Origin of the sequence: Bacteroides caecigallinarum (assembly GCF_016901995.1) — a bacterium.
In the GTDB taxonomy this organism is placed as follows: Bacteria; Bacteroidota; Bacteroidia; order Bacteroidales; family Bacteroidaceae; genus Phocaeicola; species Phocaeicola cellulolyticus.
In genome coordinates this window covers 1-47,903 of sequence record NZ_JACJLE010000030.1, presented here as the reverse complement: position 1 = coordinate 47,903, position 47,903 = coordinate 1, and the positions used below count along the sequence as shown (strand labels likewise).

Annotated in this window: 37 protein-coding genes, 2 pseudogenes and 1 riboswitch; of the genes and pseudogenes, 10 read left to right on the top strand and 29 right to left on the bottom strand. The window is 39.3% G+C overall.

Features of this window, described 5'->3' with window-relative positions; translation table 11 throughout:
* The 5 genes and pseudogenes from H6A61_RS15965 to H6A61_RS09075 form a co-directional block, all read right to left on the bottom strand.
* Nucleotides 1-119, bottom strand: a pseudogene (locus H6A61_RS15965) (lactaldehyde reductase); the annotation flags it as partial.
* An 11-nt stretch (nt 120-130) separates the two neighbouring features.
* A complete protein-coding gene (gene rhaD, locus H6A61_RS09090; protein WP_204393024.1) occupies nt 131-922 on the bottom strand; it encodes a rhamnulose-1-phosphate aldolase in 792 nt (263 codons plus the stop codon).
* 84 nt (nt 923-1,006) lie between these two features.
* Nucleotides 1,007-2,032, bottom strand: a complete 1,026-nt coding sequence (rhaT, locus tag H6A61_RS09085; RefSeq protein WP_204393022.1) for an L-rhamnose/proton symporter RhaT — start codon at nt 2,030-2,032, stop codon at nt 1,007-1,009.
* Nucleotides 2,033-2,037: 5 nt separating this feature from the next.
* Complete coding sequence (locus H6A61_RS09080) at nt 2,038-3,291, bottom strand: L-rhamnose isomerase (RefSeq protein WP_204393020.1); 1,254 nt, start codon at nt 3,289-3,291, stop codon at nt 2,038-2,040.
* Between the two features lie 36 nt (nt 3,292-3,327).
* Nucleotides 3,328-4,806: a rhamnulokinase gene (locus H6A61_RS09075; RefSeq protein ID WP_204393018.1), complete on the bottom strand. Its 1,479-nt coding sequence runs from the start codon at nt 4,804-4,806 to the stop codon at nt 3,328-3,330.
* 126 nt (nt 4,807-4,932) lie between these two features.
* On the opposite strand from H6A61_RS09075, the gene H6A61_RS09070 reads away from it, so the two are divergent.
* The 8 genes from H6A61_RS09070 to dnaG all read left to right on the top strand — a co-directional run bounded on the left by H6A61_RS09070 (nt 4,933) and on the right by dnaG (nt 20,578).
* Nucleotides 4,933-5,823, top strand: a complete 891-nt coding sequence (locus H6A61_RS09070; RefSeq protein WP_204393016.1) for an AraC family transcriptional regulator — start codon at nt 4,933-4,935, stop codon at nt 5,821-5,823.
* Nucleotides 5,823-8,768 carry a helix-turn-helix domain-containing protein gene (locus tag H6A61_RS09065; protein WP_204393014.1) on the top strand — a complete coding sequence of 982 codons (2,946 nt, stop codon included), beginning with the start codon at nt 5,823-5,825 and terminating at the stop codon, nt 8,766-8,768. Before H6A61_RS09070 ends, H6A61_RS09065 begins: the two co-directional genes overlap by 1 nt.
* 141 nt (nt 8,769-8,909) lie before the next feature.
* Complete coding sequence (locus tag H6A61_RS09060; protein WP_204393012.1) at nt 8,910-11,360, top strand: TIM-barrel domain-containing protein; 2,451 nt, start codon at nt 8,910-8,912, stop codon at nt 11,358-11,360.
* 145 nt (nt 11,361-11,505) lie between these two features.
* Nucleotides 11,506-12,924, top strand: coding sequence for a CCA tRNA nucleotidyltransferase (locus H6A61_RS09055; protein ID WP_204393010.1), 1,419 nt, complete (start codon nt 11,506-11,508; stop codon nt 12,922-12,924).
* Nucleotides 12,925-13,169: 245 nt separating this feature from the next.
* A riboswitch (cobalamin riboswitch) is annotated at nt 13,170-13,351 on the top strand.
* 28 nt (nt 13,352-13,379) lie between these two features.
* Nucleotides 13,380-15,767 (top strand): anaerobic ribonucleoside triphosphate reductase, encoded by a 2,388-nt coding sequence (locus tag H6A61_RS09050; RefSeq protein WP_204393008.1) that lies wholly within the window; start codon nt 13,380-13,382, stop codon nt 15,765-15,767.
* 8 nt (nt 15,768-15,775) lie between these two features.
* A complete protein-coding gene (gene nrdG, locus H6A61_RS09045; protein WP_204393006.1) occupies nt 15,776-16,252 on the top strand; it encodes an anaerobic ribonucleoside-triphosphate reductase activating protein in 477 nt (158 codons plus the stop codon).
* 1,056 nt (nt 16,253-17,308) lie between these two features.
* Nucleotides 17,309-18,310: a malate dehydrogenase gene (locus H6A61_RS09040; protein WP_204393004.1), complete on the top strand. Its 1,002-nt coding sequence runs from the start codon at nt 17,309-17,311 to the stop codon at nt 18,308-18,310.
* A gap of 102 nt (nt 18,311-18,412) precedes the next feature.
* Nucleotides 18,413-20,578 (top strand): DNA primase, encoded by a 2,166-nt coding sequence (gene dnaG / locus H6A61_RS09035; protein WP_204393002.1) that lies wholly within the window; start codon nt 18,413-18,415, stop codon nt 20,576-20,578.
* On the opposite strand, the gene folE is transcribed toward dnaG, so the two are convergent.
* The 19 genes from folE to lptB all read right to left on the bottom strand — a co-directional run bounded on the left by folE (nt 20,575) and on the right by lptB (nt 42,221).
* A complete protein-coding gene (folE, locus tag H6A61_RS09030) occupies nt 20,575-21,153 on the bottom strand; it encodes a GTP cyclohydrolase I FolE (RefSeq protein WP_154044199.1) in 579 nt (192 codons plus the stop codon). The genes dnaG and folE overlap by 4 nt on opposite strands.
* 27 nt (nt 21,154-21,180) lie before the next feature.
* Complete coding sequence (locus tag H6A61_RS09025; protein ID WP_154044177.1) at nt 21,181-21,642, bottom strand: SPOR domain-containing protein; 462 nt, start codon at nt 21,640-21,642, stop codon at nt 21,181-21,183.
* Nucleotides 21,643-21,735: 93 nt separating this feature from the next.
* Nucleotides 21,736-22,491, bottom strand: coding sequence for a triose-phosphate isomerase (tpiA, locus tag H6A61_RS09020; RefSeq protein WP_154044176.1), 756 nt, complete (start codon nt 22,489-22,491; stop codon nt 21,736-21,738).
* 41 nt (nt 22,492-22,532) lie between these two features.
* Nucleotides 22,533-23,855, bottom strand: a complete 1,323-nt coding sequence (locus H6A61_RS09015) for a BT_3928 family protein (RefSeq protein ID WP_154044175.1) — start codon at nt 23,853-23,855, stop codon at nt 22,533-22,535.
* The gene (locus H6A61_RS09010; protein WP_154044174.1) at nt 23,845-24,387 is read right to left on the bottom strand and encodes a DUF1599 domain-containing protein; all 543 of its coding nucleotides are present in this window, start codon (nt 24,385-24,387) and stop codon (nt 23,845-23,847) included. Before H6A61_RS09010 ends, H6A61_RS09015 begins: the two co-directional genes overlap by 11 nt.
* 137 nt (nt 24,388-24,524) lie before the next feature.
* Complete coding sequence (locus tag H6A61_RS09005; protein WP_204393000.1) at nt 24,525-25,433, bottom strand: peptidoglycan DD-metalloendopeptidase family protein; 909 nt, start codon at nt 25,431-25,433, stop codon at nt 24,525-24,527.
* A gap of 233 nt (nt 25,434-25,666) precedes the next feature.
* Nucleotides 25,667-26,293: a DUF3256 family protein gene (locus H6A61_RS09000; RefSeq protein WP_204392998.1), complete on the bottom strand. Its 627-nt coding sequence runs from the start codon at nt 26,291-26,293 to the stop codon at nt 25,667-25,669.
* Between the two features lie 152 nt (nt 26,294-26,445).
* Nucleotides 26,446-28,338, bottom strand: a complete 1,893-nt coding sequence (gene mutL / locus H6A61_RS08995; RefSeq protein WP_204392996.1) for a DNA mismatch repair endonuclease MutL — start codon at nt 28,336-28,338, stop codon at nt 26,446-26,448.
* A gap of 24 nt (nt 28,339-28,362) precedes the next feature.
* Complete coding sequence (locus H6A61_RS08990) at nt 28,363-28,659, bottom strand: hypothetical protein (RefSeq protein ID WP_204392994.1); 297 nt, start codon at nt 28,657-28,659, stop codon at nt 28,363-28,365.
* Between the two features lie 8 nt (nt 28,660-28,667).
* Nucleotides 28,668-30,335, bottom strand: a complete 1,668-nt coding sequence (locus tag H6A61_RS08985) for an OstA-like protein (RefSeq protein WP_154044169.1) — start codon at nt 30,333-30,335, stop codon at nt 28,668-28,670.
* 29 nt (nt 30,336-30,364) lie between these two features.
* Complete coding sequence (locus H6A61_RS08980; RefSeq protein ID WP_204392992.1) at nt 30,365-31,738, bottom strand: peptidylprolyl isomerase; 1,374 nt, start codon at nt 31,736-31,738, stop codon at nt 30,365-30,367.
* A complete protein-coding gene (locus H6A61_RS08975; protein ID WP_204392990.1) occupies nt 31,731-32,597 on the bottom strand; it encodes a peptidyl-prolyl cis-trans isomerase in 867 nt (288 codons plus the stop codon). Before H6A61_RS08975 ends, H6A61_RS08980 begins: the two co-directional genes overlap by 8 nt.
* A gap of 36 nt (nt 32,598-32,633) precedes the next feature.
* Entirely contained in the window at nt 32,634-33,815 is a 1,182-nt protein-coding gene (locus H6A61_RS08970) for a hypothetical protein (protein WP_204392985.1), read from the bottom strand.
* Nucleotides 33,816-33,895: 80 nt separating this feature from the next.
* The gene (guaB, locus tag H6A61_RS08965) at nt 33,896-35,371 is read right to left on the bottom strand and encodes an IMP dehydrogenase (RefSeq protein ID WP_154044165.1); all 1,476 of its coding nucleotides are present in this window, start codon (nt 35,369-35,371) and stop codon (nt 33,896-33,898) included.
* Nucleotides 35,372-35,529: 158 nt separating this feature from the next.
* A complete protein-coding gene (recQ, locus tag H6A61_RS08960; protein ID WP_154044164.1) occupies nt 35,530-37,713 on the bottom strand; it encodes a DNA helicase RecQ in 2,184 nt (727 codons plus the stop codon).
* A gap of 134 nt (nt 37,714-37,847) precedes the next feature.
* On the bottom strand, nt 37,848-39,098 hold the full coding sequence (gene clpX, locus H6A61_RS08955; RefSeq protein ID WP_204392983.1) for an ATP-dependent Clp protease ATP-binding subunit ClpX: 1,251 nt from the start codon (nt 39,096-39,098) through the stop codon (nt 37,848-37,850).
* Nucleotides 39,099-39,149: 51 nt separating this feature from the next.
* The gene (gene clpP / locus H6A61_RS08950) at nt 39,150-39,821 is read right to left on the bottom strand and encodes an ATP-dependent Clp endopeptidase proteolytic subunit ClpP (RefSeq protein ID WP_154044162.1); all 672 of its coding nucleotides are present in this window, start codon (nt 39,819-39,821) and stop codon (nt 39,150-39,152) included.
* Between the two features lie 157 nt (nt 39,822-39,978).
* Nucleotides 39,979-41,325: a trigger factor gene (gene tig / locus H6A61_RS08945; protein ID WP_154044161.1), complete on the bottom strand. Its 1,347-nt coding sequence runs from the start codon at nt 41,323-41,325 to the stop codon at nt 39,979-39,981.
* A gap of 140 nt (nt 41,326-41,465) precedes the next feature.
* On the bottom strand, nt 41,466-42,221 hold the full coding sequence (gene lptB / locus H6A61_RS08940) for an LPS export ABC transporter ATP-binding protein (RefSeq protein ID WP_154044198.1): 756 nt from the start codon (nt 42,219-42,221) through the stop codon (nt 41,466-41,468).
* A 204-nt stretch (nt 42,222-42,425) separates the two neighbouring features.
* On the opposite strand from lptB, the gene H6A61_RS08935 reads away from it, so the two are divergent.
* Nucleotides 42,426-43,169 carry an MlaE family ABC transporter permease gene (locus tag H6A61_RS08935; RefSeq protein WP_154044160.1) on the top strand — a complete coding sequence of 248 codons (744 nt, stop codon included), beginning with the start codon at nt 42,426-42,428 and terminating at the stop codon, nt 43,167-43,169.
* Complete coding sequence (locus tag H6A61_RS08930) at nt 43,166-43,936, top strand: ABC transporter ATP-binding protein (protein WP_154044159.1); 771 nt, start codon at nt 43,166-43,168, stop codon at nt 43,934-43,936. The genes H6A61_RS08935 and H6A61_RS08930 overlap by 4 nt, the downstream gene beginning before the upstream one ends.
* Before the next feature lie 67 nt (nt 43,937-44,003).
* On the opposite strand, the gene fucP is transcribed toward H6A61_RS08930, so the two are convergent.
* The 5 genes and pseudogenes from fucP to H6A61_RS08905 all read right to left on the bottom strand — a co-directional run.
* A complete protein-coding gene (fucP, locus tag H6A61_RS08925) occupies nt 44,004-45,302 on the bottom strand; it encodes an L-fucose:H+ symporter permease (protein WP_204392981.1) in 1,299 nt (432 codons plus the stop codon).
* A gap of 48 nt (nt 45,303-45,350) precedes the next feature.
* Complete coding sequence (locus H6A61_RS08920) at nt 45,351-45,737, bottom strand: L-rhamnose mutarotase (protein ID WP_375338127.1); 387 nt, start codon at nt 45,735-45,737, stop codon at nt 45,351-45,353.
* A 12-nt stretch (nt 45,738-45,749) separates the two neighbouring features.
* Nucleotides 45,750-47,099, bottom strand: coding sequence for a rhamnulokinase (locus tag H6A61_RS08915; RefSeq protein WP_204392979.1), 1,350 nt, complete (start codon nt 47,097-47,099; stop codon nt 45,750-45,752).
* Complete coding sequence (locus H6A61_RS08910) at nt 47,096-47,734, bottom strand: class II aldolase/adducin family protein (protein WP_204392977.1); 639 nt, start codon at nt 47,732-47,734, stop codon at nt 47,096-47,098. Before H6A61_RS08910 ends, H6A61_RS08915 begins: the two co-directional genes overlap by 4 nt.
* Nucleotides 47,731-47,903 (bottom strand): annotated as a pseudogene (locus H6A61_RS08905) (iron-containing alcohol dehydrogenase); the annotation flags it as partial. The pseudogene H6A61_RS08905 and the gene H6A61_RS08910, both read right to left, overlap by 4 nt.

The following is a 47,903-nucleotide window of genomic DNA, read 5'->3' as shown; positions in this document are numbered from 1 at the left end:
TCCTTGTCTGTAGCTACAAAAGCCTTTTTCAAGCCAAGACGTGATATTTCTTTTGGAAGCACTTCTCTGGCTCCGGGACCGAAGTAAGATACTTCGTTCAATACAAATCTATTTACCATAATAATGAATTTTACAGGTTAAATACTCTTTTAAGTTCGTCCATCTGTTCGTCTGTCATTCCTTTTGGTACAAATCCCATTGAACAAGCAGACTCATAGATCTTGGCTGATTTTGATAATGTATCTATCATATCGAATGCCTCAATCAAATCCTCGCCAATAGCTACGGCACCGTGTTTTTCCCACATTACGACATCATATTCGTCAAGCTGTCTGATAGTTTCCTCTGCAAGGACTACCGAGCCTGGTAACTGATATCTTGCTATTCCTAAACCTTTCGGACAGAAAGCACGTGTTTCCGGTATCATACTCCAAAGTATCTTGCTCAATACGTCTTTCTCAAGGAAAGCAGGATTATGAGTCATTGCTACGAGTTCTATAGGGTGTGTATGAACAACGACCTTATTATTTCTACCTTTTCCAAGAAGATAGTCATGTATCATCAGATGTGAAGGTAATTCTGAAGTAGGACGTATATATTCTTCTGCAATGATGTCATAATATGTACCGTCTGCAGATATACGTATTATTGACATATTCTTCATAGGATTAGAATGTACATAACGCATTCTTTTTCCAGTGCCTGTCACTATAAAATAATTGTTGCATAAGTTCTTTACTGGCTGTGGAAGTACAATTGCTTCACCAAGCGGTTTTAGGGAAGTTATTGTCTCGTCCACTACATCTGTAATATTATAAGATATATTACCGCCATTACGTTCAGCCCATCCGCGTTCCCAAAGGTAACCGGCTACTTCAGCTATCTGGGAGATAATTTCTGAAATTGAATTGTTGTAAACCATATTTGAGTTTTTAAGTTTTTGAGTTTGTAAGTATTTTGGTTTAAATACTGTTTAAACACTATTTAAACACCGTTTAAAAATCTTCTAAACCAATGAAGGGAAGAAGATTGAGAATATCAAAATCAATAGACCTATACCTAAAGTAACAAGAGTCTTGCGGTCTGCCCCTGCCCATTCGCGCAGGATAATTCCCCATAAATTCGAAAAGACAACATTAAGCGACATAAGTATGCTCCAGGCAAATGCCATAAGGACAGCATTGTCGGTAAAGAAGCTTTTACCCATTTCCAGACCGAAGAACTGTGAATACCATAATACTCCTGCAAGCATGCAGAACAATACATTGTTGATAAACAGTGATGGAGAGACCTTGAAATAGTCTTTCGTAGTTCCATTCTTTATATTCTGCCAGAAACAATAAGCTGCATTGGTAAGGAAACCACCAAAAGTAACCAACAGAATAACAGGCAATCCGGCATAAAGAGGATTGACACCGGCTGATAAGGCAGCCTCCTTAATAGGAGTTCCCGCATCAAGTCCAAGTGCGAAACATGCACTCATAACTCCGGCTAGAAGAGCTACAAGAAGTCCCTTGGTAAGGGCAAAGTCTTTAACTGCCGCTTTCTTTTCTTCTTCACTCATTGACTGCGAGCGAAGAGAACCGCTATAACCGATAACAGCTATACCGGCAAGAGTGATACATACACCTAAAAGTAGTACAAGTCCTTCGCCATGAAACAAATCTGTACCGGCCATAAGTGCAGGGAACAATGTACCGAAAGCCGCACATGTACCTAAAGAAATAGACTGGCCTAAAGCCACGCCAAGATAGCGCATGCTTAACCCGAATGTAAGTCCGCCAATTCCCCACAACACTCCATATACTATTGCCTTCAGTGCTCCTCCGGAGGATAGTAACGAAAAAAGGGAACCACCCTCGGGCACTGCCAAGAGTGCTCCGAGAAGTGGAAATACCAACCAGGCGAATATACCTTGTACCAACCAGAAGTTTTCCCATTCCCAAGACTTGATTTTCTTGATTGGAACGTAAGAACTGGACTGGCCAAAGCTGCCTATGGCTATTATTAATAAACCTAATAAAACATCCATCGTTATCAACGTTTTGAAGTAACCTCAGCTTCGTATTTTTCTACTTCTGCAATAAATTCATTGCCTACAGGTACACCATTCTTCAGGCAGAACATATCATAGACTGCATTCCAAGGTAACGCTTTAGCTTCTTCAAGAAGAGCCAGACGCTGGAATCCCATGTCGTTTGCCTCATATTCGCGAAGTTTTACAAGTGGTTCAAGCAATGCACGTGTCATACTCTTCTGTGCAGCACGGCTACCGATTACGTATGCACCGATACGGTTGATTGAAGCATCGAAATAGTCAAGACCGTAATGAACTCTGTCGAGAGCATCACAACGAACGATTTCACTGAACAGATCGAGTGTAGGATCGTCCATTATAGTTACATGGTCTGAGTCCCAACGAACAGGACGGCTTACGTGAAGCATCAGTTCCGGAACATAAAGCAGAAGTGAAGACACTTTATCTGCCACACTTTCAGTCGGATGGAAGTGACCTGTATCAAGAGTCACCATCTTATTGTTCTGTGCTCCGTATGCTACATAGAATTCATTTGAACCTACAGTGTAGCTTTCAAGTCCGATACCGAACACTTTTGATTCGATACAGTCTTTCATGTTCTTATATTCAGTAGCGAAAATCTCGTCAAGCGAGTTCTTGAGGTTTTCACGATACTTCATACGGTTTACAGTAATATCCTTGCTACCGTCGTGTACCCATACGTTCATGATACATGGATCGCCCTGAGCTTTACCCATATCTTCTGCAATGGCACGGCAACGTTTGCTATGTTCAATCCAGAAATCACGAATACCCTTATCCGGATTTGAAAGTGAAAGGTTTCCACTCTTCGGATGTCCGAAACATGTAGTGTTGAAGTCAAGCTTCATATCGTTTTCCTTACCCCATTCTATCCAGCTTTGAAAATGAGTTGTGTCAACTTCATCACGGTCAACTACCTTACCCTGAAAATCACCATATATTTCATGAAGATTCAGACGGTGTGTTCCCGGAATCATTGATTTAGCCTTTATGATGTCAGCACGAAGTTCGTCAATGTTTCTTGCCTTGCCAGGATAATTACCTGTAGCCTGAATTCCTCCGCTAAGCTGTCCTGCCTGTACTTCAAAACCAGCTACATCATCAGCCTGCCAGCAATGAAGTGAAAGGTGGAAATTCTGCATCTGTTCCAATACTTTGTCTGTATCTACACCTAATGCTGCATAACGTTCTTTTGCGATCTCGTAAGATTTTACTATTAATTCTTCTTTCATGGTTTTTGAGTTTATAAGTTTATGATTTTTATTTTATTACTTGTTTATGATTTCCAAATACTTCTGATATGCTTCATTCCAGTTTTCTGAATCCATAGGATTATATGTGGAAAGCTCTACGTTTGCAGAAATTACATTTCTCATTTCCTGAAGTGAATTTACAATTCCCGCAGCCTTGGCCTGTAGCATGATATTTCCTACAGATGAAGCCTCAGCAGGACCTGCAATAACAGGAAGTCCTATAGCATTTGAAGTAAACTGATTAAGAAGTGCATTTCTTGAACCTCCTCCTATGACATGAAGTTTCTCTATAGGATTCTCTGCCAAAGTCTTGAACACATCAAGTGTTTCGCGATACTTCATTGCAAGGCTCTCAAAAATCATTCTAATATAAGCGGCATGACTCTGAGGTGCGGTCTGTCCTGTTCTCTTACAGTATTCATTGACAGCTTCCGGCATATCTGCAGGATTAACAAACAAAGCATCATCAGGATTGATAAAGCATTTGAAGGCCTCTGCTTCGGAAGCCATCTTGACCATATCAGGATAAGAATATTCTATACCGTCCTTCTTCCAACGTTTCAGACACTGTTCCACTATCCACATACCGGTAATATTCTTCAGGAGTCTGATTGTACCATCTACTCCTCCTTCATTTGTAATATTGTATTCAGCAGTCTTTTCATTTACCACCGGATGTTCTGTTTCAATACCCATAAGTGACCATGTACCTGAGCTGAGATAAGCAAAATTCTTATCCAATGCAGGAATTGCAGCCACTGCGGAAGCCGTATCATGTTCGGCTACAGCTACAACTGGCACAGGCTGTATCTGGAGTTCTTCCGCCAATTCGTCAGTAATATTTCCAATTACAGTACCAGGCTTTACAATAGGAGCCCACTTTTCTCTATACACTCCAACACTCTTAAGCAACTCATCATCCCAATCTCTTGACTCCGGATTAAGCAAACCAGAAGTAGATGCTATGGTATATTCTGTCACTTCCTTTCCTGTAAGCATATAGTTCAATGCATCCGGAATAAAAAGTATTTTATCTGCGTTCTGCATTGAATTACATTTACGCTCGTTCATCACATAAAGCTGAAAGATTGTATTGAAATCCATGTGCTGTATGCCGCTGCGCATATACACATCCTTGGAGTTCATAACTTTATCGAAATATTCCTCTTTCTTTCCGATAGTCTGCGGATCTCTGTATGCGTATGGTATGCCACACAATTCTCCATCCGGGTTTACACATACGATATCCACTCCCCAGGTATCAATACCTGCCGATGTTACAGGAACTCCCTTACGGGCTACTTCTGTAAATCCTTTCTTAAGATTTTCATACAATGAATAAATGTTCCAATAGAAATGTCCATTCCACTGCAACATCTGATTTGGAAAACGTGTTATTTCTTCCAAGGTCAACTTCTCCCCCTCCAGTTTTCCAAGTATAGTTCTGCCACTTGTGGCGCCTAAATCGAATGCGATAAAATAGTTTACTTTCATAAAAACAATGGTTAACTTTGATTATGTTGCAAATGTACAGACTCAGGAAAGAAACAACAGGTAAAAAATGATGTTAGAAATGGAAGATTTGATGGAATTACATATCTTTGCAAAAACCACGATATAATGAAAAACAATTTTACGAAAAACTATAAATATCTTATAAGCAGCCAACGTGATGAGGACTGGGGAATAACTGTCAATACCGTAGGATGTGAAACTATTGAAAAGAACTACGAAACATACCCGCCCCGTACAGGTCATCCGGCACAATTTTTCTTCACACCGTCGCGTGGCAGGAAACTGGACAGCTATCAACTTCTATATATAATAAAAGGTAAAGGGATATTTTTCACTTCACCTGAGGATAGCATGGAAATTAAGGAAGGAGATATGATTATACTTCGACCGAACCAATGGCACAGCTACATGCCTGATAAGAAAACAGGATGGACTGAAATGTGGATCGGTTTCGAAGGAGCAAACATGGACAACAGATTCAAAAACAATTTCTTCAACAAAGAACAAATAATATACAGGATAGGAGTACAGGACAATATTGTAAACCTATATAATCAAGCCATAAAGGTTGCCAATGAAGAAAAAGCTGCCTGCCAGCAATATCTAGCAGGAATAGCAAATCTGATTCTTGGTATGACAATGTATTATGATTATAACAGATGTTTCGACACTGCTACTGAAGAACAAATAGACAAAGCCAAAATCATTATAAGGGAAAATCTGCTGAAAGGAATAACAGCTGAAGATGTAGCTTCCAAGATAAACATGAGTTATTCATGGTTTCGCAAACTCTTCAAAGACTACACAGGAGTATCGCCTGCACATTACATTCAAGAACTGAAAATACAGGAGGCCAAACAGTTATTGTCGGGAAGTGACACTAATATAAAGGAAGTATCATACTATCTTGGTTTCGACGATATAGCGTATTTTTCAAAAGTGTTCAAGAAATATACGGGATTTACTCCTATTGAATATAAAAAGATATACTATTAATGAAAGCACAATACATTAAATATAAACTAACAAAAATAGATATAAAAAATACTGCAACATTAAGACTCTTAATCCTGTTATGGATATTTGCAGCAGAACCGGTCTTTTCTGAAAAGCATTATGTTTTCACACCATTGGACGCATCACAAGGACTGTCCGGCAATAAAGTCAGAAACATATCACAACTACCAGACGGACGTATGATGATAACAACAGAAGGACAAATAAACATATACGACGGAACCAGCTTTACATATCTTCACTATAATAAGAACAACATATGCCGATTATCGGAATATTCTGGATTTAACCATACGTATGTTGACAACAGCGGATATGTGTGGGTTAAGAACAATCATACTTTAATGGTTGCCGACATTACACGCGAAGAGTTCCTGAATTGTCCGGATTCCATATTCAGAGAATGGGGAATAAACACACCGTTGAAAGATTTGTTCATGGACAAATATAGTGATTTATGGGTTATCACGGAAAAAGACGATTTATTACACATAAGTAAAGACAGGAAAAATACATTTATTTTCAAAAATAAGGTTTCACTGGACAATGATCAGATTTATGATTTAGGAGTAATAGACGACAAACTTTATCTATTCTACAAATCAGGAATGCTGATATGCCATGATATAGTGTCAGGAAAAGAATTGTACAGACGTAATGTACCGGCCGACCTGCCCAAAGCACTATACGGAAATACTTCGTATGTAGTACAAGGCCATGATTCGTTTTATCAGTTATGTAATGGCACAGGCGGTGGCATAATGCTAAATTTCAACATATATAAAAAGAACTGGGAAATAGTCATGAACACAGACTCATGGTTCAACTATCTTTCCATTGACCGCGACGGCAGCATTTGGGTTAGCGGACATGACGGACTCTACAACATTTCACCCGATCTGAAAGAAAAGCAATACATACAGACACTTAAACTGGTTGACGGTAGAAAAATTGACACAGAAATAAGCACGCTGTACAATGACCTTCAGGGTGGAATGTGGATAGGTACGTTAAATCGTGGTATCCTATATTACCATCCTAACCGTTTTCGTTTTCAAAATATCGGAAAAGTGATGTTCTCTCTTCCTGAAGAAACTTCAATGCACGTGACAGGATTTGAAGAGACTGAGAACAAAGATATCATAGTAAAGACTGATACAGGAAATTATTTATATAACCCCAAATCAGGCAGCATTTCAGTGTATAAAGGTAAGGTAACGACAATTAAAGAAGAAAAAATCGACAACCTCAATAATAAAAGAATACTTCAGACTGCCAAAATCGGAAAAGATTTATTGGTAGGTATTACCAGAGACGGATGGTTTATATTTGATAAACAAAACAATAAAACCGATTTCCATCCGACATGTCATCCTTGCAACTGTATTTATACGGCAGGAAGTGGAAAAATTTGGATAGGATTAGAAGACGGACTTATGCTACTGGATGTGAAAACCGGGAAAGAACACAGATTTCACACATCCGATGGCCTTGTAAATAATTCAGTCCGTAGCATAATACAAACGCCTGACAGTTCCGTATGGATTTCCACTGCCAATGGAATAAGCAACATGCAAGCGAACAGAAACACAGCCGATTCGCTTGGATACTCATTTGTCAACTTCAATCAATATGATGGAGTCATAACCGATGAGTTTTGCGAACGTTCTGTCTATATCACTTCCGACAACACCATCTACTGGGGTGGTATTAACGGTTTCAACATATTGAATACATCTTCTGCACAAACAGAAGAAATCCCTTATTTGCCATTGTTCGTCGGATTTAACCTGTTTGGAGAGAAAATCAACAACGGAATGTATTATCATGATAAGCAGATATTAAAAAATCCTATAACAACGACAAAAGAGATTGTTCTGCGCCATGACCAGAACTTCTTTACAATAGAGTTTGCCGCCATGAACTACATAAATCCGACACAGACATACTATCGTTATCAACTTAACGGAATAGACAAGACAGAACTGGAAATCCATTCAACAGACGGTAGAGGAAGAGCCACTTACACAGATTTGCCTCCCGGTGACTATACATTCAAAGTACGCGCTACAGGAAACGGCAAAGGATGGACAGATAAATATGCCGAGCTTAAAATACGAGTAAAAGCTCCGTTCTGGAAAACCGGATATGCTTATACCGTTTATATAATATTAGCCGGCAGCTGCATAGCAGCTTTCATACTTCTATATATCAGAAAAAAGAAACGAAGCATAATACGTGAACAGAAAGAAAAACTGGATGAAATGAAAACAACATTCATCCAAAACATTAATCAGGAACTGGAAGAACCGATTAAAAAGATAATATCTCCTCTGGATGCTGTAATTATGCACATGGACGAAGGAAGGAGCAAATTACAACTGCAGTCTATTCGTCAGAATGCTACAGAACTACAAACATTAGTAAAGCAACTTTCAAAAGGAGCATTATTGCCTATACCGACCGATGAAAACAATATAAACCTAGATGTACTGATTGTTGAGATGCGTCAATTGCTGGAACAGCAAGAAACGAGAAAGAAACAAATAAACACTATCAACGAGAAAGAAGAAAAACAGGAACTCTTAAGCGAAACAGACGAAGCATTTATACGAAAAGTCCTTAAAAATGTAGAGCAGAATCTGGACAATCAGGAATACTCCGTGGAAACACTAAGTCGCGACATGGGAATGGACCGCACTGGACTTTACCGTAAGTTGATAGCTTTGGTTGGAAAAACGCCTACCAGTTTTATACGCTCCGTTCGTCTTAAACGGGCAGCACAACTGCTGGAAAAAGGTTATACTGTTGCCGAAGTGGCAGACAGTGTTGGCTTCAGCACTTCAAGTTATCTGTGTAAATGTTTTCAGGAAGAATTTGGTGTACGTCCTTCACAATACGTCCAACAACTGAAAAAGCATTGATAAATTTCAACCAATATATTGTTATCTGCAACATATTTACAACTTTTTCTTATGCCATCATGATAATTTTGCATGTACGAAAAACATTGAATCCACATTTTAAAGTGTAATTAAATTATCTCTTAATCAAACATACAAACCATGAGAAAAAGTTTATTGATTTTAGCATTATGTTCATTGCCGATTTTTGTATGGTCGCAAAAATACCAGGAAACAGAAAACGGCATAAAGACTTCCATCAATGAAAAAAAAATAGATGTAGAAGTTCAGTGGTTCACTCCAAACAGTCTGAGAATTTTAAAGACACCGCTAGGAAAGACTGTAGAAAAGAAAAGTCTCTCCGTTATTGCAAAGCCGAATAAGTCCGGAGTAAAAATCGCCACATCAGACAACAGCAAGATTGTAATGAAAAGCCCTGTACTGACTGTTACTCTCAATACAGAAAATGGTATAATAACCTATGCCAAAACAGACGGTACTGTTCTATTGAAAGAGAATGAAAACTCAAAGCCTTTTACTCCGATGAAGGATGCCGATAGAGATACATATACCGTTTATCAGGGATTTATTACAGATAAGGAAGAAGGACTGTACGGTCTGGGACAGTTACAAAACGGACAGATGATGCAACGCAACATGAGTAAAGTATTAATTCAAGGTAATGTTGAAGATGTGTCACCTATCTTTCAGTCAACAAAAGGTTATGGAGTATTTTGGGACAATTATTCCGCGACTACTTATACAGACAACGAAAATGAAACCTCATTCAGTTCCGAGGTGGGAGACTGCATTGATTACTACTTCATGTATGGTGGTTCTGCCGACGGAGTTATAGCACAAGTACGTGCTTTGACAGGAGAAGTACCGATGATGCCACTGTGGAGCTACGGATTTATGCAGAGCAAGGAAAGATACAAAAGCCAGGAAGAAAATGTAGGTGTGGTAAAAAAATACAGAGAATTAGGTATTCCATTAGACTGCATCATACAAGACTGGCAATACTGGGGACATAACTATCTGTGGAATGCAATGGACTTCCGCAATCCGTCTTTCGACAATCCTAAAGCCATGATTGACAGCATACACGGAATGAACGCGCATATGATGATTTCTATATGGTCTTCTTTCGGACCGGCAACAAAACCATACCGTACATTAGATAAAGAAGGACTCTTATTCAACATAGAGACATGGCCACAATCAGGAGTTGAAGGCTGGCCGCCAAACATGGAATATCCATCAGGAGTTAGAGTTTACGATTGTTACAACCCTAAGGCACGTGACATTTACTGGGATTACCTTAACAAAGGTATATTCCAATTAGGTATGGACGGATGGTGGATGGATTCAACAGAACCAGACCATTTCAACTGGAAAGATAGCGACTTTGACCGCCAGACTTACTTAGGTTCATACCGCAGCGTACGCAATGCATATCCTCTTATGACTGTTGGAGGTGTTTACGATCATCAGCGTGCAGAAACCAGCGACAAACGTGTTATCATATTAACCCGTTCAGGCTTCCTCGGACAACAACGTTATGCCTCAAACGTATGGTCTGGCGACGTACAGTCATCATGGGATATGTTCCGCAAACAAATAACTGCAGGACTTAACTTCTCACTCACAGGAATGCCACATTGGAATTCTGATTTGGGAGGCTTTTTCGCCGGCTCATATAACACTAATGGAAATGCCAGTGCCACAAGAAACCCAATGTATCAGGAACTTTATGTACGCTGGTTACAATTCGGAGTTTTCTGTCCGATGATGCGTAGCCACGGTGCCGACACTCCCCGTGAATTTTTCTGGTACGGCAAAGCCGGCGAACCGGTTTATGACGCATTGGTAGATGCTGTGAAATTACGTTATTCCCTACTGCCTTATATCTATTCTACAGCCTGGGAGGTTTCACACAGACAGTCAACATTTATGCGTGCCCTCTACATGGATTTCCTAAATGACAAAAACACATGGGAAATAGGTAACGAATACATGTTCGGAAAAGCATTCCTCGTAGCGCCTGTTCTTCACGCGCAATACACACCTGAACAAAAACAAAATATCTTAAAAGAGAACGAAGGATGGAATAAGACAACAAACAATCAGGTAAACCTTTCATTAAATGTTGACTTTACACAGTCTAAAGAAATGGAAGTTTATCTTCCATCAGGAAACAAATGGTATAATTACTGGACTAACGAGGATTTCGACGGTGGACAAAAATTGAAAATCAAGACATCACTTGACAGAATACCACTTTTTGTCCGTGCAGGAAGCATCATACCTATAGGTCCGGATGTGCAATATACAAACGAGAAGAAATGGGATAATCTGATAATAAACGTATATCCGGGAGCGGACGGAACATTTACACTTTATGAAGACGAAGGTGACAATTACAATTATGAATCCGGAGCATACACTGAAATACAAATGAAATGGAACGACACAAAACGTATTCTCACAATTGATGCACGTAAAGGTGAATATAACGGTATGCTGACCAAACGTAACTTTACCATACGTACAGCCGACGGAAAAGAAAAAGTCATTACATACAGCGGAAAGAAAATAAATGTAAAGATATAATAGTACAAATAAAGTTATTATTATAACCATATAGGAAAGTGAATATTGCGTATAAATTGTAATATTCACTTTCCTATTTATGTTTATATATTGCAGAAAAAAGACATTTTTGTACCTTTGCACTTCAAACAACAGATTTCTATATATGGAATTAAAAGAACATTTCTCCGATAAAATATTTAGTATAATATCCGAAACTGCAGACGAACTAGGGTTGGAATGCTATGTAGTAGGAGGCTATGTGCGAGATATATTCCTGAAACGACATTCAAAGGATATTGATGTGGTAGTGGTAGGAAGCGGTATAGAAATAGCACAGGCACTAGGCAAAAAATTAGGCAAAGGAGCTAATGTTTCGGTGTTCAAGAATTTCGGAACAGCACAGGTGAAATTCAGAGACATCGAAGTGGAATTTGTAGGTGCAAGAAAAGAATCATATAGCCACGACAGCAGAAAGCCAATAGTGGAAAACGGAACACTGGAGGATGACCAGAACAGACGAGATTTTACAATAAACGCTATGGCCGTCTGCCTGAACAAAGACCGTTTCGGCGAGTTGGTTGACCCATTTGACGGTATGGAGGATCTTAAAGACAGAATCATAAGAACCCCTCTTGATCCGGACATAACATTCAGCGATGACCCTCTGCGAATGATGAGATGTATCCGTTTTGCCACACAGCTGAACTTCTACATAGAGGACGAGACATTCGATGCTTTAGGAAGAAATAAGGAACGTATCAAGATTATATCAAAGGAACGTATAGCAGACGAACTGAATAAAATAATATTATCTCCTATACCGTCGAAAGGATTCGTAGATCTTGACAGATGCGGGCTTCTGGAACTTATATTCCCTGAGCTATGTGCCTTACAAGGTGTAGAGACAAGAAACGGAAGAGCCCATAAGGATAATTTTTATCACACGCTTGAAGTACTCGACAATATATCGAAAGCTACAGACAATCTGTGGCTCAGATGGTCTGCCCTGCTTCATGACATAGGCAAACCCAAAACAAAAAGATGGGAACAGAAAGCCGGATGGACTTTCCATAACCATAACTACATCGGTGAGAAGATGATACCGGACATATTCAGGAAAATGAAACTTCCCATGAACGAGAAGATGAAATATGTCCAGAAAATGGTGAGCCTCCACATGCGTCCTATAGTAATAGCCGACGAAGAGGTTACTGATTCTGCAGTAAGACGACTACTCTTTGAAGCAGGTGACGATATTGACGATCTGATGTGTCTGTGTGAAGCGGATATCACCTCTAAGAACGAAGCCAGAAAACAACGTTTCCTGGACAATTTCAAGCTTGTAAGACAAAAGCTGAAAGACCTTGAAGAAAAAGACAGGATAAGAAATTTCCAACCACCTGTAGATGGAGCTGAGATTATGAGAGTTTTCAACTTACAGCCTTGCCGCGAAATAGGTGACTTGAAAAGTTATATCAAAGATGCTATTCTGGACGGTGTAATACCTAACGAACACGATGCAGCATTTGAATATATGATGGAAAAAGCAAAAAAGATGGGCTTGAAACCTGTTAATGAATAATATAATCCCAATTTTTATCATCCTGTAGTATTATTGTAATATACAGGATGATAAATCTTCACAAGACTAAAGCAAAACCTAAAACAAAATTACCAAAAATCTAATATATTTTAAATCCACATCAAATATAATTTCCCACAAACTTCGTCCACAGACCACTCTAGAGCATTTTCAAGAATTAAAAATTTCCATTTTTGTAAATTCCAAACATTTTGATGTTTTTTATTTCAGAAATTTGTTTATAGCTTTGCAATACTTTTCAGAGTGACATCAGTCTCAAAAGGGAATACCGTGAAAATCGGTAACAGTACCCGCTGCTGTGATTCTTGATGAAACGGAACAAGGTTATTCCGACCACTGCCTCATTGGCGGGAAGGTGTTCCGCGGAAAGATCAGTCAGAAGACCTGCCCTGAAAAGAAAAAACAAACAATTGTATGATTTAAAAGACAAAAAAATGGAAACAAAAGACATCTGCATCATCAAAAGAGACGGGAAGCGGGAAAACTTCTCATCTGCAAAAATCTACAACGCCATTACAAAAGCTTTCGTAGCATCAGATCTTACAGACTGCGAAACCCTTATCGACGAAATAACACAAAGGGTAATCAACCATTTCAATACGCCTACCATAGGTGTGGAAGAAATACAGGACCTTGTAGAAATGGAATTGATGAAAGTAAGACCGGAAGTAGCGAAAAAATATATCATCTACAGGCAGTGGAGAAACACCGAACGCGACCGCAAGACGAAAATCAAACATATCATGGATGGTATTGTAGCTATCGACAAGAATGATGTCAACCTTAGCAACGCCAACATGTCAAGCCATACTCCGGCCGGGCAGATGATGACTTTTGCATCTGAAATTACAAAAGACTATACTTACAAGTACCTTCTGCCTAAAAAATATGCAGAGGCACACCAGTTGGGTGATATTCATATTCACGACCTGGACTATTATCCGACAAAGACTACCACATGCATACAGTATGATCTGGAAGACTTGTTCGAGAGAGGATTTCACACAAAGAACGGAAGCATACGTACTCCACAGTCTATACAAAGTTATGCCACTCTTGCTACTATAATCTTCCAGACCAACCAGAACGAACAGCACGGAGGACAAGCAATACCGGCATTCGATTTCTTTATGGCCAAAGGAGTTCTGAAAAGCTACCAGAAGAGTGTAGCTTCAATCATGTCTTTCTTTATGGAAATGAAAGGCATTGACATAACAGAAGAGACTCTGAAAGACCGTGTAAAAAAGCATCTCATGACAATAATCCCGTCTGAAGATGATAAAAACAACCTTATAGAGGAGCTAAAATCCATAGGTGCAAGCATAGAAAAGGGAGACCTGGAACATATATTAAACAAGGCAAACGAACGTACTCGCAAAGATACTCACCAGGCGATGGAAGGTTTTATCCACAATCTTAATACGATGCACTCAAGAGGCGGTAACCAAGTAGTTTTCAGTTCTATAAACTATGGTACAGACACGTCGGCAGAAGGAAGAATGGTTATAGAAGAGTTGCTTAAATCTACAATAGAAGGTCTTGGAGCTCACGGTGAAGTTCCTGTATTCCCGATACAAATTTTCAAGATAAAGGATGGAGTATCATATTCGGAAGAGGATTATCAACTTGCAATGAGCGACTTCGATGCCGCAATGGAAGGAAAGCTACAGTTCAAGGCACCAAACTTCGACCTTTTCCTAAAAGCATGTCGTACCACAGCCAAGGCTTTATTTCCTAACTTCATGTTCCTTGATACTCCATTCAACAAACATGAATTATGGAAAGCCGATGATCCACACAGATATAAATACGAGCTTGCCACAATGGGATGCCGCACAAGAGTATTCGAAAACATTAATGGCGAAAAGACATCACTGGGAAGAGGAAACCTGTCATTCACCACGATGAATATGCCAAGACTGGCTATAGAAGCCAGAATTAAGGCAGAAAGTATTATCGATTCAAACAACAAGGAGGCTATTGAACAAAAAGCCAAAGAAGTATTCCTTCAGTCGGTAGAAGAGATGGCAGAAATGATCGCCGAACAGCTTTATTCAAGATACCAGTATCAGAAGACAGCCTTGGCAAGACAATTCCCGTTCATGATGGGCAACAACGTTTGGAAAGGCGGATGCAATGTAAATCCAAATGAAGAAGTCGGTGACATACTGAATCAGGGAACACTTGGTATAGGTTTCATCGGAGGTCACAACGCAATGGTTGCACTCTACGGCCAGGGACACGGACACAACAAAAAATCATGGGATACCCTTTACGAAGCTGTAGAGAAAATGAACGAGGTAGCCAAGAGATATAAAGAAAAATATCATCTCAACTACTCTGTCCTTGCCACTCCTGCAGAAGGCCTGTCTGGGAGATTCACAAAGATGGACAAGCGCAAATATGGTATTATAGAAGGAGTAAATGACAGAGATTATTACGTCAATTCATTCCATGTTGATGTAAAAGAGCCTATCAACATCGTTGACAAAATTAAATGTGAGGCTCCTTTCCATGCACTTACCCTTGGAGGACACATCACATACGTAGAACTGGACGGTGAGGCGCAGAAAAACGTAAAAGCCATAGCCAAAATAGTAAAAGTAATGAACGACGAGGGCATTGGATACGGTTCGATAAACCATCCGGTTGATACATGCCACAACTGTGGATACAGAGGTGTGATCTACAGCAAATGTCCGATATGTAACAGCGAGAACATACTCCGCATGCGCCGTATCACAGGTTACCTGACAGGTGATTTGAACAGCTGGAACTCGGCAAAACGTGCAGAAGAACGCGACAGGGTAAAACATGCCTAATCTGAAACATGCTACATTATTTATATACATATCCTGAAACAATAGTCGATGGAGACGGCATCCGGTATTCTATTTATCTGGCCGGATGCAGTCACCGTTGCAAAGGATGCCATAATCCTGAATCGTGGAATCCCAAAGCAGGGAAACCACTTACCGAAGAAGCATTAGAAAGAATAATAAAGGAAATAAACGGTAATCATCTACTAGACGGAGTAACTTTTACAGGAGGAGATCCTTTCTTTAATCCTGAAGAATTCGGTAATGTTCTAGAAAAAGTTCGTAAATCAACAGGATTGAATATATGGTGCTACACCGGTTATACACTGGAAGAACTCATAAACGATAACAGAAGAAAGAATTTACTGCAATATATAGATGTACTTGTAGATGGGAGATTTGAAGAAAGCTTATACTCCCCTACCCTTGAATTCAGAGGAAGCAGCAATCAAAGGATATTACACCTTAAGAAACTACTTAAACAATAAGAAAAGCCATATACAAAGGACTGAAGAAACCATTACGGAAGTTCTCCAGTCCTTGTTTTCTTTATAAAAGAACATATATATACACATTGTATCGCATAATTATTACGTTTTCAAATTTGAAGGCATAAGGTGTATATAATATGTTATACAACACAAATATCAAATACCGTATATAATCTTAAAATTAACATTATCGCTTCAAACTCCGTTTTTTAATTGCAATTTTATCAACTAAAACACAAGATTAACCATAATACATACTTAATTGTGTTTTTCCGTTCGCGGGCACGGAGCCTACATACACGAAAACATGATATAAATCAAGAAAAACATATATTAATATAAAAAACAATCACAACTTATTGCAGAATAAAAAAATATCCATACCTTTGTATCGTGGTTGTGAAACCAGAGAGTAAATTAATAAATAGCACAAAACATTTAAGGTATTAGACTTACTTAAGGTATAAAAATAAAAAGGTATTAGATAAAGGTTATTAGTTTAAAGTAAAGATTAGGTATTAGGTTTAAAGTTAAAGGTATTAGTAAAAAGGTAAAAGGTTTTCAGTTTAAGGATAAAAGGTAAAAAGATCAATAGGTTTAGTGCTAAGGTAAAAAGAAAAGATTAAAAAGGATAACAATTAAGACTAGAAAAACCAAAGAAACAAAGAACCCTAAATTGGGGGGTTCTTTCAGGAAGCCGGCGGCATTCAAGATGATGAATGACGCCTTTTTTTATTTTAATTCTAATCAATCTAACTTTTCTCTTTATATAATAAGTTCGAACATTCATCAAGAAATCATATACAATCTCTCAAGATACGAAATACACACAAGTTATCAATATCCATAATTGCAACATCATCATTACAATTTCAATACAACTAAAATGAAATAATGATTTTTTTCCGTAATTAAGTATAAAAGCACAGAAAATACTATTTATTTGCCATCGGTAAATCTGTTATTTCTTCGATTATTTCTTAACTTTGTAGCGCAAGAAAGAAAAACAGACAATAAAAACACTTTTATAACATAACATAAATAATTAGAATTATGGAATTTGTAACAAACGAAAAACTTACTATCGTAGGTGCTGCCGGTATGATCGGTTCTAACATGGCTCAGACTGCAATCATGATGGGCTTGACTAATAACATCTGCTTGTACGACCCATACGCTCCAGGTTTGGAAGGTGTAGCAGAAGAATTGTTCCACTGCGGCTTTGAAGGTGTAAACATCACTTTCACTTCTGATATCAAAGAAGCTTTGACAGGTGCTAAATATATCGTTAACTCAGGTGGTGCTGCTCGTAAAGCAGGTATGACTCGTGAAGACCTTCTTAAAGGTAATGCAGCTATCGCTGAAGAATTCGGTAAGAACGTTAAGGCTTACTGCCCAGATGTAAAACACATTGTTATCATCTTCAACCCAGCTGATATCACTGGTCTTATCACTTTGTTGTACTCAGGTTTGAAGCCAGGTCAGGTTACAACTCTTGCAGCTCTTGACTCTACTCGTCTTCGCAGCGAATTAGCTAAACACTTCGGTATTTCTATGGACGCTGTTGAAAACTGCCGTACATATGGTGGTCATGGCGAACAGATGGCTGTATTCGCTTCTACAGCTAAAGTTAACGGCAAAGCTTTGACTGACATCATCGGTACAGATGCTTTGACTAAAGAACAGTGGGCTGAAATCCAGCAGAAAGTAACTAAGGGTGGTGCTAACATCATCAACCTCCGCGGACGTTCTTCATTCCAGAGCCCATCATACGTTTCTATCGAAATGATTGGTGCTGCTATGGGTGGTAAAGCATTCCGTTGGCCAGCTGGTACGTACGTATCAAATGATAAGTATGACCACATCATGATGGCGTGGGAAACTTCTATCGACACTGAAGGTTGCCACTGCGCTGCTTTGAACGGAACAGCTGAAGAACAGGCTGCTTTGGATAAGAGCTACGAACACTTGTGCGCTCTTCGTGACGAAGTTATCGCTATGGGCGTTCTTCCTCCAGTATCAGAATGGAACGCATTGAACCCAAATATTAAATAATAATATACAGGTTTTAAATTATATCAGGGGAAACCGCTAAATGTGGTTTCCCCTATTTTTATACCCATAAATCATATTTTTTTATGTACTTTTGCAGCTAATATGATAGATCAGGCCACCATAGACAGAATTCTTGATGCAGCACAAATAGTTGATGTTGTTTCCGACTTCGTTACTCTGCGCAAACGTGGAGTCAACTACGTAGGTTTGTGTCCTTTCCATAATGAAAAGACTCCATCGTTCAGCGTTTCTCCAAGCAAGGGAGTATGCAAATGCTTCAGCTGCGGAAAAGGTGGAAACGCGGTACATTTCATAATGGAACACGAACAACTGTCGTACTATGAGGCTCTGAAATGGCTCGCAAAGAAGTATAATATCGAAATAAAGGAAAGAGAGCTTACAAAGGAGGAAAAGCAGTCTCAAAGTCTGAGAGAAAGTCTTTTCCTTGTCAACCAGTTTGCAGCAGAATATTTTCAGGACATTTTATACAACAACATTGACGGACAAAGCATTGGTATGACTTATTTCCGCCAGAGAGGATTCCGTGACGATATTATCAAGAAATTCCAGCTTGGATATTGTACTGAGTCAAAAGATGCATTGGCTAAAACAGCAGTACAGAAAGGATACAAGCAAGAATTGTTACTCAAAACCGGACTGTGCTACATGAAGGACGACGGAAAAACCATACGCGACCGTTTCTGGGGACGTGTGATTTTCCCGGTTCACAACATCACCGGAAAAGTTGTTGCATTCGGAGGACGTGTACTCAGCGCTGCAACAAAAAACGTACAGATGAAGTACGTCAACTCTCCTGAATCAGAAATCTATCATAAGAGCAAGGAGCTGTACGGAATATACTTTGCCAAACAGTCAATAATCCGCCAGGACAGATGCTTCCTTGTGGAAGGCTACACAGACGTTATCTCAATGCATCAGAGCGGTATTGAGAACGTAGTGGCATCATCAGGAACAGCACTTACATCAGATCAGATAAGACTGATACACAGATTTACGAACAACATCACAGTGTTATACGATGGCGACGGTGCAGGTATAAAAGCCAGTATCCGCGGTATTGACATGCTTTTGGAAGAAGGTATGAATATAAAGGTATGTCTGCTTCCAGACGGTGAGGATCCTGACAGCTTCGCCAGAAAGCATAATGCTACGGAATATCAGGCATACATCAATAATAATGAAGTTGACTTTATACGCTTCAAAACCAACCTGCTTATGGAAGAGGCAGGCAAAGATCCTATTAAAAGGGCTGAACTGATTTCAAGCATAGTAAAAAGTATATCGGTCATTCCCGACAGCATAGTCCGTTCTGTATATATCAGAGAGTGCAGCCAGCTGCTTAAAATGGATGAAAAAATCCTGGTTGAAGCTACAGTCAAACTTATTGAACAGGCAGCAGAAAGTAAGGAAAAGGAAGAAGAAAGAAAGAGACAGAGAGAGGAATACAACAGAAGGCAGCAGGCAATCTCCACTACGCAACAGGAAGAGGAAATTGCTTCAGACAGTAATACAAAGAGTAACAATACTGCAGATATTGTTCCACCTGTGAGCAATCCTACTATTGATAGAAATGAAACTCCCGTTCTTCCACCTGAAGGAAATATACCCCCTCCAGAATTAATGCCGGAAGAGATATCACCGGTTGACACATATTCATCATACATCCCTGCACAGGGAAATGAGAACAAGGTTTTCTACAAGCAGGAAGAAAGTCTTGTGAAAATGATTATCAGATATGGAGAGAAAGTAGTGTGCTGTGTAGAAGACGAAGAAGGCAATGAACAGCCATTCACCGTAACTGAATATATTGCATACAATCTGAAAGTTGACGACATACAGTTCCACAATCCTATACACAGAAAGATACTTAAGGAAGCGGAAGAGAACGTACACAATGAAAACTTTGTGGCAGAGAGATATTTCCTGTCAAATCCGGATCCGCAGATAAGCAAGGTTGCTGCCGACATGTCGAGCGACAGGTACCAGCTTAGCAATTATCATTCTAAAGGCCAGAAAATAATAACAGACGAAGAACGTCTCTACGAACTAGTTCCCCGCCTGCTGCTGGATTTTAAGATTTCTATTTTAAAGGAAGAGATGAAACATACCCTTCAAGCACTGAACGATCCTGCCGTAGCTTCCAATCCGGAGAAATGCGCAGAAATAATGGCACATTTCAAAGATTTGACAGAAACACAGAATATGATTCTGAAAGATGCAGGCGATCGTACCACCAGCCTCTATTAATGGTTGTTTCTGATAAGATTCATGAACTCCTCACGAGTCTTTGCCTGATTAAAAGCTCCTGTAAAATCGGATGTTGTGGTTATTGAATTCTGCTTCTCTACACCACGCATCTGCATACACATGTGTTTGGCTTCTACAACAACCATCACTCCAAGCGGATTCAATGTTTCCTGAATACACTCCTTAATCTGCAGAGTCATTCGTTCCTGCACCTGCAAACGATGCGAGAAGATATCCACCACTCGTGCTATCTTGCTTAATCCTGTTATGTATCCGTTAGGGATATAAGCTACATGAGCCTTACCATAGAAAGGAAGCATGTGATGTTCGCATAAAGAGAAGAAATCTATGTCCTTCACGATGACCATCTGACTGTATTCTTCCTGGAATTTCGCTGCATTAAGCACTGCTTTCGGATCCATTTCATATCCTCTTGTAAGAGTCAACATTGCTTTTGCAACACGTTCCGGTGTTTTCAGAAGTCCTTCACGCTCAGGATCTTCTCCAAGCAATGACAATATCTCCCTGTAATGCCCCATCAATTTCTGAACCTTCTCTTCAGGCCAGTTTATCATATCGGTTGTCATCATCATCTGTATATATTATTCTATAGGAATATTTATCTGTTCACGCACTATTGCCACTTCCTTAAAACTTCCTTCAGCTTTCAGCTGTCTCATTGCTACATGGGCCTCTTCTATACTTTTATAGTCGCCCACTCTGCATAACCAGCGAGGCGGTTGGAAAAATGTATATACCGGCATATCTGGAAACTTTTCCTTAACCTTCTCTGCCACAATGTTAGCCTCATCTCTGGCCTGACGGGAATTATTGCCAGCATAGACCTGTACACGATATCCGCGTGTTTTTATAACTCTCTGCGCTTCAGAAGAGCCAGTCCTGACAAAACGTTTGCCTATCATATCGGTTATCTGGGCATCCTGATGTACAGTCACCTTACCTTGACCGGGAACGTTTGTCTGCAAACTTTCCACTATATTACTCTGTGCCACGGCAATTCCCGATGAGACAGTAAAGACTAAAGATAAAAAATATTTCATCATACCGGTTGATTGAATTTTTAAAGACAGTATTCCGGACATAACTTCCGGAATACTGCCATATTATTTAAACTACAGACCTGTGTCTGCAATAAATTATTTGAATGCGTCGATGATACCCTTGAAGTCAGCAGCTTTCAAAGCAGCTCCACCAATAAGACCACCGTCAACATCAGGATTAGCGAACAATTCCTTAGCGTTAGAAGGTTTGCAGCTACCACCATAAAGGATAGATGTGTTTTCAGCAACTTCCTTACCGTATTTAGCAGCAACCAATGAACGGATGTGAGCGTGGATTTCCTGAGCCTGTTCTGGAGTAGCAGTCTTACCTGTACCGATAGCCCAAACTGGTTCGTAAGCCAAGATTACTTTACCGAAATCTTCAGCTGACAAAGAGAATACAGAAGCAAGCTGAGCTTCAACTACTTCATTCTGCTTGTTAGCTTCGCGTTCTTCAAGAACTTCACCGATACAGAAGATTGGCTTCAAGTTGTTAGCCAAAGCAAGTTTAACTTTTTCTTCAAGGATTTCTACTGTTTCGTGATAGTAAGCACGACGTTCAGAGTGACCAAGGATTACGTACTGAGCACCTGTAGAAGCTACCATTTCTGCAGAAACTTCACCTGTATATGCACCAGAAACTTTGTCTGCACAGTTTTCTGCACCTACACCGATGATTGAGCTGTCAACGATAGGAGTTACAGAAGCCAAGTGGATGAACGGAGTACAGATTATCACGTCGCAGTTTGGCTTGTCAGCAGTCAAAACTTCATTCAATTCTTTTGCCAAAGCAATACCTTCTTGCAGGTTCTTGTTCATTTTCCAGTTACCTGCTACAATGTTTTTTCTCATCTTGTTGAAATAATTAAATAGTTAAATATAAAAGGTTATAATCAATCTTTCTTTTCATTTACTCCTTTATTTGGAGCAGGAATAAACTTTTTCTTTCTGTGTATGTTCAACCATATCAAATCTATGATTATGAACAATATCAACGGTCCGAAGAACCAAACCAACATTTCTGTAACCTTTGTCCAGAATGTATTATCGTCAAGTTGTCCTATAGGAAGTTCCTCCAAAGGCCCAGACAGCTGATACTCGTCAGGCAAAGAAAAATTACTCCATTTTCTTATCACCACACCGTCTTTCAACAATATCATACCCGGATTGGAACGAATAATGGTTTTCAGCGTTATCTCGTCCATTGTGGCAAACGGATATTCCGCTCCAGTATAATCCTGCCATCTTGATATAGCTTCATCCGATGATGCTGTTACACAATAGAACTTATAGCCATGATCCAACGAATAATCATACACTTCGTTTATCAGATCCATTGAACTGTCATCAGCCTTTTCAAGCCATGGCGAAACCAGAAGAAAAACATAGTTACTATTCAGAATTTCTTCAGTTATATCAGCGCCATCGTCATTCGATATCACAACAAAATCCTTGATTGGCGGTTCATAGCCCTTTTCTTTCAGTACAGTCTGCGACTCTACAAATGTCCATGTGGTATCGGTCGGGAAATTATCTATAGTAAAATCCTTCTTCACACCATCTTTCTGGTATGTAAATATGGTTTCATAAACAGGAAGTTTCACCCCCTCAGGTATCTCCATTCCAGCCTTGATGTCAGCCCCTATATGATACGGACGAAAGTCAAATACCGGTAAATGATTAAGGGTGAAATATGTGAACAGAAATATAAAGACAGTACTGTACATTGCTACCAGCCAATCCACCTTATCAGTCACTAACTTGAATACACTCCTGTTACGCACAAAGACAAATACTGACGCCAGAAGAAGGACTACATTCTTCCAAAAAGTATCCCAATTTGACAAATGAACGGCATCTCCGAAACATCCGCAATCTGAAATAGGATTGGAAACAGCAAGCCACAACGTAAGAGGAGTCATTACAAGCATAAAAAGCAGACAGGATATTGAAGCCAATTTACGTCGTATCCCAAACAGGAGGTAAGAACCTAAAGTAAATTCCACTATAGCCATTATCCAGGCTATAAGATAAGGTACAAAACCGGAAATCCATCCGGCCAGCCCGAAAGCTTCAAAATAGTCCTCTACTTTATAGACTGTTCCCATCGGATCATTGGCTTTAATGAATCCCGAAAACAGGAATACTATAGCCAAGAGGAAGCGACATATATTTACGCCTACATAAACAGCCCTATGTATATACTTATTCTCCAAACTCAAGTTTTATTAATCCGAACACCGAATAGTTAATCATATCCATGTAGTTGGCATCCACTCCTTCCGAAACCAATGTCTCACCACCAAGTTCTTCTATCTGTTTGGTTCTGTATATCTTCATAAGAATCAAGTCCGTATATGACGATATACGCATACTGCGCCAAGCCTCATCGTAATCATGGTTTTTTGCCAACATAAGCTCCAATGCTTTCTTTGCGTATTTGTCATACATCTCAAGCGCACGCTCTATGCTCATATCGTTAGTCTCGGCAAAACCCAGTTCCAACTGGATAAGTCCTATTATACCATAATTTACTATTGCTATGAATTCCGAACGGATACCTTCGTCGATAAGGGCAACACCCTTCACTTCTATACTGCGGATGCGGTTAGCCTTTATGAATATCTGGTCTGTTACCGAAGACGGACGCATGATGCGCCACGCTGCGCCATAATCATGCAATTTCTTTTCGTAAAGGCTACGACATATTTCTATAACGTGTTCAAACTGTTGTTTAGTATCTTTCATAAACCAATTGAATATGTGGCAAAGTTACTTATTTTTCGTATAAACACATAATAAAAAAGGTGGAAATGCTTTTGCATTCCACCTTTTTTAATCATATAAACGTCAAATAAGATTCTATATTAAAGTATTATACAGAATTATGAACAACGCAACACCTGTCCGATTCTGAGAACTGTATTACGTTTTATACCGTTCATGCTACACAGCTTGTCAATTGAGATATGATATTTTCTTGATATTGAGCCCAAAGTGTCACCACTTTTAATTTTATGATAACGTATGGAGTTAGCGGCTGCTGTAACCTTCTTCATGTCACCGTTCTTTAGTGCAGCCAACGCTCTTGTACGCTGATAATTATACATATTGGCTCCCTTTATGAATAGATAGCTGTCTGCCACAATATCCTGTTTTGGAAAATCGAAAAGGAACTCAGGATTGATTACCTGACCGAGCAATCTTGTTTCGAAATGAAGATGCGAACCTGTTGAACGTCCTGTATTCCCCCCCAGACCTATTACCTCGCCAGCCTTTACGAACTGGTCTTCCTTGACTAGCTGCTTCGAAAGGTGACCATAGATTGTTTCAAGTCCGTTATCATGGCGAATTACCACATACTTACCATAACCAGAACGTTCATATCTCACGATTCTTACTCTACCGCTGAACGCCGCACGTATTGTATCGCCGATATATACCTTTATGTCAAGTCCGTTGTGCATACGTCTCCATCTGGGACCACACTTCGAAGTAATCTTTGTATGTGGTGTAGGCATACAGAAGCCTGTTAAATCTATTCTGAAAGTATCCGGTACAGTCACTTTGTTTCCGTAGGCATGAACCCTTTCATTGCTCCATTCCGGATAAAGCGAATAAGCCGGGTAGAAGGCTTGTTCTGTTTCAATCTGACGTACCAAAGCTAGTGAGTCAACAGACTTTAGCTTCCTATCTATGGGTGCCTGCTTGGCCAACAAGTCCTGTGCCGAAGTATTTACAGACACCAAAGCAAAAGCTGCGACCGATAATGTTCTAAGAATTTTAATAAGCATTTTACAGTTAATATTTTTATATATGAGTATAAGAAATACACGTTTTATACATATTATCCCTTATACCTAACAACTCAAAACTAAAAAGGTTTTCAAAAAATCCTTGTAAAGATAAGTTTTTTTGTGGAGCGAGGCAAGTCAGATTAAGCATTTTTTACGTATTTTCATACACTATATACGTAAAAACAAGTATTATATGTTGAGTAACATATTTTGAGCAAATTTAGATGTTACTATTCCTTTACATACTTTCCGGCATTCCAATTGAATTTTAATGAATCCACTGTATATGGCTTCATGATATCGGCACTTTCCTTGCCCATAGCTTCAAGAGTATTACACTTGAATACAATACTATTGTCCTTGTCTGACAATTCAGCTTTCATTATATACATTTCATTGGCGAAATCTTCTCTTGAAACTGTGCTTACACTGTCATTAGAAGATTTATAGAAATCCTCATGTCCCGGAAGAGAAATAAAGTTATGCAACGGCAATTCTTTCCAGTCGGTAGAATAGAAATATACCTGACTGTCTTCTGCTGGTCCGTTGTATGTTTTTACCACACAAACCACATTTACCGAATCATTCAATGGCAACAGTTTCATTTCCTCTGATGATGCCTCTGTGGTTTTAAGCTTCAGATAATCGTCCGTAAGCTTAAGCATTTCCGATTGACCTCCGAATCTGTTCTTTACTACAGCCTTCATTCCCGATGACAGGAAATCGGCAAAGTCCTGACGGTTTACCTTAGTCAGTAGCGGAGAAAGTGAGTCAGGCATTGAAACGAATACTGAGTTTATATTTTGTGCATTAGCCGAAAGGCTTAAAAGTATAGAAAACAATAGAATTAATCTCATATTTATATTTTAAAAGCATTTAATAAACATCGAAACTCCTTGATATATTCTGGTACCGACAATTGTCGGCAGTGGTGCAGACCAAGGTCGGCAATGCTACCGACAATTGTCAGAAGCTCTGCTCACAGCTGTCAGCAGCAGGATATATGCTTTCAACGGAAAAGTTTCTCTATATCATCATCATTCATAAGTGCAAGAACAGTCTTTCCGTCTGGTGTATAATTTGGTGCCGGAGCAGAGAACAGCCCGTCAACCAAAGCATTCATTTCATCGTTGGAAAGCACCTGACCAGCAACAATGGCAGAAGCACGTGCCATTGAAAGTGCAATCATGCTTTGAACCTCTTCTTTCACCTTACAGCCTTTCTCTATTGCCGAATGAACAATATTAGTTATCAGCTGTTCAGGATTGAGTCCCTCAATATCGGCAGGTACACCATTAATGGAATATGTTCCTCCACCAAGCGGACTGAGTTCAAATCCCAATGATGTCAAATCATCCATAATTTCTTCCAGTACAGGAACTTCGGAAGGTGAAAAATGAATCATGTCGGGAAACAGCATACGCTGTGACAATCCTACGTGTTTCTGTATCTGATCCATATACTTGTCATACAGTATCCTTACGTGTGCCCTATGCTGGTCGATAATCATAAGTCCGGATTTCACCGAAGTAAGAATGTATGTTCCTTTGTACTGATAATGCTGCGCAGCTTTTTCCGTAATGACAGCATCCGGATGCTCATCATATATGGTAGCCTCTTCTGCATCCTCATGAAATTTTCCCGAGAAAACGTTTTCTTCTGAGAAAGGACTCACATCTTCCTCCACAGTACGTGTCTGTCTCTCCAATCCTTGATAGAATGGCTCCCATTCTGTCTTTTTCTTGCTTGCTGAAGAATAAGACGACGGGGGAACAATAGAAGACGATTGGTTGAACGGATTATATGAAGGGTCATACGAAGTAGGCGGAAGTTCACTTCCTATTGAACCGGCCATATCAATGGCTGGAATATCAGGCATACCCTCGGTATCAAAATCTATCGAAGGTACGGCATTAAATCTGCCTAATGTTTCCTTTACAGCCGCAGATAATATCTGCCAGATGGCTTGTTCATTCTCAAACTTTATTTCGGTCTTGGTAGGATGGATATTGACATCTATATTGGCAGGATCCACATCAAAATATATAAAATAAGACACTTGTTCACCTACCGGAATAAGATGCTCGTATGCATCTGCCACAGCCTTATGGAAATAAGGATGACGCATATATCTGCCATTCACAAAGAAGAACTGACGTGCACCTTTCTTTCTGGCCGTTTCGGGCTTACCTATAAAGCCGTGAATGTTTACCATAGTAGTATCGATATCCAGCGACAACAGATCCTGGTTCAGTTTCTTGCCGAACACTCCCATTATGCGCTGTCTAAGCTGTATGGCAGGCAGGTTCAGAATTTCCGTTCCATTATGATGGAATGTGAACGATACTTCCGGATTTACGAGAGCTATTCTTTCGAATTCCGATATTATGTTGCTCAGTTCAGTCTGATTTGATTTGAGAAATTTTCTTCTTGCAGGAACATTAAAAAACAAATTTCGCACTATGAAATTACTTCCTTCAGGGCATGCCACCGGTTCTTGTTTTTCCACTTTGGAGCCGGAAATCAGAATAGACGTACCCAACTCCTCACCGTGCTGCCTTGTACGCAATTCTACTTCGGCTACTGCAGCTATAGATGCCAGCGCCTCTCCGCGGAAGCCCATAGTCCGTAGAGCAAACAAATCCGAAGCCTCGCGTATCTTTGAAGTGGCATGGCGTTCGAAGGCCAGACGCGCGTCTGTTTCCGACATTCCTTTACCATTGTCTATCACCTGGATGCATGTCTTTCCGGCATCTGTCACAGATACATCAATATGTCCTGCTCCGGCATCAATGGCATTCTCAACCAGTTCCTTTATCACCGAAGCCGGCCTCTGGATAACTTCACCCGCTGCAATCTGATTGGCTACAGAGTCGGGCAACAAACGGATTATATCGCTCATAAATTATGTTTCTCCTTTATTTAATCAAAAAGTAAAGCTACCTGTTATAAGATAATGCAGGATATAAAGCAATAACACAATAGCCACAAACAATGTTGCATAACTGAGCGGTTTTCTGCCACTCTCCTTACGACGTTTCAGATATTTTGTACCTTCAACAAATTTTCCTCTGATATCTTCAGGAGAAAACTCCTTAGGAGGCAACATGCCAAGCTCACGTTTTGCAGTTTCCTCTATCTTCTGCAGCTTTTCCTTACGCTCATCCACATAGATATACTCATGGTGATACGCTCTCGGTTTTCTCATTGTAAACATTCCCATAATATTATCTATTTATCGTTAAACAAATGCTGGTTAGGCAACTCTATAGGTCCGCGAACATTCTTCTTCAGCTGATCTTCAAGCTTCTTGCCACGCCAGTTGAATATATCCTTCTTATTCAAAGGACGAATATAGTCAAACCATACGAAATTATCAAGATGACTTTTCTCCAAAGGTATCTGAGACATAGGATATAGAGTACCATTCGACTTAGGACTCATCACCATGCGTTCCAATTGCTGGTTTTCAAGATATATATCCAGCTGACTGGTTTCAGACACGTTCATTCCTATAAGAAGACTGTCGGAGTCCATTGGATAATACACTAACCGGACAGAACCTATCACCTCTACTTTTTCCATAAGTCCGTCTTCGAAATACGCCTTGATTTCCTTTCCGGAAATCTGATTGAACAATGTAGTATCTACAGGTATCTGTTCCACAGAAAGAGCCTGATTGATGATATGTGCCCAGTCTATGGTACTGTCGTTCATATATATATTTATCTGTTCGCCCAAAAGTTGCTGGTTTTCATTCCATAGGACAGGATCCTTATACATGATAAGACATGAATCTTTCGACGAGAACACCAGTGAGTCCGCTACTCCCTGGACATCTGTTCTGTAAAACCTTACCTTATGGTATGCCTTTACCTCCCTATACATAGAGTCAGTGTCAAGATGGAAAGTATTCATACTGAGGGTATCAGCATGTAGGAAAAGACTGTCTCCCTGAGAGTAATCTATAGCTACTGCATTCTTCGTAACGAAAGCACTTTTCAGTTTCTCATTGTAATAACCATAGTCCCCAAGCATCATGTTCTTGTTTAGAGTATCTGTCATTACTATGTTTGAGAAAGCCTCGCCAATACCTGTGTTTCTGTCGTAGAACAATGAATCTCCTGTCAGTTGCTTGCTGTCGCTTGTCAACACCGAACGCTGATACAGGTCTGCCTTACCGGTCTGTGTATCATAATATCCCGACTCGGAATAAATATAATTGTTGTCGCTGTAAATATCAGAAGGACCAACAATATTTGCCACCTTTGTCAATGTACTGTATTTCAACGTATCAGACAGCATTGTAAACTGTGGGTTTTCCAGTTTCACATTGTAATAGAAAACAGACATTTTGGTAGAAGGACTATATTCTCCCCATTCGGAAGTCAGTACATTCTGGTCGTCCATCATTGTTCCACCATCGAAGAAATATCCAAGATTGAATATTCTGTCATAGTTCAAGCTATCGGTAAGCAATGTTGTTGTTCTGTTTTCCATTCTTACGTTCATTCGCATCTGCGCAATCTGGGTCAGCCCGTCATAATACAATCTGTCACCATATAGGAACAAAGTATCCCCCTGTTCCATACGTACATTGCTGAATGCCTCGAATGAATTTATCTTGTCATAATAATATGCACTGTCGCAATACATATACACACTGTCATGACGGAAGACTACGTTTCCAACCACTATTTGCGCGTCAGGATGCAGAGCGTCTTTTTTCAGTTTGTCGGCACGCAACAAATATACCTTACTTTTCTGTTTCGGCTGAGTCTGTGTCCTGCCGTCCTGCATATTGGCAGCCGTCAGGCAAAAGCCCAACAGGCAGAGAGTACATAACAACAGTACTCTCTGCCCGCCAAATAACATTATTTTTTTCTTTATATCAAACATTCTGTCTATTTAGGCAATAATGTAAATTATCATTCCTTGATCCATCCCGGATATTTAAAATCACATTTTCTCCAATTAGGATTAATTCGAACGTATGTATTTTTCTGTTTTTCAACAATCCATTCCTGAATTTTCTCTTCACTGCGTTTTGCAGTCACCATACTCTTCAGTCGTTGATAATCTTCAGTTATGGTAGCCTTGTGTGCATCAATTCTGTTTTTCAACTTAACGATGGCACACACCTCCTTACCTTTTGAGTTAATCATCGTAAATGGCTTTGATATTTCACCTATCTGCATACCTTCAACCACCTTTGCTACTTCCTGAGATACCAGTCCGGCAAGATGCTGCATTTCGAAACGAGAAGTTCCTGTTTGAGGATTGGCCAACAATCCATGATTATTCTTTGTATCCTTGTCCTGAGATACCCATGTGGCAGCCTCATCGAATGTCACTTTTCCTTTTCGTATATCATTAGCCAAGGTATCGAGTTTGTTGAGCGCCTCTTCTATTTCCTGTTCATCAACTTTAGGCTTCATAAGTATATGACGATAACTTACTCTATCACCTCTTTTTTCAATCAGCTGTGCTATGTGGTATCCATACTCTGTTTCAAAAACTTTTGAAATCTTCTTCGGATCTGTCATATTGAATATCACATTCGCAAATTCCGGTGTCAACTCACCTCTTCCTGTAAATCCGTATTCACCTCCACGGCGTGCAGAACCAGGGTCTTCGGAATAATACATAGCCAATACAGAGAATGAAGATTCTCCCTTGTATATCTGTTCAGTGAAATCACGAAGTTTTTTCTTTACTCTTTCTATTTCCTCCTCTTTAATCTTAGGTTCGCGTACTATAATCTGCACCTCAACCTGAGTAGGAATACTAGGAATACTGTCAGAAGGCAAATTCTTGAAATAATTTCTAACCTCTGCCGGTGTCAGTTTAATATCCCCTACAAGCTCACGTTGCATCTGCTGCACAATAAGTCCGTTACGGATATTCTCTCTCAACATTTCGCGTATTTGAGTAGATGTCTTATTATAATATTCCTCCATTTTTTCCTTTGAACCTATCTGATCGATAAGCCATGCAGTCTGCTGCTCTACCTTCTGTATAACTTCCTGCTCTGAAACTTCTATACTGTCAATCTCTGCCTGATGCAAAAACAGTTTCTGCACAGCCAATTCTTCCGGAATGACACAATATGGATCTCCGTCAAAACGTCGTCCCTCATATTGGGCATTCAACCTTTCATTCTCAACATCAGATTTCAGAATAGCTTCATCGCCAACCACCCAAACGACTTCGTCTATAACATTGTCCTGGGCATTTACTGTCAATCCCACAAAAGATAATAGTAGGAACAAACCAAATCGAATTACACTTAATTTATTCATTTGAGGCATTAAAATATTTTATATCATTATTATCACAGGCTTCGTCATACAAATCTTTCTTCATTTTTGTTATAAACTCCACCCTTTTATTATTCATAATTATTTCTCTAATATCTTTCCCTGCATATTCCAAAGGCAAAATTTCACCCTTTCCAAGGTAATCTTCTATATGAAGGAAATAATAGAATGCAGAATCACTTAACTCTATATTCTTATTCTTTCCAATATTGTTTTTTTCTTTGTCAGCATCAGTCGGCAATCTAAGAAAAAAGTCATTCACAGATCTCCACCTGTCATAAAAATACTCATAATCAACAGCATTACGCAAACCGTATTTTTCTATCTTGTCAACTGAGCGTTCAGAACCGTCCTTATACCACTGCCTTACTTGAGAAATCCCTGAAGCTGTTTTCGGTACTTTTATATAAAGACCTTTTATGTATGGCTCAACAGCCAGAAAGGCATCCTTATTTTCATTGTAGTACTCTTCAACCTCACTATCAGGAATTAAGTTTTCAACTTCCTGACTTACAATCTGCTCTATATATGTATGAGTTATCAACTCCCTACGATACGAATTGACCAATTCATTTATTCCGGCATCATCAGGTATATTACCCTCAGCTTTTGCATAAAGCAACATATCATCAATCCAGTTTTTGATATATCTGTCAGCCATCTCGGCACTATCCTTTTCAGATATTCCCGGAGGTGTTACCGCCATGACATCTTCCATATAAAGATAATTATCCCCCACCTGAACAAGTGGTGTCTTACCTTTATGGTCAACTGTCTCGGTACACCCGGAAGCAAGCAATACAAAAGCCGTTATAATACAAAAAAGATATCTGTAGTACATTTTTCAATAAATCAGTGAACGAAGATACTGTATAAATCAATTACTTCCATCACAATTAACTGTTTTTAAAACGTCTATATACTTTTCTACCCTAAATTTACGTTCCAAATCCTGAAAATAAAGCTTCTCGCATTCCTGTTTATAATCCTGAATCAACACATCATATACATCATGATAATTATCAGCCATATAGTCAAGCTTCTTTCCAAGAATAAAAGTATATGGAAACTCATTCATTTCTTTATATTCTCCGCATTTAAAGGCCAATTTATCTATGTATTCATTTTCGCCGATTTCAAAAAGACCGACTTCAATTACAGAATCATAAACTTTATTTTCACGTATCAATTCATTCAGTTTATCATTCCATAACTCCATAGGCAACTTTTTCAACTTACGTCTTATTTTAGAACCTGACTTTTTGCTTTTACAATGAATTACAGCTCCTTTGTAATGCGGGAACTCCCATCTGTATTTACCCCTGTTCCGTTTGAAGAATTCCTCCAAATCTTTTTTCGATGCTTTAGAAGTTAACAAATCATCCTTCTTATCAAGTTCTGCTACAAGCAACGTTTCATAAGCCATTTTCAAAACAGAATGAGCATCACTTTCATCATGAAGCAATCTTACTATATTAACTCCTTCCGGAGAGATAAAAGGCTTTGAACATCCTCCTACAGAAATGCCACTCATGGCATCTTTTACTTCATTCAGCAAAAACCTTGTATCATGATATACACATTGCTCTAATCTTGAGTCTGCATCTCTGGCAAGAATACGTTCTGTCTGTTCGCCGGACATAATCTTAGAATACACATCCTGCATAAAAGCAAATGCCTTATCAGACACTTCATTCTGACGTAGCTTATAAGTAATCACCTGAATAACAGCATTGCCACTTTGCTGTTTTTCATTAAGATTATCTATTCCCGACAGTTCATTACTTAAAAGCCCAAATTCCTTCTTAAAACCGGACTCTTCGTCTAGACCTCTACTCTTGGCCTCATATACTTTCAACTTAAACTGAAGGAAATAATAAAAATAATCCTCTACAGAACAATCTGATATTTTTGATATGTTTCTATAATACTGTTCATATTCCGACAAAAGGATTTCATCACCATTTATTTTCAATATGACTTTGTCGGACTGATTATACGGATACAGTCCGAGACAGCACCATATAAACATAAAACATAATACAAATAATCTTCTCATGATAAAAAAATAGCATGGACCATACATAAGCGTAAACGCATTATATATAATCCATGCCAACACTAATATTCTAAATGATATTATTGAGGACGGCTGTAGTTAGGAGCTTCACTTGTAATAGCCACATCATGTGGATGACTTTCCAATACACCAGCATTTGTAATACGTGTAAACTTGGCGTTATGAAGTTCCATAATGTTGTGTGCTCCGCAATATCCCATACCGGCACGCAAACCACCAGTCAACTGATAGATAACTTCGTAAAGTGTACCTTTATAAGGAACACGTGCTGCGATACCTTCCGGAACAAGTTTCTTAACATCAGTAGTAGAACTCTGGAAATAACGGTCTTTAGAACCATTCTCCATAGCTTCCAAAGAACCCATACCACGATATGACTTGAATTTACGTCCGTTGAATATGATTGTATCACCAGGAGCTTCTTCTGTACCTGCAACAAGCGAACCTATCATTACACTGTATCCACCGGCAGCCAATGCTTTAACCACATCACCAGAGTAACGCAATCCACCGTCAGCAATCAAAGGCACACCTGTACCTTCCAAAGCTTTAGCCACATCATATACTGCAGTCAACTGAGGCACACCAACACCGGCTACCACACGTGTAGTACATATTGAACCAGGACCGATACCTACTTTAACAGCATCCGCACCAGCTTCTACCAATGCTTTTGCTGCAGCACCTGTTGCCACATTACCAACTACGATATCTACATTAGGGAAACGCTTCTTTGCTTCTTTAAGCTTATCTATTACATATTTTGAATGTCCGTGTGCTGTATCAATAACAATTGCATCTGCTCCGGCATTCACCAATGCCTCCATACGTTCCAATGTATCAGCTGTAACACCTACACCTGCAGCTACACGCAAACGTCCCTGTGCATCCTTGCAAGCCATCGGTTTGTCTTTTGCTTTAGTTATATCCTTATAAGTTATAAGGCCTATCAACTTACCATTCTCATCAACTACAGGAAGCTTTTCAATCTTATTTTCCTGAAGAATCTGAGCTGCTGTCTCCATATCTGTTGACTGTTTTGTTGTGATGATATTTTCAGAAGTCATCACTTCCTGTATCTTCTTTTCCATGTCCTTTTCGAAACGAAGGTCACGGTTAGTAACGATACCTACAAGATAATTCTCGTTGTCCACAACAGGAATACCACCGATTTTGTATTCAGCCATGATATTCAAGGCGTCAATCACCTTTGCATCCCTATTTATAGTAACAGGATTTGAAATCATACCGTTTTCAGCACGTTTCACTGTTGCAACCTGACGAGCCTGTTCGGCAATAGACATATTTTTGTGGATTACACCGATACCTCCTTCTCTGGCAATAGCAATAGCCATCTGAGATTCTGTAACTGTATCCATAGCGGCAGTCACGAAAGGAATTTTCAACTCGATGTTTCTTGAGAACTTAGTCGTAAGTTCGACTGTTTTAGGTAATACTTCAGAATAGGCAGGGATCAACAAAACGTCATCGTAAGTCAATCCATCCATAACAACTTTATCTGCAATAAATGACATAGGGCTTTATGCTTTTGATTATTATTGCGTGCAAATATACGATTTTTATACGAATTATATAAGAGTAGACAATTATATTAACATATTTTTATGACAAAAAAAAATGCTTCGCCAAGGCTACAAACCGGCGAAGCAAGTCGTTTACATCAAAATATCAATTAATTTGCCATTTCTGAAATAAACTTAATTCTGACTAGTCTGATTTCTTCCTCTGTATAGTCATCACCAAGTTCATCCATGGCATCTTCTATTTTATCTGTTTCCGATTCCTTAAAATAATCATAGATATCCAACATATGGTCTTCGTCCATAATTTCATCAAGGAAATAATCAATATTAAGCTTAGTACCGGAATATACTATAGCCTCAACTTCATCAAGTAATTCCTGGAAGTCAATACCCTTTGCAACAGCAATATCGTCCAAAGCTACTTTTCTGTCTATACTCTGAATAATAGAAACCTTCAGTTTAGATTTGTTGGCTACAGTACGCACCCTTAAATCTTCAGGTCTGTCTATTTCGTTCTCCTCGCAATGAGTCTTTATCAGATCACAGAATTCCTGACCATAACGTTTTGCCTTACCGGCTCCGACGCCCGGAATATTCTGCAACTCTTCAAGGGTAATCGGATATATAGTAGCCATTGCCTCCAGAGAAGGATCCTGGAATATTACGTAAGGAGGAACATCAAGTTTCTTCGACATTTTCTTACGCAAATCCTTAAGCATAGAATACAATACAGGATCCACAGCACACGAAGCTCCACCTCTCATCGGAGTTTCTTCAACTTCATCTTCGTCAAAGTCTGTATCTTCAACTATCTTGAATGATTTCGGGTTCTTCAAGAACTTATGTCCGCTTGGAGTAACTTTAAGCAATCCATAATTCTCTACATCTTTTGCCAGATATCCGGCAATAAGTGCCTGACGTATTACAGAATTCCAGAGACGCTCCTCTTCACCCATTCCTGAACCGAACACTTCCAGTTCATCATGTTTATGAGCCAACACTTCTGATGTTTCTTTACCCAATAACACATCAATAATATAATCTTGTTTGAAATTTTCTTTAACAGCAACGATTGTTTCAATCACTGCACACAATAATTCCTGAGCCTCCACTTGTTTCTTAGGATTTAAACAGTTATCACAATTACCACAATTATCTTCCGTATATTCCTCACCGAAATAGTGCATCAGAATCTTCCTTCTACATACTGAAGATTCCGCATATGCAGCAGTCTCCAAAAGAAGCTGTTTGCCTATTTCCTGTTCAGACACAGGTTTACCCTGCATGAACTTTTCCAGTTTCTGTAAATCCTTGTTCGAGTAGAATGCTATACATTGTCCTTCACCACCATCTCGTCCCGCACGTCCTGTTTCCTGATAATATCCTTCAAGACTTTTAGGAATATCATAATGCAAAACATATCTTACATCCGGTTTATCAATACCCATTCCAAATGCGATAGTAGCAACTATGACATCTATATTTTCCTTCAGGAAATCATCCTGATTTATGTTTCTTGTAGCTGCATCCATTCCGGCATGATATGGTCTCGCCTTAATGCCATTGGCTACAAGTATTTCAGCCAACTCTTCAACTTTTTTTCTACTCAAGCAGTATATGATACCTGATTTCTCAGGATTCTGCTTTATGAATTTTATTATATCCTTATCAATATTATTTGTCTTCGGACGAACCTCATAATACAAATTAGGACGATTAAATGAAGACTTGAACTCGGCTGCATCAGTCATTCCCAAGTTCTTCTGGATATCCATTTTTACCTTAGGTGTGGCAGTAGCCGTCAAAGCTATAACAGGCGCCTTTCCTATCTCATTTATGATAGGTCGTATTCTTCTGTACTCAGGTCTGAAGTCATGTCCCCATTCAGATATACAATGCGCCTCATCAATTGCATAAAATGAGATTTTCACATGTTTCAGAAAATCCACATTCTCTTCTTTGGTAAGAGATTCCGGCGCAACATACAGCAATTTTGTTTTACCTGACGAGATATCAGCCTTAACCTGATCTATAGCCGACTTTGACAGTGACGAGTTGATGAAATGCGCAACTCCATCTTCTTCACTAAAGTTACGCATAGCATCCACCTGATTCTTCATAAGCGCAATAAGCGGCGAAATTACAATAGCCGTACCTTCCATAAGCAAGGAAGGTAATTGGTAGCACAACGACTTTCCACCTCCAGTAGGCATTAATACAAAAGTATCATGACCGTCAAGAAGACTTCTTATGATAGCCTCCTGATTTCCTTTGAAAGTATCAAAACCGAAATACCTCTTCAATTGTTCCGCTAAATTGATTTTTTCCGCCATTGCTTCCTATGAATTAAATGATTCAACGATATTCTGAAAAGTTCTTATGTAACAAAGTTATAAACAACTTTCAATATTACGCAAATAAAACGTGAAAAAAAATCATCTGAAGATGTATTTTTTTCATTTATAATTTAAACAGACTGCAAGCGGGACAGATTAGTCTTTCCCATTTGTTCTTTTGCATAATCAAGCGTCACCACAAAGTCGCTTACATTGCTAGAAGGCACATTATACATGACATCTATCATTATAGTTTCAACGATAGACCTCAGTCCTCTAGCGCCTAATTTATATTCTACCGCCTTATCCACAATATAGTCAAGAACTTCAGGTTCGAAAACAAGTTTCACTCCATCCATTTCAAGAAGTTTGATATATTGTTTGATAATAGAATTCTTAGGCTCTGTCAGAATATTACGCAAAGCTGTTCTGTCAAGCGGATTCAGATAAGTCAGTATAGGAAGTCGTCCGATTATTTCCGGAATCAATCCAAATGATCTCAAGTCCTGAGGAGCAATATACTGCATCATATTATTCCTGTCAATCTTCACAGACTCTTTTACCGAATTATATCCTACTACATTCGTATTAAGTCTTTGCGCTATTTTACGTTCTATACCTTCGAATGCGCCACCGCATATAAACAGTATATTCTTTGTGTTTACCGGAATCATTTTCTGCTCAGGATGTTTTCTTCCACCTTGAGGAGGAACATTCACTATAGAACCTTCCAACAATTTAAGTAATCCCTGCTGTACTCCTTCTCCACTGACGTCTCTTGTTATTGAAGGATTATCTCCTTTACGGGCTATCTTATCTATTTCATCAATAAAGACGATGCCTCGTTCAGCTTCTTCCACATTGTAATCCGCTACCTGAAGAAGTCTTGTAAGAAGACTTTCAATATCCTCACCTACATAACCGGCTTCTGTCAATACAGTAGCATCAACAATCGTAAACGGAACTTTCAACAGTTTAGCTATAGTTCGTGCCAACAGAGTTTTACCCGTACCGGTACTTCCGACCATAATTATGTTGGATTTTTCTATCTCCACATCATTATTGTCCGATACCTGGAGCAAACGTTTATAATGATTATAAACAGCCACTGATAAATATCTTTTTGCATCATCCTGACCAATAACATACTGATCAAGGAATTCCTTTATTTCTGCAGGCTTTGGCAATTCATCCAATTTCAGATTGCCGTTTTTCCCTGCATGGGAATGCATATTGGCTTCCTTGACAATTTCGTGAGCCTGTTCCACACACGAATCACAAATACAGCCATTCACTCCGGTAATCAGAAAACCTACTTCATTTTCCGAACGTCCGCAAAAGCTGCATTTGTTCCTATTTCTAGTTGTTTTTGAATTTTCCAATGACTATAAATTTTAGTTCTTTAGTTCTTTTTGAGTTTGCAAGTTTTTAAATTACAAAGAAGGCTTGCGAGACATAACTTCATCAATTATACCATATTCCTTCGCTTCCTGTGCAGTCATCCAGTAGTCTCTGTCCGAATCCGCCCACACCTTGTCAAAATCAGTATGCGAATGTTCAGCCACGATAGTATATAACTCTTTCTTGAGCTTCAATATTTCGCGCGCTGTAATTTCTATATCCGAAGCCTGACCTTGTGCGCCACCCAGAGGCTGGTGTATCATCACTCGTGAGTGTGTCAATGCAGAACGTTTGCCTTCCTGACCAGCCACAAGCAACACAGCAGCCATTGAAGCAGCAAGACCTGTACAGAAAGTAGCCACATCACTGCTGATAAACTGCATTGTATCATATATTCCCAAACCGGCATATACAGATCCGCCCGGTGAGTTTATATATATGGAAATATCCCTTCCTGAGTCTATAGAGTCAAGATACAGCAACTGAGCCTGCAATGTATTGGCTGTGTAATCATTGATTTCTGTTCCCAAGAAGATGATACGGTCCATCATCAAACGAGAGAACACGTCAAGCTGAGTAACGTTCAGTTGTCTTTCTTCAAGGATATAAGGATTAAGATAACCAGCCTGTGACTTTATAACATCATCAAGCACCATGCTGCTCATTCCCAAATGCTTGGTTGCATATTTTCTGAAATCATCCATAAGTTATATTTTTTTATCTTTTAAAAATACAGAAAGAGACTTTTAGCCATTTCTTTTCCGAGTACAGGACTAGAGCTTGCACCAACCAGAAAAGCCTCGGTTAAAAGCCTCTTCCATTATAATAAGCCTCAGCAATTAACTTCAGCCTGGAATTATATTACTGAAACATTTTGTTGAAATCTTCTACAGATACAGCTTTGTGGTTCAATGTTACCTGACCCTTAACAGCTGCAGCAAGCTTAGATTCAATTGCTCTGTTTACAAGAGCTTCAACGCTTTCGCGTTTCTTAAGCATTTCTTTAGAGTAGTTTTCAAGCAATTCTTCAGGAACATTGATCATACCGTACTGAGCGAACTGAGCACGAGTAGCTTCCTTAGCCATATCCTGAATATCAGACTGTTCAATCTTGATACCGTTAGCTTCAACAAGTTTTTCCTTGATCAAGTGCCAAGTAAGTTCTTCAAGGCTCTTTTCGTAGTTTTCGTTTACGTATTCTTCACCTTTTTCCTTGTTGTTGTCAAGCATGATACGTTTCATCAAATCGTCAGCAAATTCCAATTTACCAACCTTACCCATAGTGTAAGCGCGCAAGTCGATAAGGAACTTATAGTCGCTGTCAGCAACGAACTGAGTAGAGATGCTTTCCTTAACCTGAGCACGGAATTCTTCTTCGTTTGAAGCCTTGCCTTCGCCAAGAACCTGGTCGAACAATTCCTGATTCAATTCACCCGGAATCATACGAGTGATTTCTTCAATCTGGAAGCTGAAGTTACCTTTGTAGTTAGCAACTTCTTCTTTCTTAACTTTCAGAAGAGAAGCAAGTTCTGCTTCGTTGTTATCGAAAGCTACAGAAGGATTGAACACCAATACAGTGTTTACCTTAGCACCGTTGAAGATAGCTTTCTGGTCGTCGTTCTTCATGTATGTAGGCATCATAACTGCACCTTCTACCTGAACACCGCCTTCTTTTGTATTTCCGTTTTCATCAAGCTCAGCCAAAAGACCTTTCAGCATATCCTTTTCCTGATAGTCTTCAACCTTGTCATATTTAGCTGTACGCTGTCTGTACATATTAACCTGCTGTTCTACCATTTCGTCAGTTACATCGATATCATAGTAGTCAACAGTATCATTGTTTGACAATTCTATAGAGAATTCAGGAGCCAAAGCGATATCGAAAGAGAATTCGAAGTTTTCGTCTGTTTCGAAGTTAGCGTTGTTTTCCTTTGGAAGTGGAGTACCCAACATGTTCACTTTGTTTTCGCGGATATATTCACCAACTTTTTCCTGCAACAGCTTGTCAACTTCTTCAAGAAGTACAGAAACACCATACTGTTTCTTGATAAGACCCATCGGAACCATACCTTTACGGAATCCAGGCATATTTACTCTCTGACGAAGTGTCTTCAACGCTTTTTCAACTTTTTCCTGATAATCAGCTTTTTCGATTTGCGCAGTAAGCACAGCACTTACGTTGCTTACATTCTGTAATGAAATATTCATTTCTTAATTGTTTTATATTAATTATTATTCTTATTTTCAAAAGTATAAACTTTTTGGGGTGTGCAAAAATAGTGTTTAATCTTGCAACTACCAAAAAGTCAGGACAAAAAAAATTTCAAACAGGTCTTCACTCGATTTCATCAATCACGTTCAGGCTGTATCTGGAAGTCTTTTTTTCTCAACACAAAACTATTGCTCAAATACTTCTCACGCACAATTTTGTTTTCTGCCAACTCCTCCGGAGTTCCCTGAAAAAGGATTCTACCTTCAAACAGCAGATATGCCCTGTCCGTAATGCTCAATGTTTCCTGCACATTGTGGTCGGTAATCAGAATTCCTATATTCTTGTCTTTAAGCTTCCAGACAATATGCTGAATATCTTCAACTGCAATAGGGTCAACTCCCGCAAAAGGCTCGTCAAGCATAATGAATTTAGGGTCAATAGCCAGACATCTTGCTATTTCCGTTCTTCTACGCTCACCACCCGAAAGCTGGTCACCCAAGTTTTTTCTCACTTTCTGCAATCTGAACTCAGCTATAAGGCTTTCCAGTTTTTCCTTTTGATATTCCGGACTTTTGTTTGTAAGCTCAAGAACAGAAGCAATATTGTCTTCAACGCTCATTTTTCTGAACACAGAAGCCTCTTGTGCCAAATAGCCAATACCCTTTTGTGCACGTTTGTAAACCGGATATGATGTAATATCTTCATCATTCAAGAATATATGTCCCTCATTTGGAACTATAAGTCCGGTTGTCATATAGAATGAAGTGGTTTTTCCGGCACCGTTAGGTCCTAAAAGTCCTACGATTTCTCCCTGTTTGACATTGATGGAAACATCGTTAACAACGGTTCGTTTACCATATTTCTTGACAAGATTCTCCGTACGAAGCACCATACATTCATTATAATCCGCCTGCGAACCGGCATCAACGGACTTACCTTCGTATTCTTTATCTTTCAATTCTTCCATATAGCTTATTTTGGGCACAAAAGTAGTAAAATTCTTGGGTTATATGGTCATTTACATTAAAATCATCCTATCTTTTATTATTTAATAGCTAAAAAACAGTACTTTTGCAACAAATTATTTTTTGACATCATGATAAAACCAATCAGTATTCTAGGCAAATACGTTATTCTCATGGGCAGAGTTTTTTCACGCCCTGAAAGAGTAAGAATGTATTTCAAACAATATGTAAACGAATTGTACCAACTTGGAATCAACTCCATCGGTATAGTACTCCTGATTTCATTCTTCATCGGAGCGGTTATATGTATCCAGATAAAACTGAACATAGAAAGTCCGTGGATGCCGCGATTTGTAGTAGGATATACCACCCGAGAAATCCTGTTGCTTGAATTTTCTTCAGCCATAATGTGTCTTATCCTTGCAGGTAAGGTAGGTTCCAACATTGCATCCGAATTAGGCACAATGCGTGTCACCCAACAAATAGACGCACTTGAGATTATGGGTATAAACTCGGCATCATACCTTATCCTACCTAAGATACTGGGACTAATGACAATGATTCCGTTTCTTGTCATCTTCAGTATATTCGCAGGAATTATAGGAGCATTCTGTACAGCATGGTTTGCTGGTATAATGAACGCCACCGACCTTGAATACGGTCTTCAATACTGCTTCATAGAATGGTATATCTGGTGCAGCTTTATCAAGTCACTGTTCTTTGCATTCATTATAGCCAGCGTTTCGGCATATTTCGGATACACAGTTGACGGCGGTTCCATTTCCGTAGGTAAGGCAAGTACAAACGCCGTTGTTTCAAGCAGCGTACTCATTCTATTCTCAGATTTAATTCTTACACAACTATTAATGGGATGATACAGTTAAAATCTATATGTAAGTCATTCGAAGGAAGAACAGTCCTTGATGACATCAATTTCACTTTCGAAAACGGAAAGACCAACCTCATCATAGGTCAGAGCGGTTCCGGTAAAACCGTTCTAATGAAATGTATTGTGGGACTTCTGACACCAGAAAAAGGTGAAGTGCTTTATGACAACAGAAATCTCCTCGGTATGGGAAAGGTCGAAAAGAAAACTCTACGTAAGGAAATGGGCATGATATTCCAAAGCGCAGCATTATTCGATTCACTGTCCGTACTTGAGAATGTTATGTTCCCTCTTGATATGTTTTCGAACGACACATATCGCGACAGGGTAAAACGCGCACAATTCTGTCTGGACAGGGTAAACCTTCTGGATGCACAAAACAAATATCCAGGCGAGATAAGTGGAGGTATGCAAAAACGAGTAGCAATAGCCAGAGCAATAGCATTGAACCCGCAATATCTGTTTTGCGACGAACCAAACTCAGGACTTGACCCTAAGACATCTCTGGTGATTGACGAACTTATACACGACATCACCACAGAATTCAACATGACAACCATAATCAACACTCACGACATGAACTCAGTGATGGGTATAGGCGACAGCATCCTGTACATATATCAGGGACACAAAGAATGGTCAGGTACAAAAGACGAAGTGTTTACGGCAACAAATGAAAGGCTGAACAATTTCATTTTTGCATCCGACCTTTTAAGGAAAGTAAAGACGGAAGAAAATAAAAACAAGAACCTATAAAAACAAAATTTCCCTGCCGATATCTCATGAAAATATTGACAGGGAAATTTTATTTTTTATAAAAGATTTATGCTTCTTTTCTCATTTTATATCCGTAAGCCACTATTACAACAAAACAAATCAACGGAAGTATAAACGAAACATTCACGGCTGGCATTCCAAACAAAGTCTTGCAGTCTATAATGGATGCCTGAAGCGGTGGCAATACAGATCCTCCAAGAATAGCCATAATCAGCCCGGCAGCACCGAATTTGGCGTCATCTCCCATACCCTTCAATGCTATACCATATATAGTAGGGAACATCAGAGACATACAAGCTGAAACTCCGACAAGACAATACATTCCCAAAATATTCTCCAGACAGATAACTCCTGCAGTAAGTACAATTGCCGCTATGGACAAAACCATAAGCAACATTCCTGGCTTTACAAAACGGAGCATAAATGTACAGACGAAACGACTTACACAAAATATAATCATTGCCACTATATTATATTTCTGAGAGAGTACCTCAGCCGCTTGTTCTTCCATTCCCTGTGCCATAAACAGACGTGTACCGTACTGGATAATGAATGTCCAGCACATTATCTGAGCACCTACATAAAAGAACTGTGCTATGACACCATATTTATATCTTCTTCTTGAGAAAATACGCTTCAACGTAGGTATAAAATCTATAGAATGTGACTGATCTGCATTTCTTGGCATCTTTGACATCCTGATAACTATAAGCATAGCTATTATGACCAGACCAATCACCAGATAAGGAGCAATGAGAACAGACAAATCTGAGTCTCTGACTGCTTCAAATTCTGCCTGACTCAACTGTGCCCTTTCTACTGTATCCATTGGATGCAACTTATTCTGGATAAAGTTCATCGCAACATACATTCCCATCAGAGAACCTATCGGATTGAATGCCTGAGCCAAATTAAGACGACGCGTAGCTGTTTCTTCCGGACCCATTGAAAGTATATAAGGATTACAACTTGTTTCCAGAAAAGACAATCCGCACGTCATTACAAAATATGCCAATAGAAACGGATGATAGTCACCTGTCAGTTTTGCCGGGAAAAAAGCCAATGCACCGAGAGCATACAATCCCAATCCTAACAATACTCCGGCTTTATATGTATATTTCCTTATAAACATGGCTGCCGGAAAAGCCATAGCAAAATATCCGCCATAAAAAGCCACTTGAACCAAAGCTCCGTCGGTAACACTCATTCTGAATATTTTTGAAAAAGCCTTTACCATCGGATTGGTAATATCGTTTGCAAATCCCCACAATGCAAAGCAAAACGTAATCAATACAAAAGGGAACAAATAACTTACGCCGTCTTTGCTAATAATAGATTGTTTCATGAATAATTTTAAAGTTTAGGTTAATGAATTAATAGAAAGGCATAAAAATCAATACAGGTAAAACATCCTTTCCATAGGCTGCCACTTCTCGGATGATGTACTTCCCGGTTCAGAGCACTGGAATATAGACATATAATCTTCCCACTCCTGCTGTCTTGGCAATACTGCCAGTTTTTCCATTGCCGAATCCCAATCAAAATCCAATGGAGTTTCCACAATCATAAAAAGCCTTGTTCCCAAAATATAAATTTCCATTTCCAATATGCCAACGCTGCGTATGCCTTCAAGTATCTCAGGCCATATTTTTTCTTTGCTATGACGCAATTTGTATTCGGCTATCAACTCCGGATTATTTCTCAAATCCATTGTTCTACAGTATCTCTTCACATTACAGCCATGATTCTTTGCCGCATATCCAGTATTTTCCATATGTATTACCTTAATATATTATTTATCTAAATTTTGTACTAAAATATTTCCTATGGCAGTAGCCTCAACCGGACCGGCATCTACATCAAGTCCTGTAGCCAAAGCCGTCAGTCGGTTAAGATATTTGTTTTGCGAACCTCCACCAATTATATGTAATTTTTCAACAGAACGGGGCAATAATTTGTTCAATCCCTCTATTCCTTTTCTGTATCTGTCTGCCAATGACAACAATACGCATTTCACAAATTCTCCCTGTGTCTGCGGAACCTGCTGTCCGCTTTCCTTACAGTAAGAGATTATTGTTTCTGCCATATTCAGCGGACTGGTAAAGACATTATTGTCAACATCTACCATTGATGATATATCCGCTTTCTCTGCTTCAGGAATCAGAATATCGTATTCAGTACATTTACCTTCTTCAGTCCATTCGGACATAAGTTTCTGAAGAATCCACAGTCCGGTGATATTCTGGAGGAAACATATTTTACCATCCACACCACCTTCGTTTGTAAATCCGTTAACTCTGGCTTCTTCAGAAAGAATCGGCTCGTCTGTCACTACTCCAAGCAAAGACCATGTTCCCGAACTTAAAAATGCTGTCACTTTTTCGTTTTCATCAGCAGGAACAGCATATACCGCACTCGCCGTGTCATGCGATGCCACTGCTATAACCTTTACATCATAATCCAGCCCAAGTTCTTCCTTTATCTCAGGCTTCAGCATTCCTCTTTCCTGCCCAGGCATTACGATTTCGCAGAAGATATGTTCAGGCAATCCCAATTGGCGTATAAGTTCATAATTCCACTTACGCGCCTTGATATCCATTAGCTCCGAAGTAGATGCTATGCTATATTCATTATTTGCAACACCGGTAAGGAAATAACTGAACAAATCAGGCATGAACAACAACTTATCTGCCACAGAAAGCAACGGACTGTTTTCTTCTTTCATCGCATAAAGCTGAAACAGCGTGTTTATTGCCATCACCTGTGTGCCACTGACAGAGTAGTGTTCGCTTGGATCTATAATCTTAAAAACCTTTTCAGGCATACCGTCCGTACGACTGTCACGGTAACAGACCGGATTACCTATGAGATTTCCATTCTTATCTATAAGTCCGAAATCAACACCCCATGTATCTATGCCGATACTCTTTATTCTATATCCTTTTTCAACAGCCATACGTATTCCTCTCTTCATATCTTCAAAAAGAGAAAGGAAATCCCAATATATATGGCCGCCCATCCTTACCTGCCTGTTCTGAAAACGATATATCGTATCCAGACAAGTTTTACCATCGGAGACGTAGCCGGCAATCACTCGCCCGCTACCCCCTCCGAAGTCTATTGCTAGTCTTACTTCTCTCATTTTGTCTTCTTACCTAAAACGTATGTTTCCAAGTCGTCTATCTCGGCATTTGTCAGTGTCTCATACTTTTCACCTGTAAGGATTATGATTCGGCAAGCCATTTCGAAGAACATCGCTCTTTCAAAAGCCTCGTCAAAATCTTTTCCACAAACCACCTGACCGTGTTTTTTCAGAAGAACAGAGTTATGGTCTTTCAATGCTGATATCACTCCTTCTGCCAACTCTTTTGACCCCGGTCTGTAATATGGAACTACCGGAATTTCTGAACCTACATGGCATGGAACTTCCGCTGTAACATTATAGTCCTTAGGCAATTCCTTCATACATGCAACAGCTGTTGCGTAAGGTGACTGGAAATGAAGAACAACATTTACATCAGGTCTTTCTCTCAATACTCCAAGGTGAAAGCCGTGTTCCATTGATGGTTTTACACCGTTAAGAACTTCACCTGTTTCAAGTTTACATATTGCGACCTTTTCTTTCGGCAATGACGGTACCCATGAACCTGTACCTGAAAGGAGAACTTCATCACCTATTCTCCAAGAGATGTTACCGCTGCTGCATATTGTCAAACCTGCATCACCTACACGGTGAGCTTCCGAAATAAATTTTTCTATCTGTTCGTTAGTTATCATAATACTTTCTTATATAAATCCAAAATAATTTCTTCTGTCACTTCACGAGGATTTCCAGGTGTACATACATCTGCATAAGCAGCCTTGGCAAGACGAGGAAGGTCTTCTGCCTTGATTCCCAACTCTGACAAATGCTGAGGTATTCCTACACGTACAGACAGTTCCTTAA

What these genes read in the sequence shown, in the direction of transcription:
- H6A61_RS09065 (WP_204393014.1), top strand. Translation starts at nt 5,823, where the DNA reads ATGAAAGCACAATACATTAAATATAAACTAACAAAAATAGATATAAAA.
- guaB (WP_154044165.1), bottom strand. Translation starts at nt 35,371, where the DNA reads ATGTCATTTATTGCAGATAAAGTTGTTATGGATGGATTGACTTACGAT.
- H6A61_RS08935 (WP_154044160.1), top strand. Translation starts at nt 42,426, where the DNA reads ATGATAAAACCAATCAGTATTCTAGGCAAATACGTTATTCTCATGGGC.
- fucP (WP_204392981.1), bottom strand. Translation starts at nt 45,302, where the DNA reads ATGAAACAATCTATTATTAGCAAAGACGGCGTAAGTTATTTGTTCCCT.
- tig (WP_154044161.1), bottom strand. Translation starts at nt 41,325, where the DNA reads ATGAATATTTCATTACAGAATGTAAGCAACGTAAGTGCTGTGCTTACT.
- tpiA (WP_154044176.1), bottom strand. Translation starts at nt 22,491, where the DNA reads ATGAGAAAAAACATTGTAGCAGGTAACTGGAAAATGAACAAGAACCTG.
- clpP (WP_154044162.1), bottom strand. Translation starts at nt 39,821, where the DNA reads ATGGATGATTTCAGAAAATATGCAACCAAGCATTTGGGAATGAGCAGC.
- dnaG (WP_204393002.1), top strand. Translation starts at nt 18,413, where the DNA reads ATGATAGATCAGGCCACCATAGACAGAATTCTTGATGCAGCACAAATA.
- H6A61_RS09000 (WP_204392998.1), bottom strand. Translation starts at nt 26,293, where the DNA reads ATGAGATTAATTCTATTGTTTTCTATACTTTTAAGCCTTTCGGCTAAT.
- nrdG (WP_204393006.1), top strand. Translation starts at nt 15,776, where the DNA reads ATGCTACATTATTTATATACATATCCTGAAACAATAGTCGATGGAGAC.
- mutL (WP_204392996.1), bottom strand. Translation starts at nt 28,338, where the DNA reads ATGAGCGATATAATCCGTTTGTTGCCCGACTCTGTAGCCAATCAGATT.
- H6A61_RS08915 (WP_204392979.1), bottom strand. Translation starts at nt 47,099, where the DNA reads ATGAGAGAAGTAAGACTAGCAATAGACTTCGGAGGGGGTAGCGGGCGA.
- lptB (WP_154044198.1), bottom strand. Translation starts at nt 42,221, where the DNA reads ATGGTGCTTCGTACGGAGAATCTTGTCAAGAAATATGGTAAACGAACC.
- H6A61_RS08970 (WP_204392985.1), bottom strand. Translation starts at nt 33,815, where the DNA reads ATGAGAAGATTATTTGTATTATGTTTTATGTTTATATGGTGCTGTCTC.
- H6A61_RS09050 (WP_204393008.1), top strand. Translation starts at nt 13,380, where the DNA reads ATGGAAACAAAAGACATCTGCATCATCAAAAGAGACGGGAAGCGGGAA.
- H6A61_RS09025 (WP_154044177.1), bottom strand. Translation starts at nt 21,642, where the DNA reads ATGATGAAATATTTTTTATCTTTAGTCTTTACTGTCTCATCGGGAATT.
- H6A61_RS09005 (WP_204393000.1), bottom strand. Translation starts at nt 25,433, where the DNA reads ATGCTTATTAAAATTCTTAGAACATTATCGGTCGCAGCTTTTGCTTTG.
- H6A61_RS09070 (WP_204393016.1), top strand. Translation starts at nt 4,933, where the DNA reads ATGAAAAACAATTTTACGAAAAACTATAAATATCTTATAAGCAGCCAA.
- H6A61_RS09040 (WP_204393004.1), top strand. Translation starts at nt 17,309, where the DNA reads ATGGAATTTGTAACAAACGAAAAACTTACTATCGTAGGTGCTGCCGGT.
- rhaT (WP_204393022.1), bottom strand. Translation starts at nt 2,032, where the DNA reads ATGGATGTTTTATTAGGTTTATTAATAATAGCCATAGGCAGCTTTGGC.
- H6A61_RS09075 (WP_204393018.1), bottom strand. Translation starts at nt 4,806, where the DNA reads ATGAAAGTAAACTATTTTATCGCATTCGATTTAGGCGCCACAAGTGGC.
- H6A61_RS08985 (WP_154044169.1), bottom strand. Translation starts at nt 30,335, where the DNA reads ATGTTTGATATAAAGAAAAAAATAATGTTATTTGGCGGGCAGAGAGTA.
- H6A61_RS09055 (WP_204393010.1), top strand. Translation starts at nt 11,506, where the DNA reads ATGGAATTAAAAGAACATTTCTCCGATAAAATATTTAGTATAATATCC.
- H6A61_RS09080 (WP_204393020.1), bottom strand. Translation starts at nt 3,291, where the DNA reads ATGAAAGAAGAATTAATAGTAAAATCTTACGAGATCGCAAAAGAACGT.
- rhaD (WP_204393024.1), bottom strand. Translation starts at nt 922, where the DNA reads ATGGTTTACAACAATTCAATTTCAGAAATTATCTCCCAGATAGCTGAA.
- H6A61_RS08980 (WP_204392992.1), bottom strand. Translation starts at nt 31,738, where the DNA reads ATGAATAAATTAAGTGTAATTCGATTTGGTTTGTTCCTACTATTATCT.
- H6A61_RS08975 (WP_204392990.1), bottom strand. Translation starts at nt 32,597, where the DNA reads ATGTACTACAGATATCTTTTTTGTATTATAACGGCTTTTGTATTGCTT.
- recQ (WP_154044164.1), bottom strand. Translation starts at nt 37,713, where the DNA reads ATGGCGGAAAAAATCAATTTAGCGGAACAATTGAAGAGGTATTTCGGT.
- H6A61_RS08910 (WP_204392977.1), bottom strand. Translation starts at nt 47,734, where the DNA reads ATGATAACTAACGAACAGATAGAAAAATTTATTTCGGAAGCTCACCGT.
- H6A61_RS08930 (WP_154044159.1), top strand. Translation starts at nt 43,166, where the DNA reads ATGATACAGTTAAAATCTATATGTAAGTCATTCGAAGGAAGAACAGTC.
- folE (WP_154044199.1), bottom strand. Translation starts at nt 21,153, where the DNA reads ATGATAAACTGGCCTGAAGAGAAGGTTCAGAAATTGATGGGGCATTAC.
- H6A61_RS09060 (WP_204393012.1), top strand. Translation starts at nt 8,910, where the DNA reads ATGAGAAAAAGTTTATTGATTTTAGCATTATGTTCATTGCCGATTTTT.
- H6A61_RS09010 (WP_154044174.1), bottom strand. Translation starts at nt 24,387, where the DNA reads ATGAAAGATACTAAACAACAGTTTGAACACGTTATAGAAATATGTCGT.
- H6A61_RS08990 (WP_204392994.1), bottom strand. Translation starts at nt 28,659, where the DNA reads ATGGGAATGTTTACAATGAGAAAACCGAGAGCGTATCACCATGAGTAT.